The 56,235-nt window shown below is 60.4% G+C and carries 48 protein-coding genes, 7 pseudogenes and 1 riboswitch (2 of these 56 running past the window's edge); of the genes and pseudogenes, 25 read left to right on the top strand and 30 right to left on the bottom strand.

All coding sequences use genetic code 11. The features are described 5' to 3' along the window. From JFV30_RS16565 to hemB, 3 genes are all read left to right on the top strand, one after another. Positions 1-534, top strand: the 3' portion of a protein-coding gene (locus JFV30_RS16565) for a glutathione S-transferase N-terminal domain-containing protein (protein WP_201124643.1). It extends 165 nt beyond the left edge of the window; the window shows 534 of its 699 coding nt (coding positions 166-699); its start codon lies beyond the left edge, outside the window; its stop codon occupies positions 532-534. A gap of 8 nt (positions 535-542) precedes the next feature. Next, the gene (locus JFV30_RS16560; RefSeq protein WP_201124642.1) at positions 543-1,385 is read left to right on the top strand and encodes a PhzF family phenazine biosynthesis protein; all 843 of its coding nucleotides are present in this window, start codon (positions 543-545) and stop codon (positions 1,383-1,385) included. Positions 1,386-1,507: 122 nt separating this feature from the next. Next, positions 1,508-2,482, top strand: a complete 975-nt coding sequence (gene hemB, locus JFV30_RS16555) for a porphobilinogen synthase (protein ID WP_010172281.1) — start codon at positions 1,508-1,510, stop codon at positions 2,480-2,482. A gap of 125 nt (positions 2,483-2,607) precedes the next feature. On the opposite strand, the pseudogene JFV30_RS16550 reads toward hemB, so the two are convergent. After that, a pseudogene (locus tag JFV30_RS16550) lies at positions 2,608-2,979 on the bottom strand (LysE family translocator); the annotation flags it as partial. 77 nt (positions 2,980-3,056) lie between these two features. Here JFV30_RS16550 and JFV30_RS16545 point away from each other — a divergent pair. Continuing rightward, a complete protein-coding gene (locus JFV30_RS16545; RefSeq protein ID WP_201124641.1) occupies positions 3,057-4,142 on the top strand; it encodes a DUF1615 domain-containing protein in 1,086 nt (361 codons plus the stop codon). A gap of 12 nt (positions 4,143-4,154) precedes the next feature. Here the strand turns inward: JFV30_RS16545 and JFV30_RS16540 are convergent, their stop codons facing one another. Further along, positions 4,155-5,015 carry a LysR family transcriptional regulator gene (locus JFV30_RS16540; protein WP_201124640.1) on the bottom strand — a complete coding sequence of 287 codons (861 nt, stop codon included), beginning with the start codon at positions 5,013-5,015 and terminating at the stop codon, positions 4,155-4,157. A 130-nt stretch (positions 5,016-5,145) separates the two neighbouring features. On the opposite strand from JFV30_RS16540, the gene JFV30_RS16535 reads away from it, so the two are divergent. Beyond that, positions 5,146-5,754 (top strand): short chain dehydrogenase, encoded by a 609-nt coding sequence (locus tag JFV30_RS16535; RefSeq protein ID WP_201124639.1) that lies wholly within the window; start codon positions 5,146-5,148, stop codon positions 5,752-5,754. A 114-nt stretch (positions 5,755-5,868) separates the two neighbouring features. Next, positions 5,869-6,288, top strand: a complete 420-nt coding sequence (locus JFV30_RS16530; protein ID WP_201124638.1) for a PaaI family thioesterase — start codon at positions 5,869-5,871, stop codon at positions 6,286-6,288. 178 nt (positions 6,289-6,466) lie between these two features. Here JFV30_RS16530 and JFV30_RS16525 read toward each other — a convergent pair whose 3' ends face one another. Genes JFV30_RS16525 through JFV30_RS16515 form a run of 3 tightly spaced genes read right to left on the bottom strand, consistent with a single transcriptional unit; the run spans position 6,467 to position 9,049 of the window. After that, a complete protein-coding gene (locus tag JFV30_RS16525) occupies positions 6,467-7,648 on the bottom strand; it encodes an acetyl-CoA C-acetyltransferase (RefSeq protein WP_010172273.1) in 1,182 nt (393 codons plus the stop codon). Between the two features lie 11 nt (positions 7,649-7,659). Next, complete coding sequence (locus JFV30_RS16520) at positions 7,660-8,319, bottom strand: CoA transferase subunit B (RefSeq protein WP_010172271.1); 660 nt, start codon at positions 8,317-8,319, stop codon at positions 7,660-7,662. A gap of 31 nt (positions 8,320-8,350) precedes the next feature. Continuing rightward, positions 8,351-9,049, bottom strand: a complete 699-nt coding sequence (locus tag JFV30_RS16515) for a CoA transferase subunit A (protein ID WP_008435892.1) — start codon at positions 9,047-9,049, stop codon at positions 8,351-8,353. Between the two features lie 133 nt (positions 9,050-9,182). Between JFV30_RS16515 and JFV30_RS16510 the strand changes: the two genes are divergently transcribed. After that, positions 9,183-10,091: a LysR family transcriptional regulator gene (locus tag JFV30_RS16510; RefSeq protein ID WP_201124637.1), complete on the top strand. Its 909-nt coding sequence runs from the start codon at positions 9,183-9,185 to the stop codon at positions 10,089-10,091. A gap of 63 nt (positions 10,092-10,154) precedes the next feature. Here JFV30_RS16510 and JFV30_RS16505 read toward each other — a convergent pair whose 3' ends face one another. From JFV30_RS16505 to JFV30_RS16480, 6 genes are all read right to left on the bottom strand, one after another. Beyond that, a complete protein-coding gene (locus JFV30_RS16505) occupies positions 10,155-10,484 on the bottom strand; it encodes a hypothetical protein (protein WP_003211618.1) in 330 nt (109 codons plus the stop codon). A 558-nt stretch (positions 10,485-11,042) separates the two neighbouring features. Next, a complete protein-coding gene (locus tag JFV30_RS16500) occupies positions 11,043-11,891 on the bottom strand; it encodes an NAD-dependent protein deacetylase (RefSeq protein WP_201124636.1) in 849 nt (282 codons plus the stop codon). A gap of 14 nt (positions 11,892-11,905) precedes the next feature. Continuing rightward, on the bottom strand, positions 11,906-12,346 hold the full coding sequence (locus tag JFV30_RS16495; protein WP_010172262.1) for a CBS domain-containing protein: 441 nt from the start codon (positions 12,344-12,346) through the stop codon (positions 11,906-11,908). Positions 12,347-12,480: 134 nt separating this feature from the next. Beyond that, on the bottom strand, positions 12,481-14,430 hold the full coding sequence (locus JFV30_RS16490) for a DNA topoisomerase III (protein ID WP_201124635.1): 1,950 nt from the start codon (positions 14,428-14,430) through the stop codon (positions 12,481-12,483). 132 nt (positions 14,431-14,562) lie between these two features. Beyond that, positions 14,563-16,185 carry an MFS transporter gene (locus JFV30_RS16485; RefSeq protein WP_010172258.1) on the bottom strand — a complete coding sequence of 541 codons (1,623 nt, stop codon included), beginning with the start codon at positions 16,183-16,185 and terminating at the stop codon, positions 14,563-14,565. Positions 16,186-16,342: 157 nt separating this feature from the next. Further along, the gene (locus JFV30_RS16480) at positions 16,343-17,986 is read right to left on the bottom strand and encodes a GMC family oxidoreductase (RefSeq protein ID WP_201124634.1); all 1,644 of its coding nucleotides are present in this window, start codon (positions 17,984-17,986) and stop codon (positions 16,343-16,345) included. Between the two features lie 130 nt (positions 17,987-18,116). Between JFV30_RS16480 and JFV30_RS16475 the strand changes: the two are divergent. Then, positions 18,117-19,008, top strand: a pseudogene (locus JFV30_RS16475) (LysR family transcriptional regulator). Between the two features lie 126 nt (positions 19,009-19,134). On the opposite strand, the gene hxsA reads toward JFV30_RS16475, so the two are convergent. The 8 genes and pseudogenes from hxsA to JFV30_RS16435 all read right to left on the bottom strand — a co-directional run bounded on the left by hxsA (position 19,135) and on the right by JFV30_RS16435 (position 27,999). Then, a complete protein-coding gene (gene hxsA, locus JFV30_RS16470) occupies positions 19,135-19,752 on the bottom strand; it encodes a His-Xaa-Ser repeat protein HxsA (RefSeq protein ID WP_201124633.1) in 618 nt (205 codons plus the stop codon). Next, entirely contained in the window at positions 19,752-20,978 is a 1,227-nt protein-coding gene (hxsC, locus tag JFV30_RS16465; RefSeq protein WP_201124632.1) for a His-Xaa-Ser system radical SAM maturase HxsC, read from the bottom strand. Before hxsC ends, hxsA begins: the two co-directional genes overlap by 1 nt. Before the next feature lies 1 nt (position 20,979). Beyond that, positions 20,980-22,469, bottom strand: a pseudogene (gene hxsB, locus JFV30_RS16460) (His-Xaa-Ser system radical SAM maturase HxsB). A gap of 1 nt (position 22,470) precedes the next feature. Continuing rightward, a complete protein-coding gene (gene hxsD, locus JFV30_RS16455) occupies positions 22,471-22,770 on the bottom strand; it encodes a His-Xaa-Ser system protein HxsD (protein WP_201124631.1) in 300 nt (99 codons plus the stop codon). Positions 22,771-22,926: 156 nt separating this feature from the next. Continuing rightward, positions 22,927-24,786: a DUF3857 domain-containing transglutaminase family protein gene (locus JFV30_RS16450; protein ID WP_201124630.1), complete on the bottom strand. Its 1,860-nt coding sequence runs from the start codon at positions 24,784-24,786 to the stop codon at positions 22,927-22,929. Between the two features lie 150 nt (positions 24,787-24,936). After that, the gene (locus JFV30_RS16445; RefSeq protein ID WP_201124629.1) at positions 24,937-26,034 is read right to left on the bottom strand and encodes a DNA alkylation repair protein; all 1,098 of its coding nucleotides are present in this window, start codon (positions 26,032-26,034) and stop codon (positions 24,937-24,939) included. Positions 26,035-26,084: 50 nt separating this feature from the next. Next, positions 26,085-27,430, bottom strand: a pseudogene (locus tag JFV30_RS16440) (glutamine synthetase family protein). An 11-nt stretch (positions 27,431-27,441) separates the two neighbouring features. Then, positions 27,442-27,999 (bottom strand): helix-turn-helix domain-containing protein, encoded by a 558-nt coding sequence (locus JFV30_RS16435; protein ID WP_010172245.1) that lies wholly within the window; start codon positions 27,997-27,999, stop codon positions 27,442-27,444. Between the two features lie 57 nt (positions 28,000-28,056). Between JFV30_RS16435 and JFV30_RS16430 the strand changes: the two genes are divergently transcribed. After that, positions 28,057-28,449, top strand: a complete 393-nt coding sequence (locus JFV30_RS16430; RefSeq protein ID WP_242487101.1) for a nuclear transport factor 2 family protein — start codon at positions 28,057-28,059, stop codon at positions 28,447-28,449. A gap of 12 nt (positions 28,450-28,461) precedes the next feature. Here JFV30_RS16430 and JFV30_RS16425 read toward each other — a convergent pair whose 3' ends face one another. After that, the gene (locus tag JFV30_RS16425) at positions 28,462-28,812 is read right to left on the bottom strand and encodes a LemA family protein (RefSeq protein WP_201124628.1); all 351 of its coding nucleotides are present in this window, start codon (positions 28,810-28,812) and stop codon (positions 28,462-28,464) included. Between the two features lie 160 nt (positions 28,813-28,972). Here JFV30_RS16425 and JFV30_RS16420 point away from each other — a divergent pair, with 160 nt between their 5' ends. Together JFV30_RS16420 and JFV30_RS16415 are read left to right on the top strand one after the other, a co-directional pair. Further along, a complete protein-coding gene (locus JFV30_RS16420; RefSeq protein WP_010172240.1) occupies positions 28,973-29,281 on the top strand; it encodes an RcnB family protein in 309 nt (102 codons plus the stop codon). Positions 29,282-29,436: 155 nt separating this feature from the next. After that, positions 29,437-30,626: pseudogene (locus JFV30_RS16415) on the top strand (MFS transporter). Positions 30,627-30,644: 18 nt separating this feature from the next. On the opposite strand, the gene JFV30_RS16410 reads toward JFV30_RS16415, so the two are convergent. The 3 genes from JFV30_RS16410 to JFV30_RS16400 form a co-directional block, all read right to left on the bottom strand. Continuing rightward, entirely contained in the window at positions 30,645-30,914 is a 270-nt protein-coding gene (locus JFV30_RS16410; RefSeq protein ID WP_201124627.1) for a DUF1652 domain-containing protein, read from the bottom strand. A gap of 11 nt (positions 30,915-30,925) precedes the next feature. Continuing rightward, on the bottom strand, positions 30,926-31,177 hold the full coding sequence (locus JFV30_RS16405; RefSeq protein WP_010172234.1) for a CsbD family protein: 252 nt from the start codon (positions 31,175-31,177) through the stop codon (positions 30,926-30,928). Positions 31,178-31,309: 132 nt separating this feature from the next. Then, positions 31,310-32,806, bottom strand: coding sequence for a PAS domain S-box protein (locus JFV30_RS16400; protein ID WP_201124626.1), 1,497 nt, complete (start codon positions 32,804-32,806; stop codon positions 31,310-31,312). A 304-nt stretch (positions 32,807-33,110) separates the two neighbouring features. Here JFV30_RS16400 and JFV30_RS16395 point away from each other — a divergent pair, with 304 nt between their 5' ends. The 8 genes from JFV30_RS16395 (at position 33,111) to JFV30_RS16360 (ending at position 39,960) form a co-directional block, all read left to right on the top strand. Beyond that, on the top strand, positions 33,111-34,079 hold the full coding sequence (locus tag JFV30_RS16395; protein ID WP_010172230.1) for a hypothetical protein: 969 nt from the start codon (positions 33,111-33,113) through the stop codon (positions 34,077-34,079). 113 nt (positions 34,080-34,192) lie between these two features. Next, positions 34,193-34,996: a helix-turn-helix domain-containing protein gene (locus JFV30_RS16390; protein WP_201126210.1), complete on the top strand. Its 804-nt coding sequence runs from the start codon at positions 34,193-34,195 to the stop codon at positions 34,994-34,996. Between the two features lie 133 nt (positions 34,997-35,129). After that, on the top strand, positions 35,130-35,948 hold the full coding sequence (locus JFV30_RS16385; RefSeq protein ID WP_201124625.1) for an ATP-binding cassette domain-containing protein: 819 nt from the start codon (positions 35,130-35,132) through the stop codon (positions 35,946-35,948). After that, positions 35,945-36,709: an ABC transporter permease gene (locus JFV30_RS16380; protein WP_010172223.1), complete on the top strand. Its 765-nt coding sequence runs from the start codon at positions 35,945-35,947 to the stop codon at positions 36,707-36,709. The genes JFV30_RS16385 and JFV30_RS16380 overlap by 4 nt, the downstream gene beginning before the upstream one ends. A gap of 25 nt (positions 36,710-36,734) precedes the next feature. Continuing rightward, positions 36,735-37,775, top strand: a complete 1,041-nt coding sequence (locus JFV30_RS16375; RefSeq protein ID WP_201124624.1) for an ABC transporter substrate-binding protein — start codon at positions 36,735-36,737, stop codon at positions 37,773-37,775. Continuing rightward, a complete protein-coding gene (locus JFV30_RS16370; RefSeq protein WP_169388953.1) occupies positions 37,772-38,656 on the top strand; it encodes a PhzF family phenazine biosynthesis protein in 885 nt (294 codons plus the stop codon). Before JFV30_RS16375 ends, JFV30_RS16370 begins: the two co-directional genes overlap by 4 nt. After that, positions 38,653-39,105: a RidA family protein gene (locus JFV30_RS16365; protein ID WP_201124623.1), complete on the top strand. Its 453-nt coding sequence runs from the start codon at positions 38,653-38,655 to the stop codon at positions 39,103-39,105. The genes JFV30_RS16370 and JFV30_RS16365 overlap by 4 nt, the downstream gene beginning before the upstream one ends. 234 nt (positions 39,106-39,339) lie before the next feature. After that, a complete protein-coding gene (locus JFV30_RS16360; protein WP_169388951.1) occupies positions 39,340-39,960 on the top strand; it encodes a transglycosylase SLT domain-containing protein in 621 nt (206 codons plus the stop codon). A gap of 39 nt (positions 39,961-39,999) precedes the next feature. Here JFV30_RS16360 and JFV30_RS16355 read toward each other — a convergent pair whose 3' ends face one another. The 3 genes from JFV30_RS16355 to JFV30_RS16345 form a co-directional block, all read right to left on the bottom strand. Next, entirely contained in the window at positions 40,000-41,163 is a 1,164-nt protein-coding gene (locus tag JFV30_RS16355) for a hypothetical protein (protein WP_201124622.1), read from the bottom strand. Positions 41,164-41,177: 14 nt separating this feature from the next. Further along, entirely contained in the window at positions 41,178-42,065 is an 888-nt protein-coding gene (locus tag JFV30_RS16350) for a nitrilase family protein (RefSeq protein ID WP_201124621.1), read from the bottom strand. 143 nt (positions 42,066-42,208) lie between these two features. Next, positions 42,209-44,164 carry a flavin monoamine oxidase family protein gene (locus tag JFV30_RS16345; protein WP_201124620.1) on the bottom strand — a complete coding sequence of 652 codons (1,956 nt, stop codon included), beginning with the start codon at positions 44,162-44,164 and terminating at the stop codon, positions 42,209-42,211. 294 nt (positions 44,165-44,458) lie between these two features. On the opposite strand from JFV30_RS16345, the gene JFV30_RS16340 reads away from it, so the two are divergent. The 5 genes and pseudogenes from JFV30_RS16340 to JFV30_RS16320 all read left to right on the top strand — a co-directional run bounded on the left by JFV30_RS16340 (position 44,459) and on the right by JFV30_RS16320 (position 51,245). Next, the gene (locus JFV30_RS16340) at positions 44,459-44,800 is read left to right on the top strand and encodes an FKBP-type peptidyl-prolyl cis-trans isomerase (RefSeq protein ID WP_177089580.1); all 342 of its coding nucleotides are present in this window, start codon (positions 44,459-44,461) and stop codon (positions 44,798-44,800) included. A gap of 12 nt (positions 44,801-44,812) precedes the next feature. Then, positions 44,813-45,415 (top strand): GNAT family N-acetyltransferase, encoded by a 603-nt coding sequence (locus JFV30_RS16335; RefSeq protein ID WP_201124619.1) that lies wholly within the window; start codon positions 44,813-44,815, stop codon positions 45,413-45,415. A gap of 561 nt (positions 45,416-45,976) precedes the next feature. Next, positions 45,977-46,693, top strand: coding sequence for an MgtC/SapB family protein (locus tag JFV30_RS16330; protein WP_010172203.1), 717 nt, complete (start codon positions 45,977-45,979; stop codon positions 46,691-46,693). Positions 46,694-46,985: 292 nt separating this feature from the next. Next, positions 46,986-47,612, top strand: coding sequence for a response regulator transcription factor (locus JFV30_RS16325; protein ID WP_010172201.1), 627 nt, complete (start codon positions 46,986-46,988; stop codon positions 47,610-47,612). 1 nt (position 47,613) lies between these two features. Next, positions 47,614-51,245: pseudogene (locus JFV30_RS16320) on the top strand (transporter substrate-binding domain-containing protein). Here the strand turns inward: JFV30_RS16320 and dkgB are convergent. The 4 genes and pseudogenes from dkgB to JFV30_RS16300 all read right to left on the bottom strand — a co-directional run bounded on the left by dkgB (position 51,242) and on the right by JFV30_RS16300 (position 55,464). Further along, positions 51,242-52,046, bottom strand: a pseudogene (dkgB, locus tag JFV30_RS16315) (2,5-didehydrogluconate reductase DkgB). The pseudogenes JFV30_RS16320 and dkgB sit on opposite strands and share 4 nt — an antisense overlap. Before the next feature lie 216 nt (positions 52,047-52,262). Then, entirely contained in the window at positions 52,263-53,189 is a 927-nt protein-coding gene (locus JFV30_RS16310; RefSeq protein ID WP_201124618.1) for an ABC transporter substrate-binding protein, read from the bottom strand. Further along, positions 53,186-53,530 (bottom strand): (2Fe-2S) ferredoxin domain-containing protein, encoded by a 345-nt coding sequence (locus tag JFV30_RS16305; RefSeq protein WP_207201876.1) that lies wholly within the window; start codon positions 53,528-53,530, stop codon positions 53,186-53,188. The genes JFV30_RS16310 and JFV30_RS16305 overlap by 4 nt, the downstream gene beginning before the upstream one ends. Next, a complete protein-coding gene (locus tag JFV30_RS16300) occupies positions 53,530-55,464 on the bottom strand; it encodes a TonB-dependent receptor plug domain-containing protein (protein ID WP_201124617.1) in 1,935 nt (644 codons plus the stop codon). Before JFV30_RS16300 ends, JFV30_RS16305 begins: the two co-directional genes overlap by 1 nt. A 94-nt stretch (positions 55,465-55,558) precedes the next feature. Beyond that, positions 55,559-55,765, bottom strand: a riboswitch (cobalamin riboswitch). A 101-nt stretch (positions 55,766-55,866) separates the two neighbouring features. Here JFV30_RS16300 and lexA point away from each other — a divergent pair. Next, positions 55,867-56,235 carry the 5' portion of a transcriptional repressor LexA gene (lexA, locus tag JFV30_RS16295; RefSeq protein ID WP_169388935.1) on the top strand. Its footprint extends 249 nt past the window's final position, so the window shows 369 of its 618 coding nt (coding positions 1-369); it begins with the start codon at positions 55,867-55,869; its stop codon lies beyond the right edge, outside the window.

Below are 56,235 nucleotides of genomic sequence, written 5' to 3'. Positions count from 1 at the left end.
GACCAGCTCTCCGCCGAGTTCCTGTCGCTGAACCCCAACAACAAGATCCCGGCGATCATCGACCCCAATGGCCCGGGCGGCCAGGCGCTGGGGTTGTTCGAGTCGGGTGCGATTCTGATTTACCTCGCCGAGAAGAGTGGCGAGTTGCTGCCCGAAGACCCGGCCATGCGCTATGAGACGATCCAGTGGCTGATGTTCCAGATGGCCGGTATCGGGCCGATGTTCGGCCAGGTGGGGTTCTTCAACAAATTCGCCGGTGCGGCCTACGAGGATAAACGTCCGCGTGACCGCTACGTGGCCGAGTCGCGCCGCCTGTTGGAGGTACTGGAGAAACGCCTGCTGGGCCGCACCTGGATCATGGGCGACGAATACAGCATCGCCGACATCGCTACCTTCCCGTGGGTTCGCAACCTGATTGGCTTCTATGAGTCCGGCGACCTGGTGGGCATTGCCGACTTCCCGAACGTACTGCGGGCACTGGACGGGTTCGTCGCCCGGCCAGCGGTGATCCGTGGCTTGAACATCCCTGCATAAGGACCCGCATGCCTTCCTTCGACTTCAAACAGCTGGACGTTTTCAGCAGCGTGGCCCTCAAGGGCAACCCGTTGGCCGTGGTGTTGGGCGCCGACAGCCTGAGTGACCAGCAAATGGCGGATTTCGCCAAGTGGACCAACCTCAGCGAAACCACGTTCTTGCTCAAGCCTCGTGATCCACGGGCCGACTATCGCGTAAGGATTTTCACCACCCTGCAGGAACTGCCGTTTGCCGGCCATCCGACCCTCGGCAGTTGCCATGCCTGGCTGCAGGCCGGTGGCCAGCCCGCTGGCGAGGAGATCATCCAGGAGTGTGAAATTGGCCTGGTGCGCATCCGCCGCCAGGGCGATGAGCTGGCGTTTATCGCGCCACCGCTGCTGCGCTCCGGCCCGCTGGAGAGCGAGTTGATTGAGCGCGTGCGGCGGGGGTTGGGCCTTGAACCCGGAGCGATTTTGCGTAGCCAGTGGGTGGATAACGGTGCGGGTTGGCTGGCGGTAATGCTGGAGGACCGGGAACAGGTACTGGCGCTGCGTCCGGATTACTCGCAATTGCTGGGGTTGGCCGTGGGCGTGATCGCGCCGTGGAATCCCGCGCGGGACGGTGACGAGGCGCAATTTGAAGTGCGTGCCTTTATTGCAGGCGACGGTGCGCCGGAGGACCCGGCCACCGGCAGCCTGAACGCGGGCGTCGCCCAGTGGCTGCTGGGCGAAGGCCTGGCGCCGAGCCGCTATGTGGTCAGCCAGGGCACCGCCATGGGCCGCGCCGGGCGCATCCGCGTGGAGCGCAGCGGCGAGGAAATCTGGATCGGCGGCGCGGTGGCGCTGTGCATTGAAGGGCGACTACAGCTCTAGATCAATGCAATTGTTACCGGGCCTGCAATAAACTGTTCCGCGCTTGGCGTTTGTGCTCGGCGGTGCACGAGGCATAAGATTTCGCCCCAACGATTTTTGGCCTGCCTTTTTCAGGAGCATCAATGTCCAGCCAGTTCCCCGAAGCCCGTCCACGCCGCCTGCGCCGCTCCCCGGAGTTGCGTGGCCTGTTCCAGGAAACCGAATTCACCCTCAACGACCTGGTGCTGCCGATCTTCGTTGAAGAAGAAATCGACGACTTCGTGCCGATCACCAGCATGCCCGGGGTGCAGCGCATTCCCGAGTCGAAGCTGGCCGGCGAGATCGAACGCTATGCCAACGCCGGGATCAAGTCGGTGATGACTTTCGGTGTGTCCCACCACCTGGACGCCTCGGGCAGCGACACCTGGCAAGAACGTGGCCTGGTCTCGCGCATGTCCTCGATCATCAAGGACGCGGTGCCGGAGATGATCGTGATGTCCGACACCTGCTTCTGCGAATACACCGACCACGGCCATTGCGGCGTGATGCACGGCGCCGAGGTCGACAACGACCGCACCCTGGTCAACCTTGGCAAACAAGCCGTGGCCGCCGCCCGTGCCGGTGCCGATGTGATCGCGCCGTCCGCCGCGATGGACGGGCAGGTCCAGGCCATCCGTCGGGCTTTGGATGAAGCAGGTTTCAGCCATATTCCGATCATGGCCTACTCGACCAAATTCGCTTCGGCCCTCTATGGCCCATTCCGCGAAGCTGGCGGCAGCGCGCTCAAGGGCGACCGCAAGAGCTACCAGATGAACCCGATGAACCGCCGCGAAGCGGTGCGTGAATCTCTGCTGGATGAACAGGAAGGCGCCGATGCGCTGATGGTCAAGCCGGCGGGCGCGTACCTGGACATCATCCGCGACATCCGCGAAGCCTCGCGCTTGCCGGTGGCGGCGTACCAGGTGAGCGGTGAGTACGCGATGATCAAATTCGGTGCCCAGGCGGGCGCCATCGATGAAGCCCGCGTGGTCCGGGAAACCCTGGGTTCGATCAAGCGCGCCGGTGCGGACCTGATTTTCACCTACTTTGCGATGGACCTGGCACTGGCCGGGATCTGAGTAACCTGTGGCGAGGGAGCTTGCTCCCGCTGGACTGCGCAGCAGGCCCCTTTTTCAGGGCCGCTTCGCGCCCCAGCGGGAGCAAGCTCCCTCGCCACAAAAGCCGATATCTGCTGCCCGGTGACTTACCGCTGTGCAAACGCCAGGTTCAGCCCCAACCCCGCAAATGTCGCCGCAAAACTGCGGCGCAGCCAGTTCTGTACACGTGGCGACTCAATCACCGCGCGGCGGAACACGTTGGCCGGCAGGCCATAAATCACAAACACCGCAAACGTCATTGCCATGAACACACTGCTCAGCAACAGCATTTGCAAGGCCGGTGCGCTTGCGCCCGGGGTGACGAACTGCGGCAGGAACGCGAGGAAGAAGATCGTCAGCTTGGGATTCAGGATATTCAGCAACAGGCCCCGTACCATCAGGCTGCGGGCGCTGGAAATCGTCGGTGTGTCGTTCATGGCAAAGGCCGAGCGGTCCCGCCAGGTGGCGTAGGCGAGTGCAGCAGGTCGGCGAACCCCGGTTAGACTTATCGGTCGATATCTGCCAAGACTGGCCCATCGTCGCCCAAGGAAGCCCCATGCACTCATCCCGCCTGATCCTGTGCCTCACCACCTTGCTGGTGCTGGCTGGCTGCTCCAGCCAGCGCACCGAGCAATTGCCCGAGCGCAGCGAAGCCGAGGTGAAGGCGCAGATCGTGCGGCTGATGCCCGCCAGCGTGCCGGATCGCAACGGTTGGGCCCAGGACATTTACACCGCCTTCAACACGCAGAAAATCTACCCCGGCACCGAAAATATCTGCGCGGTGCTGGCCGTGACCGAGCAGGAGTCCACGTACCAGGTCGACCCTCCGGTGCCGAACATGGGCAAGATCGCCCAGGACGAAATCCTGCGCCGCGCCGCTAAAGTCCACGTGCCGGCGGTGCTGGTGCGCACGGCGCTGCAACTGCGCTCGCCCACGGGCAAGTCCTACGCCGAGCGCCTGAGTGCTGCGCGTACCGAGAGGGACCTGAGTGGGATCTTTGACGACTTCATCAGCGTCGTGCCGCTGGGCAATACCTTGTTTGGCGGTTTCAACCCGGTGCATACCGCCGGGCCGATGCAGGTCAGCATCGACTTTGCACAGAAGCAGGCTCGGGATTATCCCTACACCGTGGATGGCAGCATCCGTCGGGAAGTGTTTACTCGCCGAGGCGGCATGTACTTTGGCATCACCCATTTGCTGGGCTACCCGGTGCACTATGACCAGATGCTGTACCGCTTCGCCGACTTCAACGCCGGTTGGTACGCCAGCCGTAATGCGGCATTCCAGGCAGCGGTCAGTCGGGTCTCGGGCACCACGCTGGCGCTGGACGGTGACCTGATCAACTACGGCTCGTTCCTGCCAGGCACCACCGAACTGGCAGTACGCTCCCTGGGCAAGGCACTGGACATGCGCAACCCGAGCATCCGCAGTCAGCTGGAGCAGGGCGAGCGCCTGGATTTTGAAGACACCACCCTGTACCAGCGTGTGTTTGCCCTGGCCGACAAGGCCGCCGGCAAACCGGTGCCGCGGGCAATCCTGCCGGGCATCGTGCTGAAAAGCCCGAAGATTACCCGCAACCTGACCACGGCCTGGTTCGCCAAGCGCGTGGATGAGCGTTATCAGCGCTGTATGAAACGATAGGGCTGGGCTTGATCAATGGAGGGGCAGATTCACCAGGGTTTCAATCATCCACTTGTGAAACTGATTGTGTGACGAGCGCCCGTGCCAGGCGGCGATGATGTCAAAGCCCTGCGGTTTTTCGTCAAAGCCCAATAGCGTGAGATTGGCGCCGGCAGCGAGGGCGGAGGGCAAGAACGCAATCACGTCATTGGCTTCAAGGAAGCTTTGTAACGAGGTATAGCAAGGCAGGATTGCGATGATGTTTCTCGAAATGGCGTGTTGTTTCAGGAAGGTCTCCACGGTGTCGTTGAGTTGGTCTTTCCTGTTGCTCACCGCCACGTGAGGGAACTTCTTCAAATCGTCCAGGCAGTGGATCTGCTGGATAAGTGTGGAGCGATTGTTGACGGCGCACGCGTAGTAATCCTGCTTCAGATGAACGTTGTTCAGCCCTGGCTCAATAAACTCCTTAAAGCCTATGACCAAGTCGGCTTCACCTGATAACAACATGTCTTTGTAGTGTTCCGGGGAGAAATCCAGGATCTTGAAACTGATCCTGGGTGCGGCCGCTATCACTTCGCGAACCAGAGCAGGAATGATGGCCTGCTGGGCGTGCTCATTGGCAATGATGGTGTATTCCCTCTCGAGGGTCTGCAAATCATACGAGCTGCCGTCGTTCAGGCTGTCCACTTCGCCGAGTATGCGTTCGAATTTCAAGGCCAGCTCGAAGGCGAAATCGGTGGGCGTCAGCCCGTTGCTGTTCCTCACAAACAACACGTCGTTGAATTCTTCCCGCAGCTTTTTCAGGTATTCACTGACCGCCTGCTGCGACAAACCCACATGCGCGCCGACTTTCGAGGCGTTTTTTTCCCGCATCAGGTGCATGAAGATCCGCATGTGCTTGATTTCTATTCGGTCTACCATGATTTCCTGTATCGATTACAAAGAGATATTGTTTTTTATTGTATGCACCCTTTTTTAGAATGCCAACGGTCGCAACGACCCTTCAACTTTATCAAGGTGCTTCATGAAAACGATCATTGTCATTGGTGCGCAAGGCAAAATGGGCCAGGCCGCGCTGACGGGTTTGGGTAAACATCGTGTTATTACCGCCAGCCGCTCCGGAGAGGGCTGTGACTACAGAGTAGATATCACCGACCCGCAGTCGATTACCCAACTCTTTAAAACCGTGGGTGACTTCGACGCCGTCGTCAACACGGTGGGTGTGTGTGAGTATGCGCCGTTTATGGAAATGACCGCAGAGCAGTGGGCTACCACTATTTCCAGCAAGTTGGTGGGGCAGATCAATCTGGTAAAGATCGGTGCCGAGTTCATTGCAGACAGCGGATCATTTACCCTGATTTCCGGCATTCTCAACGTCAAGCCGATTCCCTACGCGATCGCTGATGCCACCACCAGTGGGGCTATCGACACGTTTGTGAAGTGCGTGGCCAATGAATTGCCTCGCGGTATCAGGATCAACGTGGTCAACCCCACCGTTCTTGAAGAGGCATGGGACGTATACGGCGAGATGATGCCGGGTTTCCAGCCGGTACCGGGCAGCCTGGTGGGCAAGGCATTTGAACGGTCGGTCGACGGCTTCATCACCGGCCAGGTGTTGTTTGTCGATGCCTGACTAATGTGAGTTGACGCGCGATGGGTTATCGCGCGGGATTTGCCTGGCTGATGTTGATGGTCGCCGGGAGGTGGCTGCGCTACACCACACCTTTATCACAAGGAAGGTCCGGTCATGAGCAGCCACTTAGTCCCCGAAGGTTTTATCGCGCTGCCTCGCAGCAGCCCGCTCCTGGATTTGCTGGGGCCGGTTTACTGCCGGGGCGAAGGGCTGCAATTGGAGATCGGCCTGCGCGCCGACAACCGCCACGCCAACGGGCGCGGCACGGTGCATGGTGGCGTGCTGGCCACCCTGGCGGATGTGGGCATGGGCTACGCCATGGCATTTTCCAGCGAGCCTCCGTTGCCATTGATCACCGCGAGCATGACCCTGGATTACCTGGGCGCCGTGCAGGTGGGCGAATGGATCGAGGTGCGGCTGGAGCATCACAAGCGCGGGCGGCAGATGGCGTTTGCCACGGTCAGTGTGCAGGTGGGAGAGAAGGTAGTGGTACGGGCGAACGCGGTGTTCGCGGTGCCCCAGGTGCGGGACTGACCGATCGCAGTCCTGTGGCGAGGGGGCTTGTCCCCCGTTGGGCCGCGCAGCGGCCCCTAAAACCCGCGATGAAGTTCTACCTGAACCACCGAGGTCAATGTAGTGGGGCTGCTACGCAGCCCAACGGGTGACAAGCCCCCTCGCCACAGCCGGGCCTTCTCCATGTTGCTCTTGGAAATCAGCTGCGCTCAAGCGCCAGCGCTACACCCTGACCACCACCGATGCACAGTGTGGCCAAGCCTTTCTTCGCGTCACGCTTGATCATTTCATGCAGCAGGGTCACCAACACGCGGCAGCCTGACGCGCCAATCGGGTGACCGATGGCAATCGCGCCGCCATTGACGTTGACCTTGGCTGCATCCCATTCCAGCTCTTTGCCCACCGCCAGTGACTGCGCGGCAAAGGCTTCGTTGGCTTCGATCAGGTCGAGGTCGCCCAGGCTCCAGCCGGCCTTGTCCAGGCAGCGGCGGGTGGCCGATACCGGGCCAATGCCCATGATTGCAGGGTCGACACCGGCGTTGGCGTAGCTGGCGATACGCGCCAGTACCGGGAGGCCCAGGGCCTTGGCTTTATCCGCGCTCATCAGCAGCACAGCTGCCGCGCCGTCGTTGAGGCTGGACGCATTGCCAGCGGTCACGGTGCCGTCTTTCTTGAAGGCCGGCTTGAGCTTGGCCAGGGCTTCGGCGGTGGTGCCGGCGCGTGGCTGTTCGTCCACGGCGAAGGCAATCGGGTCGCCCTTGCGCTGGGGAATCAGGATCGGCGTGATCTCATCGCTGAAACGCCCGGCTTCAATGGCCGCCGTGGCTTTTTGCTGGGAGGCGGCGGCGAAGGCGTCCTGGGCTTCACGGCTGATGCCGTACTTGTCCACCAGGTTCTCGGCGGTGATGCCCATGTGGTAGTCGTTGAACGCATCCCACAGGCCATCGGTGATCATGCTGTCGATCATCTTGGCGTGGCCCATGCGCAGGCCGGTGCGGGCGGCCGGCAATACGTACGGCGCCAGGCTCATGTTCTCCATGCCGCCAGCGATGATCACCTCGGCGTCGCCACAACGGATCGCTTGCGCGCCGAGGTGCAGGGCCTTGAGGCCCGAGCCGCAGACCTTGTTCAGGGTCAGGGCCGGTACGGCGTGGGGCAGGCCGGCGAGGATCGACGCCTGGCGGGCCGGGTTCTGGCCGCTGCCTGCGGTGAGCACCTGGCCAAGGATCACTTCATCCACCAGCGCTGGGTCGATGCCGGTCTGCTCCAGCAGGCGACGGATCACTGCAGCGCCCAGCTCCGGGGCCGGGATGCTTGCCAGCGAACCTTGAAAGCTGCCCACGGCGGTGCGGGTGGCAGCAACAATCACGACGTCTTGCATGGAATCTGTCCTCACTGGAAGTGCATTTCTGGAACGTGGTCCGGGACTATCAGTTTACCGGCTGTCTTGCTGACGATCTCTTCAACACTGACGCCAGGTGCGCGTTCCTTGAGGACAAAAGCGCCATCTTCGATTTCCAGGTAGGCCAGGTCCGTCAGCACGCGCTTGATGCAGTTGGCGCCGGTCAGCGGGAGGCTGCAGCGGCTGAGCAACTTGGATTCACCGTCCTTGGAGGCGTGGGTCATGATCACGATGATGTTCTCGGCACCGGCCACCAGGTCCATTGCGCCGCCCATGCCCTTGACCAGCTTGCCGGGAATCATCCACGAGGCGATGTTGCCTTGCACGTCGACTTCGAAGGCACCGAGCACGGTCAGGTCGACGTGGCCGCCACGAATCATCGCGAAGGATTCGGCCGAGGAGAAAATCGATGCGCCAATTCGTGCAGTGACGGTCTGTTTGCCGGCGTTGATCATGTCGGCGTCGATGGTTTCTTCCGTCGGGAACGGACCCATGCCCAGCAGGCCGTTTTCCGACTGGAGCATCACTTCCATGCCTTCGGGGATGTAGTTGGCCACCAGGGTCGGGATGCCGATACCGAGGTTGACGTAGAAACCGTCCTGCATTTCGCGGGCGACGCGTTGAGCCATTTGTTCGCGGGTAAGAGCCATTGCTTGTCTCCTTGTTATTTGGGCTGGTGGATTATTTGCGGAGGGTGCGCTGTTCGATGCGCTTCTCGAAGGTGCCGCAAATGATCCGGTCGACGTAGATCCCTGGGGTGTGGATATGCGCCGGGTCCAGCTCGCCCGGTTCGACGATTTCTTCGACTTCGACCACGGTGATCCTGCCGGCGGTGGCTGCCAGCGGGTTGAAGTTCTGGGCGGTGTGGCGGTAGATCACGTTGCCGAAGTGGTCGGCTTTCCAGCCTTTGACGATGGCGAAGTCACCGGTGATGGACTCTTCCATCAGGTACGGGCGGCCGTTGAATTCACGGGTTTCCTTGCCTTCGGCGACGGGCGTGCCCACGCCGGTGGCGGTGAAGAAGGCCGGAATGCCGGCACCGCCTGCGCGCAGTTTTTCGGCGAGGGTGCCTTGGGGGGTGAGGACCACTTCGATTTCGCCGCTGAGCAGTTGCTTCTCGAACAGCGCGTTCTCACCGACGTAGGAAGCGAAGACCTTGCTGATCTGCTTGCCTTCCAGCAGCAGGCCCAGGCCGAAGCCGTCAACGCCGCAGTTGTTGGAAACCACGGTCAGGTTGCGGGTGCCTTTGCGCTTGATTTCGGCAATGAGGTTTTCCGGGATGCCACACAGGCCAAAGCCACCGGCCAGAACCGTCATGCCGTCTTCCAGGCCTGCCAGCGCCTCTTCATAGGACGCTACGCGTTTATCGAAACCTGCCATATGCACCTCTTTTATTGTTTGTGGGCCAGCCATATGAGCCGAGTGTTGCGCCGACGGATTGATTTGTTAAGTTGTTTTTTAAGGTTGATTGATTTAAAAAACAGCACAGTCGCCAGCCGTTGAGAGAAGCTTCATGACAGTTAAACAGATGCGCGCCTTTCTTGCCGTGGCCCAGACCCTCAGTTTTGCGGCGGCCTGTGAGCGCCTGCATCTTTCTCAGTCGGCCTTGAGCCTGACCATCAAAGGCCTGGAAGAGGGCCTTGGTGGGCGCTTGTTCAGCCGCAATACGCGCAATGTCGCGCTGACGCCCGAAGGCGAATCCCTGTTGCCCCTGGCCCGGCGCCTGATCGCCGATTGGGACAATGCCGAGGATGAGTTGCGCCAGCGTTTCACCTTGCAGCGCGGGCGGGTGACGGTGGCGGCGATGCCGTCGTTTGCGGGCAATTTGCTGCCGCCAATCCTGAAGATTTTCCGGGCGCGCTATCCCCAGGTGAATGTCACGGTGAATGACGTGATCAACGAACAGGTCCTGGAGATGGTCCGGGATCGCCAGGTGGAGTTGGGCGTGGCGTTTGAGCCTTCGGACAGCGCGTCGCTGGCGTTTACGCCGCTGTATGTGGACCGCTTTGTGGCGGTCGTGCCCGGTGACTCGCCGTTGGCCCGCCGGTCTGATATCGACTGGCAAACCCTGCTGGAACAACCGTTTATCACCTTGCAGCGACCGTCCACGGTGCGGGTGATGCTGGAAGAACACCTCAAGGCAAGGGACATGAAGCTGCCCGTGGCGCTGGAGAGCCATCAATTGGCGACGGTGGGCAAGATGGTCGCCAGTGGGTTGGGCGTGAGTGCGGTGCCGGCGTTGTGCGCGCGGCAAATGCAGGAGGCGGGCGCCCACTGCATCACGTTGAGCGAACCGGTGATTGAACGACCAATTGGTGTATTGACCAAGCCGGGGCACGAACTCTCGGCGGCGGCCCAGGCCATGTTTGATATTTTTCGGGATGAAGCGGGGAAGGGGCGTTTTCCGGCGTTGTTGCAATAACTACCGACAATAAAAAAGCCTGCTCGTTTAAGCGAGCAGGCTTAAGTGATAAGTGCGTAGTTATCAGCAGTATCTGTCGATCACTTTAACCTGCGAATGGCCTTTGAGGTTCTGCCACTCGGTATTAAGTGTATGAAAGACCTGCTCGATAAAGTTGCGATCGGCGGCGGCTTTCTTGCCGACATAACCCTGGCCGCGGCGGTACATCTTCAGGCGCGCTGCCAGTTCACGGTTATTCCTGTCGAACTCTTCTTCCACGGTGTGGGGCGCCAGGCAGTCAATATGGACCTGGCCCGATTTACCAATCCAGAGGATATGGTCGTCGAGCGTGTCTTTCTGCGCTGCGAACATCTCAGCCAATTCATCGATAGTTGGTTGGTTGTTCAGATTCATGTGTAAGCCCCTTGACCAGTTGGCGATCTTTAGTTGATCCGTTAAAACTACTAAGTTGTCTCCGGCTCAGAAAACCGGGCGTCAGCGACTGTCTGCCGAATACGGGCAGGGTCTTGAACCTGATGCATGTAGTCTTGCTGATGACCTGCTACGCAATGGTTTCATAACGAAGACAAGCAGCGTTTGAGCTCCTTGTACCGATCCTTTCGGGCCGGTCAGCTTCATCAATCTGCCTTGTGGGCAGTGCACATCCGGAAAAAACAGCTCGGCGGTCAGACGAGCTTGTTCAAAACGCTTGTTACCAACGCTCCCGATCCGGGAGACGCTTGAATCATGCAATTACAAAATGGTTACGTCAACGATTATGTAGTGATTATTTTTGAGCACTACATAAATCCTTGCGGTGCGGGGCTGAAGCCGGAATCCGTGACTTGGGCGTCATTTTTTGTGCGGGTTGGTCGAGGGTTTGGCGGTTCTTTGGTGGCAAGGGAGCTTGCTGTGGTGAGGGGGACAAGCCCCCTCACCACAGGCAAGTCCTCTTACCAGAGGGTTGGCGTGTTAGCCCAGGCGTTCTACCAGCAGAGGCAACAACCGCTCGCAGGAGGCTTCGATCTTCAGCTGCAGCAACTCATCGCCCCGGGTCTTGCCCAGGTTGATGGCAATCACCGGCTTACCCTGCTCAACCATCGCCTTGCACAGGCGAAACGCCGAATAGGCCATCAGCGACGATCCCACCACCAGCAATCCTTCTGCGTCATTCACGGCCGCCATCGCCTTGGCTGCAGTGCCCTGGGCAACGTTCTCGCCGAAAAACACCACGTCCGGCTTCAGCCGTTGCCCGCCGCAGTGGGGGCAGCGGGGCACCTGGAAGCGCCCTTCAAAGGCCGGGTCCAGCAAGGTGTCGCCGTCTGGCGCCTGGACCGCGTCCACTCCCGCCAGGTAGGGATTTTCGGTCTCCATTTGACGCTGGATCAGATCCCGCTCGCTGGTTTGCTGGCAATCCAGGCACAGCACCCGGTGCAGGCTGCCGTGGAGTTCGATCACATCATGGCTGCCAGCCTGGTCGTGCAGGGTGTCGACGTTCTGCGTGATCAGCCCGGTAATGCGCTGGCGCTGCTGCAAGGTAGCCAGGGCGATGTGCGCGGCGTTCGGCTGCGCGATACGCACCCTCGGCCAGCCGAGCATCGCCCGGGCCCAGTAGCGGCGGCGTGCCTCCGGGGTGGCCAGAAACTCCTGGTACATCATCGGTGCCTTGCCCCGGCGCACACCTTCGCTGTCGCGGTAATCGGGAATGCCCGACGAGGTGCTGATACCCGCACCGGTGAGCACCAGGAAGCGTCGTTCGGCCATGGCCCGGTGCAGGCTGTCGAGGTGGTCATCGACCGGATGTTGCAGGGTATCGAGCATGGGTTCCCCAATGATTATTCGCCGCGAATGTACTGCTCCAGCTGTTTGATCAGGTCGGCCTGTTCGGCAATGGCTTCCTTGACCAGGTCGCCGATGGACAGCAAGCCAAGCAGCTCGCCGTTCTCCACCACAGGCAGGTGCCGCAGATGTCGGTCAGTCATGATAGTCATGCAGGTCTCGACAGTTTGGTGAGTGTCGACGGTGATCACCGGTGAATTCATGATCTCGTGGGCTTTGGTCGCCACCGAGGACAATCCATGGAGGATGACCTTACGGGCGTAGTCTCGTTCACTGATGATGCCCACCACCTTCCCGTCCTGGAGCACCGGCAGGGCCCCGACGTTTTTCGACGCCATCACGATAAGCGCCTCGAACACCGTATGGTCGTGGGGGATGGTATGGACTTGCTGGTTTTGCTGGTCTTTGGACTTTAACACTTGGGCAACGGTTTTCATGGAGGCCACTCCGGTGTTGTTATTGTTGGGAGGTTAGCAGTCCCTACAGAATCCTAGACGGCTCACGGCAGGGCAAGGTCCAAAGCGGCGTATATCTGCTCGAAAAACGTCATTGTCGCGACTTTTGCTGCCTCTCACCCCTTGTTTGCCGGTTTTGCCGCGCGTTTCGGGCTGGCGGCGGTCTTGCGCTTGGCCGGCTTGCGCTTGTTTTTCCACGGGGTGGCGCCCCGTCCTGCCGGGCTGGCGGGGCCGCTGATGGTCAGGCGCATGCCGGTGCAGCGGGTGACCTGTTTGCTCATCCACGCCGCCTGTTTGGCGACGAACTCTTCCAGGCTCATCTCGCCGCTTTGCACCATGTCCAGCGCCTGTTCCCAGATAGCCGTGGTGCCGGGATCGGCGATTGCCCGTGGTACCGCATCGATCAGGCTGAATGCGGCAGGGGTTGCCGAGAGCGCCTTGCCGTTTTTCACCAGGTAACCGCGATCCAGCAGGCCCTGGATGATCCCGGCCCGGGTGGCTTCGGTGCCGATCCCGGTGGTGTCCTTGAGTTTTTGCTTGAGCAGCGGGTCTTCCACCAGTTTGGCGACGTTTTTCATTGCCTTGATCAGGTCACCCTCAGTGAAAGGCTTGGGCGGCTGGGTCCACAGGTCCTTGAGGTTGACCTTGGCCACGGCGTAGTCCTGGCCTTGAACCAGTTTCGGCAAGGGCTGCGGCGCAGGCGCTTCGCGGCCCTTGGCCGGCGCCAGCGCTTCCGGCAAGGCGCGTTTCCAGCCGGGCTCGACGATGACCTTGCCGACAGCCCGCAAGGCTTCACCGGCGCAATCGAAGTCTGCCTGGGTGCGGTCGTATTCGTGGTTGGGCAGGAACTGCGCGAGGTAGCGGGCGCGAATCAGGGTGTACACGGCGCGATGCTTCCCCGTCAGTTGCCCGACGTCCTTGCCCGCGCCGGTGGGGATGATGCCGTGGTGAGCGCTGACCTTGGCGTCGTTCCAGGCCCGGGAGCGACGCGTAGGGTCCATGTGCGGCATCAACGCGTTCACCGCCGGGTCGGCGCGACCCAGCGCCGCGAGAATGTTCGGCGCGTCGCCGTGCTGGCTCAGTGGCAGGTAGCCGCAATCGCTGCGCGGGTAAGTGATGACCTTATGGGTTTCGTACAGCGACTGGGCAACATCCAGGGTTTCCTGGGCGCCGAGGCCGAGTTTTTTCGAACAGATTTCCTGCAAGGTGCCGAGGTCGAAGGGCAGGGGCGCGACGTCGCGCATGCGTTCGGTGCGCAGCTTCACCAGCCGCGCACTGGCGGCATTGCCCATGGCGTCGGCTGCGTCCCGGGCGAGCTGCGGATTCAGGCAACGGCCCTGGTCGTCACAGGCATCCTCGGTGGCGCGCCACTGCGCGGTAAAGGTGATGTTGTCGTGGAGCAGCTCCACATCGATGGCCCAGTACGCGACGGGGACAAAGTCGGCAATGCTGCGGTCGCGGTCCACCACCAGGCGCAGGGTCGGGGTTTGCACGCGGCCGACCGGCAACACCCCCTGATAACCGGATTGACGACCCAGCAGGGTAAACAGCCGGCTCATGTTCATCCCGATCAACCAGTCTGCGCGGGAACGGCCGAGGGCCGAATGGTAGAGGCTGAAGGTTTCGGCGCCGGGCTTCAACGAGGCCAGGGCCTTGCGGATCGACGCGTCATCGAGTGCCGAGAGCCACAGCCGCTGGATGGGACCACGATAGCGGCAATGCTCCACCAGCTCACGGGCGATCATTTCGCCTTCACGGTCGGCATCCGTGGCGATCACCAGTTCCTGCGCTTCCCCCAGCAGGCGCTTGACCGCCTTGAACTGGCTGGCGGTCTTGGGCTTGACCAGCATTTTCCACTTCTCGGGGATGATCGGCAGGTCAGCCAGCACCCAGCGCTTGTACTTGGCGTCGTAGCTGTCGGGCGGGGCGGTTTCCAGCAGGTGGCCGATGCACCAGGTCACGGTAACGCCTGAACCCAGCCAGCAACCGTCGCCACGCCGGGTCGCGCCGAGCACGGCGGCGATATCCTTGGCCTGGGACGGTTTTTCACAGAGGAACAGCCGCATGGTCACCACATTCGCTACGCAATTGAATGGGGAGCAGGATGCGCAAGAGAAGGGAATTGATCAACCTTTATCTGTATGGATGTACAGCAAAAGGTTGCGCTGCCGGTCGGGCGACCGGCAGCGACGGCAGACTCAGTTATTGTCGATATCGACGTTCTTGGTCTCTTTCAGGCAAATCAGCCCCACGATCAGGCTCACCCCGGTGATCACCACCGGGTACCACAGGCCATAGAAGATATCCCCGGTGTACACCACCAGCGCAAACGACACTGTCGGCAGGAAGCCACCGAACCAGCCATTCCCGATGTGGTACGGCAGCGACAACGAGGTGTAGCGGATGCGTGTCGGGAACAGTTCCACCATCAGCGCCGCCAGCGGGCCGTAGCACATGGCGGCGATCAGGATCAGTGCCACGATCAGCACCACCACCATGGTTTTGTTGACCTGCGCCACGTCAGCCGACTGCGGATAGCCCGCCAGGGTCACCGCGCCTTTCAGGGCAGCTTCGTCGTAACCGTCGATACGCACATCACCTACGCTCACCTGCACCGCGCTGCCAGCCGGGGCGGCAGCGCTTTCGTACGGCAGGCCCTGTTTCACCAGGAAGGTCTTGACCTTGTCGCACGGGCTGTCAAAACGCGCCTTGCCCACCGGGTCGAACTGGAAGGTGCAGGTGGCTGGATCTGCCAATACAGTGATCGGTGACTGGCGACTCGCGTGGTCCATCGCCGGGTTGGTGTAGTGCGCCAGGCCCTTGAAGATCGGGAAGTACAACGCGGTGGCCAGCAGCAGGCCGACCATCAACACCGGCTTGCGCCCCAGCTTGTCCGAGAGCCAGCCGAAGAAGATAAAGAACGGCGCACCGATCACCACGCTGATGATCAGCAGCATGTTGGCCAGCGCCGGGTCCATCTTCAGAAACTGTGTGAGGAAGAACAGCACATAAAACTGCGCGGCATAGAACGTCACCGCTTGCCCGGCGTTGATGCTGAACAGCGCAATCAACACGATCTTGAGGTTTTCCCATTTGCCGAAGGACTCGCGGATCGGCGCCTTGCTGGCCTTGCCTTCCTCTTTCATTTTCAGGAACGCCGGCGACTCGTGCAGGCTCAGGCGGATCCAGGTGGAGATGCCCAGCAGCACGATCGACAGCAGGAACGGCAGGCGCCAGCCCCACACTTCGAACTGGTCACCGGTGAAGTAACGGCACGCCAGCACCACCAGCAACGACAGCAGCAGGCCGAGGGTCGCGGTGGATTGAATCCAGCTGGTGTGAAAGCCCCGTTTGCCCGCCGGGGCGTGCTCGGCCACGTAGGTGGCTGCGCCGCCGTACTCACCGCCCAGCGCCAGGCCCTGGAGCATGCGCAGCGCCACGAGGATGATCGGGGCGGCGATGCCGATGCTTGAATAGGTTGGCAGCAAGCCCACGCAGAACGTCGCCAGGCCCATCAGGATGATGGTGGCGAGGAAGGTGTACTTGCGTCCGATCATGTCACCCAGCCGACCGAACACCAGCGCACCGAACGGGCGCACCACAAAACCGGCGGCGAAGGCCATGAGGGCGAAGATAAACGCCGTGGTGTCGTTGACCCCGGCAAAGAACTGCTTGCTGATCACCGCCGCGAGGGCGCCGTAGAGGAAGAAGTCATACCATTCGAACACCGTCCCGAGGGAGGAGGCGAAGATGACTTTCTGTGTGTCGTTGCTCGAGCGTGCGCCGAGCGCCGGGTCCAGGGGTTGAGCGTGTTCTGACATTTGGGTAGCCCTCACAGTGATTATTTATTGTTGTTCCACTGTCGGCGCCGAATCGGCGCCGCTGTTCCCCTGTAGGAGCCGGCTTGCCGGCGATGGCGCTCTCAAGCTGTGCACAACACTTGAAAATGCCATCGCCGGCAAGCCGGGCTCCTACAGGTCAAGCCGGTAAAGTCAGTTCTTTCTCCGGGGCGAGGCTCCTTGTGTTCGGCGAAAGGATAAGCTGCGCGGCTTTTTCCGCGATCATCAGCGTGGGTGAGCAGGTGTTGCCTGAAGTAATGCGGGGCATGACCGACGCGTCGGCGATGCGCAGCCCGGGAACGCCATGCACCCGCAGTTGAGCGTCGACCACGGCGTCTTGGTCGCTGCCCATGCGGCAGGTGCCCACCGGGTGGAAAATCGTGGTGCCAATGCGGGCAGCGGCCTCTTGCAGCTGTTCGTCGGTTTGCAGTTCGGCGCCGGGCAGGTATTCCACCGGGTTGAACTGCTTCAGGGCCGGGGCCGAGACGATGCGCCGGGTCAGGCGGATGGCGTCGGCGGCGACGCGCAGGTCTTCCGGATGGCTGAGGTAGTTGGGGCGGATCAGCGGCGCGTCTGCCGGGTTGGCCGAGCGAATGTCGATGCGGCCGCGGCTTTGCGGGCGCAGGTCACACACCGAGGCGGTGAAGGCCGGGAACCCGTGCAACGGCTCGCCAAAGCGCTCCAGGGACAACGGTTGCACGTGGTATTCGAGGTTGGCCGACGTCTGCTCCGGCCCGGAGCGGGCAAACGCGCCCAACTGGCTGGGGGCCATGGACAGCGGGCCGCTGCGGTCGTACAGATAACGCAGGCCCATGCCCATCTTGCCCCATACCGTACCGGCGATCTGGTTCAGGGTGCGGGCGTTTTCCAGCTTGTAGATCAGGCGCAGTTGCAGGTGATCCTGCAGGTTGCCGCCGACGCCGGGCAACTCGTGCAGCACATCGATGCCCAACGGTTTGAGCACGCTGGAAGGGCCGATGCCGGAGCGTTGCAGGATGCCGGGTGAACCCACGGCGCCGGCGCACAGGATGATTTCCTTGCGTGCCCGCCAAGTGACGGGTTGGCCGTGCTGGCGAGCAACCACCGACGTGGCGCGGCCGTTCTCCAGCAGCACGCGGTCGACTTCAACGTCAGTCATCACCGTCAGGTTGGGTCGCTGGCGGACCGGCTTGAGAAACGCCTTGGCCGCATTCCAGCGCACTCCGGATTTCTGGTTGACCTGGAAATAGCCGCAGCCTTCGTTGTCGCCCTGGTTGAAGTCACTGATGCTGTCGATACCGCTCTGCTGCGCCGCATCGCGAAACGCATCGAGGATCGGCCAGTGCAGGCGCTGTTGCTCAACCCGCCACTCACCGCCGTCACTGTGAAATTCCGAGGCGCCGGCAAAATGGTTTTCGCTTTGCTTGAACAGCGGCAGCACGTCCTTCCAGGCCCAGCCGGGATTGTCTTCGGCCCAGCCGTCGTAGTCCCGGGCCTGGCCGCGCATGTAGATCATGCCGTTGATCGATGAGCAACCGCCCAGCACCTTGCCACGCGGGTAGCTCAGGGCACGGCCTTGCAGGCCTTCCTGGGCTTCGGTCTTGAAGCACCAGTCGGTGCGCGGGTTGCCGATGCAGAACAGGTAGCCGACGGGAATATGGATCCAGGGATAGTTATCGCGACCGCCGGCTTCAAGCAGCAGCACGCGATGGGCAGGGTTGGCGGACAGTCGATTGGCCAGCAGGCAGCCTGCGGGGCCGGCGCCTACTACTACGTAATCGTATTCAGCAGCTGCAATGGGCATCTGAGGTCTCGCTTGTTTTTCTTATTGGCTCCATCCTAGTTGTTAGTTTTCGTCTTAAAAATGTTAGTTTTTACCCAGCTGCTGTGCGTTTTTAGACAGCGATGCTTTCAAGGTGGAGAGCGGAGGCGACATGTTCGACTGGAATGACCTGCGGTTCTTTCTTGAGTTACAGCGTAGCGGACGCTTGCTCACGGCCGCGCAACGCCTGAAAACCACCCACGCCACCGTGGCCCGGCACATCGAGGCCATCGAGAAAAGCCTGGGCACTGCGTTGTTCGTGCAACACGCCCAGGGCTACGAACTCACCCCTCCGGCGAAGCGCTGCTCAAGCATGCCGAAGCCATGGAAAACGTGGCGCTGCTGGCCGAAGAAGAACTGACCCATTCGGCTGCGCCCCTGGGCAAGATTCGCCTGGGTGTGGCCGAGGGTTTGGGCGTGATGTTCCTTGCCAGCCGCATGGGTGGCCTGTTCGAACGCTACCCGGGCCTGGAGGTTGAGCTGCTGGCGGTGCCACGCTTTGTCAGCATCCTCAACCGCGAAGCAGAAATCAGCATCCACCTGGAACGCCCCAGCGTCGACCAACTGGTGACCCGCAAACTCACCGACTACCGCCTGGCGCTCTACGCCAGCCGCAGCTACCTGGACCGCACGCCGCCGATTGAAAAGCGCGAGGACCTGGCGGTGCACGCCTGGATCGATTACGTCGACGATTTGCTGTTCAGCCAGGAACTGAAATTTCTCAGCAGTTTCTGCCGCAACCCCAAGGTGGTGTTCCACAGCACCAGCGTGATCGCGCAGCACCAGGCGGCGCGTTCGGGATTGGGGATTGCCGTGTTGCCCTGCTTCATGGCCGCCAGCGACCCGGACCTGGTGCCGCTGCTGCCGGGGAGAGCATCCAGCGCAGCTACTGGATCAGCTCCCGGCGCGAGTTGCACAAGTCGGTAAGGTTGCGGGTGTTGTGGGATTACCTGGTGGAACTGTGCGCGCGGGAGCAGGGGGTTTTGTTGGGTGAGGGAGCCTGATCCACCGCAACCCTGTGGCGAGGGGGCTTGTCCCCCGTTGGGCTGCGAAGCGGCCCCAAAAAAGCGGGAGCGCTGCGCACTGGAGCGCCAGCCCGGTCCAACATGGGACAAGGAGTATTCACTGATTCAGGGAATTGCAATCCCCAGCGCGTTCAGTGTCGGCGTGTCCATACGGCCGTGGTTCTGCAGGTTTGAATCGGCCTGAAACGCCATCAGCGCCCCGCGGGTGCTATTGCCCAGAACACCATCGATAGCACCGGCATAGTACTGCTTGACCAACAATGCCATCTGAACACGCATCACCAGCTTGTTACGTTCCGCAGTTGCCGCTGCTCCGGTTCCAGCGGGTGCGGAAGAGCCGCTTGAGGATGATGGACGGCTTGTGGAACCATTGAAATTGTTTGCAGAACTTCGACTTGCCCCGGGTGTGCTGTAAAGCGACCGTGGTGCGACGGCGGGAGTAGGCGCCGTGTAGCTGCGTGGTGCGCTGTAGCCGCTCGAGCCGCTGTAATGCGAGCTGTGAGAGCTATGAGATCGGTGGGAGCTGTGTGAGCGATGTGCCGCGTAAATATTCAACGCATTCGGCGCATTGAGTGTGTTGTTGAAAGTCGGCGGTTTCTCCGTGGCTTTCCACTCGGAATCGACCAGCGCCATTTGTCCGGCTTGTGCCAGCGGGGTCAGCGCCACCGGGACTATCGCGATACCGTGGCCGATTAACATTTTCCAGCGATCTATCAGCGTCATCATGCGCTCCTTGCGTAGTGAGAGCCTTCGTCAAGGCTCAGCGGACGTATGCCGCGACTCTGCCAGCGAAGGGAGTGGGATTTAAAAAAGCCGGCGCAGTGCTCCTTCGCGGCACAGGATTGGCAGGCTTCGATAAACAGATTTTTCCAATCGGAAATGCTTTGCCGGTAAAACCGTGAAAGCGATGGTTCCATTACACACAGTGGTAAGTTGTAGACCGATACCGTCAGCCCGCGAATGTCGAGAAAGTGACAGGCTTCTGCCAGCGTTTGCTGGTAGTCCAGAGGGTCCACCCACAAGGCGTCGTAGTTTTTTTTGGCCAGGCCAGTATTCTCGATTCCCATCATCGCAACATGTTGTACGAACGGCAGGTTGCGAAAAATATAGTGCGCAAGCTCCCCAAGTCTGAGCGCGGTCAAGCGGCTGAGCACGACTCTGATTTCGATACTCTGACCAGCACGCCCGAGGTTATACAGGCCCTGCATGGTCTCGCTGAACGCGCCGGGCGCTTGAACGACATGGTCGTGCTCGGCTGCGGTATCGGCGTACAGGGGAATACCCCAGGTCAGGCGGGGATGCTGGATTTCTTTCAACGCCACCAACCAGGATGGCTGTCCGAGCAGGCGTCCGTTACTCAAGATATGCAGCGATTTTTCAGGCAGCTTATCTTTCGCTTTTTGGATCAATGCCAGCAATCCGTCGGCGTACAAGGTGGGCTCGCCACCGCTGATACCTATCTGTTCATCACCGGCATCCATCAGGTCGATCAACCGCAGGTTTTCATCGATATGCCAGGAGTCGTCTATATCCTTGGGCGGTTGCGAGCACATCAGGCAAAGGCTATTGCAGCGGTCAGTAATGAACAGCAGATTGCTATTCGCATTACGCCGATACAGCACGCGAACCACATTTGAATTGGGTGACAGGGCGATCACATCGCCGGGTTGAACTACGCGTTCATCCTTGGGGGTGGCCAAGATGATTCCGGGGTAATCGAGAGCTTGCTCGTTTGCGTCAGCTAGCAGGATGCCTGCTACTGGCATTTTCAATAGTTGCGGCTGGGTAGCGATATCTCCGGGTGTCAGCCACAGCAACAGGTCGGTGAATGCGACGTCGCCGGAACATGCCGAGGTACCTTTCTCAATCAGCTCTTGAGGTGTGATGACCTTTAGCAGGCTGGCAGTATCAAGATTGCGTATATCGAACTGCGTATCGAGCCTGAGCATATCAACCTCCGAACCCAGGATTGGGCAAGTCACTGAACGAGCGGCGCGCCAACCAAGACATCAAGACCCGTTGAGTGGTGCTGTCGCCGTCACGCAATAGGCCGAATAGGTGCGTTAGCAACGCGGTATTTTTTGGCAAAAGGTACTGAACATGCGGTTCCCGACGGGATCACCCTGGCGTGCAAAATGCTCAATCGGGTCGGCACCGCAGTAGGGAACCAAAGCGCAGTCCGAGCAACCCGGCAAAGCCTCGGCAACTCCAGCGCCGAGTAGAAGCTCAACGATCGGTGAGCGCAGCAATTCGCTCAGTGGCTGTTGGACGCTGCCTAGCTTAAGGCCGCTCTCACCCATTTCCAGGAGCATCCGTGCTTCGTCCGAGGGGTACACGTCGCCGTCGTAGTTATAGACCAGTGTGCCTACAGCCGCGCCCAATGGGGAGCGTAGGTCAACATAGCTACTGGAAAAGGGAGTAAGGATATTGCCCAGCAACAACGAGGTGTAGCCCTCGCTCAGGTACGTTCCCTGGCTGTTGAGTTGGATCAGATAGTCCAAGGCCTGCTTGTAGAAAATCAGGTACTGCTCCATCGAGTAATCGAGTCGCTGTTCTGACTTCTTGGCAAAACCATATGGGCTCAGCGGCCGCAGGGAAATGCTGTTGAATCCCTGTTGGACGTATTCATCAATGATCGCCTCTGGGTGCTCAAGGCTTCTCGCTGTCAAAGTTGTAAGAGCTGAGACGGAATCGTGCCCCAAAGCACTACGCACCCGTTGAATGCCTTCTACTGTTCGTTGGTAAGCGTTTTTTTCAGGTGTGGGCCGGTTGGTGTTATGCAAAAAAGCTGGACCGTCCAGCGACGTGGAGAACTGCACGGAGTACTGCTTGGCAAATGCCAGAATCGGGTCCGTCACGTGGTGCAGTGTGCTACTGATGATGAACTGAATGCTGCGTTGCTCGATTTCATTACGTGCGCTGACAGCTTCGATTATTTGCCTGACTCGATCAAATGCCAGCAATGGTTCGCCTCCCTGGAACTCTACGGTTAGAACCGGGGAGGGCGACTCGAACAAGCGGTCGACGGCGTGCATGGCGTGCTCTGTCGACATGTCGTGGCCATGGCCGCCTAGTGGCGCACGGGATACTTGGCAGTATTGGCAGGTGTGGTTGCATCTTAGCGTTACTACAAACAGATGCAGCGCTGGCCCGCCAAACAGAAAGCTCTTTTTGCTGCGAATTTGCGCAGCCATTTCCGGAAAAGGCACATGGATTTCGGGTTCGTAGAGAAAGTGACGTGCCAGCAAATCCTTGTACAAGGATGATCGGCGATCCAGTTGTTTGTGGACGATTTTTGGAAGATCGTCTTCGTTCACAAACAAGTACTCGCCCGTATCTGTGGTGATTAGTACGTCCGAGCCGTAGGTATCCGGCATCCGCATGAACCGGAAGGGTAGCAAGCGATAGTCGGTTTCCTTGGCGATAAGTACGGCTGGCATATCAGAGGCCGCATTCTTTCAAAGCAGTACTGGCCAGTAATTCTCTAAGACCACTGGTTTCTAGTGCAATCTGATCACGCAGGGTGAAATCATTTAGGTGGCGAAGGAGCAGTACCTTTGCGGCATCGGCGCCGTAACCCAACAGGCTGGATGGTTCGTTCGGATTAACCTCCAGCACCCACTGTTGGTTTTCATGGCGAATAAGGATTGAGAGTATCTGCGCGAGGCTATACACAGCACGTTGAACCACGCGCAGCGGGTAGATCTGTTCATCCAGTGTGAGTGTCAGCGACCAGGTCATAATGGGACTCCCTTCCAATAACCATCTGCATTGTGCGGGATAATGCCTCAAGTTAGAGGCTAATTGCCATTATTGTTGTCCTGCCTACCGTCTTCTTTTCTATTTGTGTTGTTGTGAGGCTGGCCAGGCAGCCTCACATTCGATGAGCGGGATGCTCTACAGCTTCACCACCTGATGCACCTGCTCCCCACAGGCACGAATCTCATTGATCATCTTTTCAAACGGCGCGCTGACAATTTCATCGTGAGTCAGCCAGCGTATCTTCTGCGTCAGGACGTAGTGATAACGCCAGTCGCCCTTTACGCGTTCACCCGTCAGGTCCAAGTCGTACCACGGCGAGCGTACCTGGCAGGCCTTGATGTCCTTGTCGATCTGCCCACCCGACAGGGTGATGGTGTAATCCAGCGTCTCGGGATTGCCTATATACAAGTCGGCCAATTGCCCATTGCGGCGGTAGTTGAGCAGCCCATCCCATTTCTCTTGCAGCACCGCGTCGTTGTAGACGTGGTCGTTGCCCAGCGGCTCCAGCGGCCGCATGTCGGTCAGGGTGGCGCTGACCTTGTAGCTGGCCGGGATCAAGAAAGCCGTGGCAGGGCGCTGGACCTGGCAGTCGGTGATCTGTTTGCCGAAGTTATCGCAGATGTTCTGGTCGCTGGCGGTCGCACCTTGCTGGCGGTCGGCGACGCTCAGTTGCATCAGCGGCATGCCGCGAAAATCAACGGTGGCCGAGACGCGGGCGGTGCCCTGGGCGTCGAAGCGTTCCTGCTTGTCGAGGATTAGCGTGGCGGCGGCGGGTTGCAGCGGGATGTGTTCTTCACGCACCTGGCCCTCGGCGTTGGTCACCAGCACCCAGCGGTCCTGGATGTCGGGCAGGGTCTGGCCTGGGGCGAAGATCGGGTTGGTCGGGTCCAGCCACCACACCTGGCCATCGACTTCGGCGCGAACGATCGCGTGGTTCGGTGCACCGGTGCCGGGAATCAGCAGCGGGTAAGCCACATCGCCCCGGCTGACCCACGCGGGTTCGGCCTTGATTCCGCTGGCCTTGAGCATGGCCGCCAGCAGCGTCGAAAGGTCTTTGCAGTCGCCATAGCCGTGCTGCTCGATCTCCGCGAGGCTGAAGGGCACATAGCCGCGATCCGAGGCGCGCCAGTCGCCCAGGTAGCGGTAGTGATCGTTGATGTGCTGCATCAGGCCGGCCACTTGTTGCGCGGGCGGCAGGCCGCGAACGGCGGCCACGGCTGCGGCGCCCTGGGGCGGCAGGCTGGCGCCGAGGATCTGGTTGTAGCGTTCGGCGAAACCGCCGAAGTACTGCTGGCGGTCCAGGGAACTGCCGACTTCGATGCGCGGGGCGCGGCGTATGTAGGCGTTGCCGGATTCGTTGATGTAGCTGAGGTAGGTCGGGGCCTTTTGCACCACATCCAGGGTCTTGCGATTGGCGGATGGCGTAATGCTGAAACCTTCCATCAAATCGCTGCGCCACTCGATGGGCCGCTCGGCGGTGAACCGTGCCTTGAAGCGGTCACGCCGTGCGGCGTTGGGGCCGAACTGCAAGGCGTAGTAGAACTCGGTCATCAGCGGTTTGGCGGGGTGGTGTTCGCGCACCGTGTAGCGGATTTGCGTGCCGACCCGCAGGTTGGGGAACGCCAGCGAGGTCTGTTTTTCCCGGGAGAAACCCTGGTCAGGGTTGGGGGCGGTGCGGGTGTCGATCTGTGTCGCGTCCAGGGGCACCGGTTTGCCGCCGGGCTGGGTGGACTCGGCCTTGATCAGCTCGAAGCCGTCCTCTTCCTGGTAGCTGAAGTCGATCCGCGAGAGCATTTCCCGGCCACTGGGCTTGAGGATGGTGTAGTGGAAGCGGGTGGTGCAGTCGACGCTGGCGTCGCGGTTGAAGTGGCAATGCAGCTCGGTGTCGCTGGCCAGCGGCGCTTCGGCCATCGGTTGCAGGGCGGCAAACGCGCTGTGGCTGGCAAGCCCCCAGCCGATGCAGATCAGGGGACGGTAAAACGAAAAACGGTGCATGGGCGCCTCAGGTGGAACATTGACACAAGTACCCAACGGGTACCGAGAAGGCGCCAGATGATAATTGATCGCAATACGAATTTCCAGCATTGTCCGACAATTAATTCGTCTGAAAGGCCCGAAATAGAGCCTTCGTTAACGTTTTAATGGTTATTTTGAGAGTTCAAACTCGACACTCCCCAACCGCTCCCCATTCACCAACACGTGCACCGCGTGCGTGCCGGGATAGTGCTTGCGCGTGGTCAGTTCACGGATATGTTGGCCACGGCTAATCGAGTGATGTTCACCCGCGCCGAGGGTAAACGCCTTGAGTTTGAACACTTTCGACGCGCTGTGACCGGCGCTTTTTACGTAGTCGATGGCGTAGTCGACCACCAGTTTCTGCGACGTGTCGGCCGTGGATTCCAGGCTGAAAGACAGGTTGATCCGCTCCCCGAGACTAATCACCGCAGGCTCGACCTTGAGCTGATGGATCTTCACCTCGGCCCTGGCTCCTGCACCCATGATTGTCAGCGCCCGGGTATTGCCTTGCTTGATCAGGCTGCGCAACGCGTGACGGGCGATCCACGCGGTGTGGGGATTCTCCAGGGACCAGCCTTCGATCAGGCTCAGTACCCAATCCGGGTGGTCCTTGGTGATGTCGTTGAGGTGGTTGGCCACCGACTTGCGCACGTACAGGCTGGTGTCGGCCTTGAGGTTGTCGAGGATCGACGCGCACAGGCTCGGGTCGGCCTGCACGTTGGCCAGGCGAAACGACCAGGGCAACCGTGGCCGTGAGCCTTCGCTGGCGAGGCGGCGTACGTGCTCGTTGTCGTCCAGCGACCACCCTTGCATCACCGCCAGGGTGCGCTTGAAATCCCGCTGCAGAAAATGCCGCACGGCAAACTCGGCAGAGCCGAAGGTGGTGAAGTACTTGAGCGCGGCCATGGAGCGCTTGAAGTCTTCGCCGCCGTAGCTGGCAACGTAGTGGGGCAGGAACAGGCTGACAAAGGCGCTGTTCAGCCGGGGTGCCAGGGCATACAGCAACTTCAGCGTCTGGGGGTAATCCAGCGGGATCACGGCGTGCAGGCTTTCGCTGACCCGAGCCATGCGCTGCATCACCGACAGGTCCGCCAACCCGGCCTTGGCGTGCTTGAGGAAACCCTTGGCGTCGAACGCCGGGTACACCGCCGTCATTTCAGTGGCGATGTGCTGCAGGCGTTCGGCGTTGAAGATTTCCTTCAGGGCCGGGGCGCTTTGGTCGGTCATGGGCAAGTCCGCGGGTAGTCAGAGATGCCCAAGAGGCTAACCATCAGCGTCTACAGATACCAGCGATATTCCCGCGCATGAATCTCCTGCTGGAACGCCAAATGATCCTGGCGTTTGTTTTCGCAATACACGTCGACAAACTCCGCGCCCAGGCCTTCTCGCAGCGTTGGCTGATGCTGCATGGCGCGCACGGCTTCGAGCATTTCCAGGGGAAATCCGCGCCGCTGTTGCGGTCGTCATTCAGCGGTGCGATAGGTTCTTTGGCCGCTTCAAGGCCATGCTCAAGCCCCACCAGAATCGCCGCCAACACCAGATACGGATTGGCATCGGCACTCGCCAGGCGGTGTTCGATGCGCAGGTTGCGCGGGTCCGATTCCGGGATTCGCACGCACGCGTCGCGATCCTCAAAGCCCCAGCACGCGCGGGTCGCCGCGTTCACTGTGCCGCCCAGGCGGCGGAAGGCGTTGTGGTTGGGCGAGAAAATCGGCATGCAATGGGGCAGCAGCTCCAGGCAGCCGGCCACCGCGTGACGCAACGGTTGCTGCTGGTGGGCCGCCAGCAGGTTGTTGCCCGCCGCGTCGTACAGGCTGACGTGCACGTGCATGCCGCTGCCGGGGTGTTGCAGGTAAGGCTTGGCCATGAAGCTGGCGCGGTAACCGTGCTTGAGCGCCACGCCCCGCGTGCTGCGGCAGAACAGGGCGGCCCAGTCGGCGGCACGCAGGCCGTCCTCCAGGTGACCGAAATTGATTTCGAACTGGCCGGGGCCCAGCTCGGCAGTGATCACCGTGATGTCGATGCCCTGTGCCTTGGCGGTCTCGACCATGTCATCCAGCACCGGCGCAAAGCGCGACAGCCGCTCGATGTGCAGGTTGGGCTGGTCATCGGCGTCATCGCTCAGAGGGTCGCGGGCGAATTGCGGCAGGCCGTCGCTGAGCTTTTTGTCGAACAGGTAGAACTCCAGCTCAAACGCCACCACCGGGTGAATGCCTTTACGCTGCAGGCGTTCCAGCACCTTGGCCAGCACTTCCCGGGGTTCGAATTCAATCGGCGCTTCGGTGCCGTCGGAGGTGATCAGCATCTGTCCCAGGGGCTGCGCTTCCCAGCTCACCGGCTTGAGGGTGCCGGGCACCAGGCGGCGGTTGGCGTCCGGGTCACCGTCGTGAAAGCAGTAGTCGCCGATCTTGAACAGGCCGCCTTGGGCGCCCAGCAGCACCGCGTTCTGCGGCAGCTTCAGCGGGCTGCCGGCGGCGACCTTTTCCAGCATGTCCACCGGGTAGCGCTTGCCGTAGAAGTGCCCGGGAATGTCCAGGGCAATCAGGTCGACATAGCGCACATCGGGGTGGTTCTGGCGAAAGGTCCGGACTTCGGCCAGCAGCGTGGAGGAATGGCTTTTCACGGGTGTTGCTCCTAGTTGTAGACCCACAGCACGCGGGCCGGCAGGTCGGTCAGGTTGCCGTAGCGGCAGTGGGCAAAACTGGCCAGGTGGAAGCTGTCGCCGGGGCCCAGGGTGACGGAGTCAGCCTCGCCCTCGACCCACAGCGTCAACTCTCCCTCCAGCACGTAGCCGGCCTGTTCGGCGCGGTCACTCATGGTCTGTTCGCCACTGTTGGCACCGGGGGCCAGCAGGCTGTCGAGGATCGAGAACGCGCCGTGCATGGTGGGCGACACCAGGATGTCGGTGATGCCATTGGCGTAATACACCGTGCGCCGCTCATTGGGGCGCGTGACCCAGTCCACCGCCTTGGGTTTGGACAGGCTGTAGAAATAGGTGGTAGGCACACCGAGGGCGTGGCTGATGGCAGTCAAGTCGGCCACGGTGGGGCGCGACAGGCCGCGTTCAACCTGGGACAGGAAACCCACGGAGCGCTCGATCTTTTGCGCGAGTTGCGCCAGGGTAAGCTTCTTGTGCTTGCGCAGGTCGTGGATCAGGATCGCCAGGGCGTCGAGTTCTTCTTGCTTGTCCATGGGTGGTTCGTGAAATTCTTATCAAGAAATTTCATGAAAAATTACAGGATTAATTTCATGGGGGCAATGGGTATGGAGTTGTCGGAGCATTTACGCAGCCTTGAACAAGAGCTGCATCAATGCACCACCCGTGCGGATGCCGCGCGGTTGTCGGTGTTGCTGGCGGATGATTTCGTGGAATTTGGTGCCAGTGGCAATGTGTGGGCCAGCAAGGCCGAGGTGATCGAGGGGCTACAGGATGAGGTGTTTTCAGCCCGTCGCATCGGTGACTTTGCGTTGAAGATGCTGGCCGAAGGCGTAGCGCTGGTGACCTATCGTTGCCAACGGGCGGCGACGGAGGCCAATGCGGCAGGGGAGTCGTTGCGCAGTTCGGTGTGGCGCGAGAGTGGCGGGCAGTGGCAGATGGTGTTTCATCAGGGCACGCCGACATGTCAGCGTGCCCCTGTGTAGGCGTCGGCAGGTTCAGACCGTACGCTTGATCTCAAACCCCGACAGGCTCGCATCGTCACGATGCCCCAGCAGTTCAGCCACTACCGATGTCGGCGACTTGTGCTTGTAGGTGTTGTAGTTGTTGACCGAGTCTTGGAACAGCTGGCGGGTGAACGCGACGCGGCTTTCCAGGCCGGCGATTTCCGCGCCGGGTGACGGGGCATTTTGCGCTGCCGCCAATTGTTGTTCGGCCTCCTTGAATTGGCCGAAGGCTTTTTTGCAACGATCGAGCAGCGCCACCAGTTCCCGGTAGGTGCCGAACACGTACAGCGCGAGCAAGGTGACAACGGTCACGAAAATGATGATGACGTGGGTACCAGTCATTGGACGTCCTGGGCAGTTGGAAAAAAGAACCAATCTTATCTGATTAATCGTCGGCCCGGTCGCTGGCGGTCCATCCATCTGCCGCTTCCATCACTGCGCTGAATGATTCCCCGCGGCTGCGGTCGGAATCGTTACGCGTCATTCATTGAAGGAAGTGCCCATGAAGTCCAAGTCCCTTGTTGCCTGCCTGCTGGTTGCCGCGAGCCTGTGCGCCGCGAGCTTCACCGTCCAGGCCGCTGATACCCCGCAAAAAACCGTGCAGCCTTCAAACATCAATACCCGCGACCTCAAGACCGGCGACCGCGCGCCGGACATCCTGATGCGCAAGGAATCCGCCATCGCCGACTGGAAAAAACATGGCCTGAAGCAGCCGGAAGAAGACAGCCAGTGGGCCCGTGTGAACGACAAGTACGTGTTGCTCAAAACCACCAATGGCACGATTCTCGACATCACGCCCGTTAAAAAATGACCCCGGCAGCGGGATGAGCGATCCCGTGCTCATCCCGCTGCATTTGATTTTTGCATAAATGCATAAATCAGCATTTTTTGCCTGTTGTTTTGCGTTAAGGTAGATCCGCTTGCGGGCTGCAATGGCCCCTTTACCTTGATCAGAATGAGAGCAGGATGCTTGCCACAATAAGAAATTACCCGCGTACCGTGAACCTGCTGTTGTCGGCCACGCTGATCCTCACCCTGGCCAAGGCCATCACGTTTCCGTACCTGGTCATCTACCTCACCAACCACTTTGCCCTGGACATCAGCCAGGTCGGCCTGGTGATCGGCAGCTCGCTGATCGTCGGTTCGCTGCTCAGTGTGTACGGCGGCTTCCTGGTAGACCGCATCAACAGTTATCGGCTGTTGCTCAGCCTGAGCGTGGTGTTTGCGCTGGGGTTTGTCGGCACGGTGCTGGCTCGGGAAATCTGGTCGTTCTACAGTTGCCTGATCCTGATCAACCTGGCCTATGCGGTGATCGACATCGCGATCAAGTCCGGGTTTGCCAGCCTGCTGCCGGAAGATGAGCGCAGCGAAGCGTTTTCCATCAAGTACACCCTGACCAATATCGGTTACGCCGTAGGGCCGTTTTTTGGCGCGACGGTGGCCAAGCTCGATATCAGCTTGCCGTTTATTCTCTCGGCCGCTCTGGGCCTCGGGTTTTTCCTGCTGTATTGGCGCTGGGGCGACCGCACCCTGGCCACCGTCGACACCACGCAAAAGCCGGTGTCGTTCCTCGCCGTGGGCCGCGTATTGCTGCGGGATCACCGGCTGGTGTGCTTCACCATCGGCGGCTTGCTCAGTGCCGTGGTGTTCGGCCAGTTCACCGCGTACCTCTCGCAGTACCTGGTGACCACCACCACCGCCGAGTACACCTACACCATCATCAGCGCGGTCCTGACCACCAACGCCGTGTTGGTGATCGCCCTGCAATACGCGATTGGCCGACGCATTTCCCACCGCTACCTGAGCCAGTGGCTGATCTTCGGCCTGGGCATGTTCATGCTGGGGGTGATTGGCTTTGCCCTGGCGAGCAACGTGTGGTGGTGGATCCTGGCGATGGCGATTTTCACCGTGGGCGAAATTGTGGTGTTTCCCGCCGAATACATGTTTATCGACCGCATCGCCCCGGACCACCTGCGCGGCATGTATTACGGCGCGCAAAACCTCTCCAACCTCGGCGCTGCCCTGGGGCCGGTGCTGTGCGGGCTGGTGCTGGCCAGCCTGCCGGCCCACTACATGTTCTACATGTTGGCAGCGTTTATTGTCGGGGAGGGGTGTTCTATTTTATCGGGGCGTCGTTGAAGGCGCGTTCAGTGTAGAAGCGAGCAAGCTCGCTCCTACAATGGGCGCAGTGGCAGATCATCCAGAGTGACTTTGCCGACTGTGTTGCTGTGCAGTTCGTAGCGCAACTCGTCGACCATTTTTTCCACTTCCTGCGGGGTCTGCAGCTTGTTGACGCTGATCCCGGTGACCACCAGGTCTACCCGGCCACTTTCGGCATCGAAGACCTTGAGGGTCAACGAGGCGTCACGGCACAGGGTGAACTCGCAGGTCAGGGGCGACAGGGCCTCTTCGATGCAGTTGCGCAGTTGGGAGAGCGTAAACATTTGGGCTCTCCTCAGCGACGACGCAGCAACAGGCCCAGCAGCAGGCCGACACCGGCGACAATCGCAACCGTCGCCAGGGGTTTTTGCTTGGCAAAGTCGCCGACGGTGTCCAGCGCGTCACCGTAGGTTTGCTGCAATTGGCCAGCGGCCTGACGGGCCACACCTTCGGCCTGGAGCTGTTCGTCACCGGTCAGATCACCCAAAAAACCTTGAGCCTTGCCGGCCACTTTCTCGACGGCACCTTTGACTTGTTCGCTTTTCATGATGGATTCCTTAAAGGGCATGACATCTCAACAGCACAGGACCCAAAGCCCTGTGCCCACCCTTCAAGGTTAAGCAGTGCACCCCCGTGCAATAAGGCGAATTTGCACCGGTCGCACTAGTGCATTTGCACTCTATTTCGGTTTTTTAACCCGCAATTCACCGGCAAACAGCCCGCGCTCACGGGCCCAGACGATGGCTGCACTACGGCTGTGCACCCCCAGTTTTGAGTACACCGTGGCCACATGGTTACGCACGGTGTTGGGCGCCAGTTTCAGGCGCGAGGCGATCTCCTTGTCGGCCAGGCCTTCGCAAATCAGGCCCAGTACATCGCGCTCCCGGGCGGTGAGGTCGGTAAAGGAAATGTTCGGCACGTTGGGGCTGTTGACGCTCTTGGCGTTGGCCAGTTTTTCAATCAGTGTCTGGCTGAACCACGAGGCGTCCTGCATCACTTCCTCGATCGCCGCCACCAGTTCCAGCTCGGAGCGTTTGCGCTCGGTGATGTTCATCAGCACCAGCAGGTAGCAGGGCACGTCCTGAATGCTGACCGTGTCGGCAGACAGCACGCAGTCGATCACCTCGCTGCCTTTCTTGCGGATCTTCAGGTCGAGGCCGTCGAGGTTGCCGGCCTTCTCCAGGGTGGTGAACAGTTGCGTACTCGCCTGGGGGCTGTCGATAAAGTCGATATCTTCGATGGATTTACCGATCAGTTCTTCACTGATATAGCCGGTGATGTTCATGAAGGCTTCGTTGATGTCCACCACCTGCCGGTTGGCCGCGTTGCACACCAGGGTCGGCACGGGCGTCAGCCGGAATGACTTGGCAAAGCGTTCCTCACTCTGGCGCAGGGCAGTTTCGGCCTTGCGGCGGGGCTCAAGGTCCGTGAAGGAAAACAGCATGCAGTCTTCCTCGTTCATGTCCAGCGGCTGTCCGGCCACGATCACCAGTTTGCTGCCGCCTTCGGGCAGTTTCAGTTCGGCTTGCATCTGCGGGATGGTCGAACCTTCGCTCAGGCGCTTGACGGCAAGGTCCTTGTTTTCGGCCTGCTCCAACACGTCCAGTTCGTACACCGAACGGCCGATGACCTGGTCACGGCTGTAGCCGGTCATCTCCAGAAAGCCCTGATTGACCTTGATATAGCGCAGGTCGCTCAAGCGGCAGATCACCGCCGGGGCCGGGTTGGCATTGAAGGTTTTTTCGAAGCGTTGTTCGGCGCTGGCCCATTCGGTGGCGTCGCTCAGGATCAGCACCAGCAACTCCGGCTCGCCGGATGCGTCGGTGAGTACCAGGCTGCGCAGGCGGTGCACCCAGGTTTTTTCCTCGTCGCCGGTGGGGGTGACTTCCACCACCACGTCGCTGAATTCTTCACCGTCCGCCACCCGGCTCAGCGGGTAGTTCTCCAGCACCAGCGGGTGGTTGTTGCGATAGCGCAAGGCAAAGCGGGCGGCGTATTCCTGGGTATTGGCACCCAGCTCTTCAACTTTCTCCACGCCGTGCATCAGCAGCGCGGCTTCGTTGGCCCACAGGATGGTTTGGTCGACCTCGGCGAGAATCACTCCATCGGACAAGCCGGAGATGATCTGCTGCAGTTGGCGGCGGTTGGTTTCTTTGGCGAGGACGGCCTGGCTCATGGTTTCTCCAATATTGAGGGCACCTGCGCCCCCTGTAGGAGCTGGCTTGCCAGCGAAAAGCTCAACAGCAACGCGGACCTCCAGGATGTGCGCGTCATCGTTAACGACCATCGCTGGCAAGCCAGCTCCTACAGGGGAGCGGTTTCAGGCGCATAGGGAGTACGACACCTGAGGCTCAGGATAGTGCAGAGAAAGTACCCGGCGCGGGGTGCGAATGCACCAGTGCGCCTAGTGCAATTGTGCCGAGACCGCAGGGGAGGGCCTCGCCAAACTGAGCGCCTACTCACTGTTCAAAGGATCGATCATGACCACTGTCTATGAAACCAACCGTTCGCTGTTTCGTGTCTCCTGGGGCTCGGTATTGGCCGGTAGTGCAATTGCCCTGGTGACCTACCTGGTGCTGAGCGTGCTGGGCACCGCGATTGGCGCGAGTGCGGTGAACCCGATGGCAGCCGGTAACCCGCTGAGCGGTTTTGGTACCGGCGCGGGGATCTGGCTGTTTGTGTCTACCTTGCTGGCGATCGGCGCCGGTGCATTTGTAGCCGGGCGTACTGCGCCGGATCGCGGCGGCCTGCACGGCGTGCTGAGCTGGACCATCACCACCTTGTTGACCACCTGGCTGCTGGCAGCGCTGGCCACCAGCGTGGTGGGTGCTGCGGGGAATGTCGTGGGCAAAGGCCTGTCGGCTGCCGGTAGCGGTATCGCTGCCGTGGCGCCGGGCATCAGCGACAGCGTCAAGCAGCAGCTGGATGAGCAAGGTATCAAGCTGGACTGGAACAGCCTGCAAGGCCAGCTCGACACGCTGCTCAAGCAGAGCGGCAAGCCTGAGCTGGATCCGGCCAACGTCGAGCAAAAAGCCGACCAGGCAAGCGCCGACGGCAAGCAATCGGCCAACGATGCCGCGACTAACCCCACCCAGGCCGGTGATGAGCTGAAGCAATGGTTCGAACGGGTCAAGGCGTCCGGCGAGCCCGCGTTGAACGCAGCGGACAAGCAGGCGCTGGTCAACATCGTCGCCGCCCGTACCGGCAAGAGCCAGGCTGAAGCCACCCAGATCGTCGACAACTATGCCCAGGCTTATCAGCAGGCCATGCAGAAGGTTGAAGAACTGAAGCAACAGGCTGAACAGAAAGCCCGTGAAGCCGGCGAAGTGGCGGCCAAGCAACTGTCCCATGCGGCGTGGGGCACCTTGTTGATGTTGCTGCTGGGTGCGGCGTTGAGCTTCGGCGTAGGTCGCCTGGCGATTTCCACCCGTCGTGTGCCGTTGGCCTGATCATGACTTGAGGTGCTTTATGGGGTGAGGGAGCAAGCTCCCTCACCCCAATGCTTGGCTGGCACCAAACATGCTAGTGTCAGCACTCCAACACCCACCGGCAGTGCATGGCGATGCGCGAAATCTACAGCGTCTTCAACTCCAACGGCGCCTATGAAACCGGGGCTCACGCCCATGACGAATTCATGCTGATGGTGCCCGAGCACGGCCTGTTGCGCTTCAAGGACGAGGACAGCGGACGCACCACCTCGGTGATCGACCGCCAGTTCGTCCTGGTGCCGCCGCAATGCAGCCATTCCTCCTCGTCACTCACCACCCGCCAGGGCCACGTAGCGTTCTACGTCGACCCCGACTACATGCACTACGCCTTGCGTGACCTCTCCGGTGACGCCAATCGGCTGCTCCGTGTGCCCACCCTGGGCATCTGGCAAACCTCTGCACCGTTGCACCATCTGCTCCTGGCGAAAAAAGCCTTCAGCCAACCCGACCTGTACGTCGACCGCCGCCGGCAAGTTGCCCAGGCCGATCACTTGCTGCTGCTCGAATGCCTGGCGATTTCCCTCAGCCAGCCGAGCCTGCAACGCTCCTCCACCGAGCGCCACGGCGCCATGCTGGTGCGTGACGTGAAGGCCTACGTGGAGGGCAATCTCGAACATGCGCCGGGGCTGGATGAGATCGCCGAAACGTTCCACATGTCCCGCCGTCACTTGACCCGGCTGTTCGCGCTGCACACCGGCGAGACGGTGCTGGCGTACGTCCACCGCCTGCGCCTGGAGCGGGCCCAGACACTGCTGCGGCACACGCGCATGTCGGTGCTGGAGATCGCCAATAACGTCGGCTATGAATCACCTTCCCACCTGGCCCATGTGTTCCGCCGGGTGCTGGGTGTGTCGCCGGATGAGTGGCGCCGCGGCTGATACCGCTTCAACTTTTTTGATGTCCCGATCCCGCGCATGATCCGGCCCGATCCGGTGCGCCACAAATTTGTCATCCGTTCATCCTCACCCCGTCAACAACAAACAAGTCCGGCCTACCGGACGAGGAGGGGCGGTGAGTGCAAAACCCTTTATCAGCTTCGCTGGGGTGCAGAAAAGCTTCAAAGTCGAGGGCCGCCAGTTTGTGGCCGTGCGCAATGTGACACTCCAGGTTCAACGGGGTGAAATCATCACCCTGGTGGGCCCTTCGGGCTGCGGCAAGTCCACCTTGCTCAACATGACCGCCGGGCTCTTTGGCCCCACTGAAGGCCAGGTGCACTACGACGGCGCCGAGGTCAAAGGCGTCAACACCCGGGTCGGCTACATGACCCAGGCCGACCACCTGCTGCCATGGCGCACCGTGGCCGGCAACATCGCCGTGCCGTTGCAAATCCGCCGTATGCCCAAGGCCCAGATCGACAGTCGTGTCGAGGAACTGATGGCGCTGGTAGGCCTCACCGGTTTCGGCGAAAGCTACCCCAACCAGCTTTCCGGCGGCATGCGCAAACGCGCGGCCATGGCGCGCTTGATGGCCAGCGATCCGGAAACCCTGTTGATGGACGAGCCCTTCGGCGCCCTTGATGCGCAGATGCGTTTGACCCTGCAAACCGAACTCTTGCGCCTGTGCCGCAAGCTCAACAAGACCGTGCTGTTTGTCACCCACGACGTCGACGAAGCCATCGCGCTGGCCGACCGTTGTGTGGTGTTCGCCGGCCGCCCCGGCACCATCGACCATGTGCTCGATATTCCCCTGGCCGGCGAACGCAACCTCGTGCGGTTGCGCTCCGACCCACGCTACGTGGAACTCTGCGCCGCCCTCTGGAAACGCCTGGCGCCGGATGTGGCCGGTGCGGCGGATCCTTCCTCATTGGCCCACTCGCTGGAGGTCGTATGATCCAGGTCTATCGCTTGTTGTTCCTGGTGTTCCTGCTGGTGTTCTGGGAATGCGTGTCTCGCTGGTTCGGTGTGGAATTCTTCATCAGCCGGCCTTCGGCGGTGGCGCAAAGCTTGTGGAAAATCCTCATGAACGGGGTGTTTTTCTACCACGCCGGCATCACCACGCTGGAAGCGGTGCTGGGCTTCTTCTTCGGCTCCCTCGCTGGCTTGATCGCCGGTCTGGTGTTGGGCCGCGCCAAGCTCTTGGCCGACATCCTCGACCCGTTTCTGACCGCGTTCTACAGCTTGCCGAAAGTCGCGCTGGCGCCGCTGTTCATCCTCTGGTTCGGCATCGGTTTGCCGATGAAAGTCATCCTCACCGCCGCCGTGGTGTTCTTCCTGGTGTTCCTCAACACCTACAGCGGTGTGCGCAACGTCTCCCGCGAGCAACTGACCATCCTGCGCCTGATGGGCGCCAAGGAGCGCGACCTGTTGACCATGGTGGTGATCCCGTCGGCCTTCACCTGGGTGTTCACCGGCCTGCGCTTGTCGGTGCCCTACGCGCTGATCGGCGCGCTGGTGGGCGAGATCATCGCCGCCAACCGTGGCCTGGGTTACCTGCTCTCGGATGCCGCCTCGCAGTTCGACACCGCCGGTGTGTTTGCCGCGCTGGTGGGGATCATCGCCCTGGCGCTGATCCTGAACACCGCGGTGAAGCTGGCTGAACGCAGATTGATGCCGTGGAAAGCCAACGAAGCGGAACGTGAAGTCGCGGTTTAACCCCCAAAATCTGTGGAGCCTGATCATGTTGAAACCACTGTTCATCGCCAGCGTTTTACTCGCTTCATGCTTGCCCGCCGCACAGGCCCGGGACCTGACCAAAGTCACCCTGGCGTTCCCCAGCGAAGGCTTCCTCTACGTGCCGATCTACGTCGCGCAGAAGCAAGGTTACTTCGCCGATGAAGGCCTGAACGTCGACGTCATCGTGTTCCAGAAAGGCGGCTCGGCAGCACTCACCGCCGTGCTGGGGCGTGACGCCGATGCGTACGTCGGCTTGCCCGCCGTCGCGGTGCGTGCCCGTACCAAGGGCCAGGACGTCCAGGCGTTCGCCGCCGTGCAAACCCAGTTCGGCAGCACCGTGGTGATCGACGGGGCCTCGGCGCAAAAAGCCGGTGTGTCGGCCACTTCATCCCTGGCGGCCCGTGCCCAGGCGCTCAAGGGCTTGAAGATCGGCGTCACCGGCCCCGGCAGCACCACCGACATGCTGGTGCGCTACTTGGCCAAGGACGCGGGCCTCAACCCGGACAAAGACTTCACCATCATGCCCATCGGTGGCGCGCCAAACATGCTCGCGGCGTTTTCCCAAGGCAGCATCAACGGCTTCTCGTTGTCGCCACCCACCATCACCACCGCTGAAAAACAGGGCGGCTTTGTGCTGATGGACCTGGCCAAGGGCGAATACAAGCCCCTGGACGGCTTCCTCTTCACCGCGATGATTGCCCGCGAAGACTGGCTGGCCAACAACAAGGCCACCGCCGAGAAAATGGTCCGCGCCCTGTGGCGTGCCGAGCACCTGATCGCCAGCGACCCGGACAAGGCTCGCGAATCGGTACGCCCGTATTTCGCCAACACCGACGCCGCCATCTTCAATGCCGCCTGGACCGCCTCGTTGCCGTCCTACCCGGCAACGCCACGGATCGAGAAAGACGGTGTTGAGAAAAATATCCGCTTCATGAACGCGGTGGAGAGCGACCCGGTAAAGCTCGACCCGCAGCAGGTCTACACCAACTCCATCGTCGACGCCGTGGCGCCGACTGTTTCCACCCTTCAGGGAGAGGCGAAATGACGCCCGAGGTTCACCTGGTCAATGTTTTTCCCGCCACTGCCCGTGGCGGCAACCCCGCGCCAACCGTGGCCGTGGCCGATGGCATGAGCGATGCCGACATGCAGCAAGTCGCCCGCGACTACGGTCATGAATGCGGCTTTGTATTTGCCCCGCCGGCCGGCAGCGAATTTGATTTTGCCTTGCGCTTCTGGGTGCCCAACCACGAGATGGAAATGTGCGGGCACGCCACCGTGGGAGCGGTGTGGCTGCTGGATCAGTTGGGCATGCTGCACAAGGATCGCCTGACGTTATCGACACTGAGCGGTCGGGTGGATGCGCGGATCACCGCTGCGGGCACCCCGGATATCCAGGTGGAAATCAGCCAGCCCAAGGGCCAGGTCGAGGCGTTGAACGATGCCGAAGTCGAGGCCGAGATTCTGTCGGTACTCGGCATCACCTCCAACGAACTGGCACCGCTGCCGATCCAGAACGCCTGCACCAGCCGGGTGAAAACCCTGATCGCGCTGAAAAGCGTAGCGGTACTGGACAGCCTGAAACCGGACTACCGGCGAATGCAGCAACTGTGCGAGCGCCTTGGTTCCACCGGTTTGTACCCGTACGCGCCCTCGGACCTGGAAGGGCGACAGTTCGATGCGCGGCAATTTCCCAAGTCCTCGGGCTACCCGGAAGACGCCGCCACCGGCATCGCCGCCGCGGCGTTGGCGTTTGGTTTGCTGCACAACGGCCTGGTGACGGCGGATGAACGCCCGGTGCATATTCGCCAGGGGCGGGCCATGGGCCGGCCTTCGCAAATCTCCCTGCGGTTTCGCCGGGATGAGGCGGGGCAAGTGGCGGGCTGCTGGCTGGGCGGGCATGTGGAATTTGTCGAGGAACCGGCATGAGCGTGCACGAAAAACTGAAAGCGCTGGGCCTGGAACTGCCTGAGGCACCTAGCCCCAAGGGCGACTACGTGCCGGTGACGATTCATGGCGGCGTGGCGTATGTCAGCGGGCAGGTTTGTCGACAGGGTGACCACGTAATCACCGGGCCGGTGACGGACCAGACGCTGCCTTCGTTGGTTAACGAAGCGGGGCAGACGTGCGTGCTGCGGGCGTTGAGCGTGCTGGACCAGGCGGTAGGGCTGGAGAACGTTGAGCGCATCCTGTTTGTACGCGGGTTTGTGTTGGGCGGGGAAGGTTTCCAGGGGTTCTCCAAAGTAGTCGACGGCGCGTCGCGCCTGTTGATCGAGTTGTTTGGCGAACGCGGCCGGCACGCGCGCTCGGCGGTGGGCGTGGCCGGGCTGCCCGGCAACGGCCTGCTTGAACTGGAACTGACGGCAGTCGTTACCTGATAACCACCCGACCCCATGTGGCGAGGGAGCTTGCTCCCGCTGGGCTGCGCAGCAGCCCCAAAACCGGTGAACGCAACGCCCCAGGCATACCGCGCCCACCGGATGGGGAGCGCTTTGCACTCCAGCGGGAGCAAGCTCCCTCGCCACAGAAATAGACTCGCTTTGACCTCTACAGCAACCCCGACGAACGAGTAAACTGCCCGCCTTTTATCCTCACGACGAGACGGTGAGCTTTTGAACGCAGGAAAAACCGCAGGGCTGTTGCTACTTGCTGCCTTATTGGCCGGCTGCGGCACCTCGCCACCCCGCACCCCCAACGACATCTGCGGCATCTTTCGCGAAAAAGACGATTGGTACGACGCCGCCAAGGTGACCCAGGCGCGCTGGGGCGTGCCGATCCAGGTACCGTTCGCCATCATGTACCAGGAGTCAGGCTTTCGACAGGACGCCAAGACCCCGCGTAAATACCTGTTGTGGATCATCCCCTGGGGCCGCGTGTCTACTGCCTCCGGCTATGCCCAGGCCAAGGACGAAGTGTGGAGCGACTACCAGAAAAGCACCGGTCGTACTGGCGCCAGCCGACAGGACTTTGACGACGCCATCGATTTTGTCGGCTGGTACATGGACAAGACCTACACCATCAACGGCGTGTACAAATACGATGCCTACGGCCAATACCTGAACTACCACGAAGGCTGGGGCGGGTATCGTCAGCGCACCTATGCGAGCAAAGCCTGGCTGATGCCGGTGGCCGGCAAGGTGCAGGCGCGTTCGCAGATGTATGCGGCTCAATATGCGGGCTGCAAGAACGATTTGGGACGGGGTTTCTGGAGCCGGTTCTGGCATTGGCTGTGACTGCCCGGGCAGTCCGTTGCCCGGCGTAGGAGATAGAGACTAAACGGCCAGCCATCCCACTAATGGCACCACCATCAGGGTGCTCAGCGCCATTGAGATTACGTTGCCGATGTAGGGGTGGAAGTGGGGCGGCAACCGTCCTGCAATGGCGCAGGCCAGTGGCGGCGCGATCAATGCGCCGAGCAATGCACTTGATCCCATCACTTCCCAACTGCCGCCATGGGTCAGCACGGCTGCCGGTACCACCGAAACCAGCGGAACATACGTGGGATACCAGCCGCGTTTGATCCACTGATGTCGCCAGATCACCACGCCCAGTGCAGATGTCAGCGCTTGTGCGCCGATCAGATGCACTACCAGCCCAGATCCATAGGCCGGGCTCACCGGGTTCAACGCGTAAGCCAGTAATACGCCAGCCAACAAGCCCAGGCTGGCCAGTTCATTGCCGAAGAATGGCGCTTCGGAAAAGTCAGCCAATACCCTTTGCGCACTCCACACCAGGCCATAGGTCGGCGGTTTCAATGGAGCAGGCTTTTGCGGCGCGACGTAATCACTGCTCACCAGTGCCGGTACTCGACGGCACAACACAAAGGCAATCACACTGCCCACCGCCATTCCCAGTACATTGCCGATCACAGCCGGCAAGCCCAGTGGCAGGCAGAGATAATTGACGATCAGTAAACACATCGGAGTGACCAGTACGGCTCCCAGCACGGCACCGTTGAGCGTGACCTTCCAGCCACCCCCGAACATCAGCACCATGGCCGCTGGCAGCGAAACAAACGCCGCAAACGTCGGCTGCCACGTGTCAGCGGTGACGGTCCAGCCCCACAACGCATTACTCAGCAGTAAACCGAGTAATGAACTGGTTACCAGCCACGGCCACAGCCCAGTACCGTACGAGATGGCAAAGCCTTGCCAGGACTTGCCTGTACGGCTGGCCCACCACGCCAGATACGCGCCGCCCAGCAGGCCGAGTGAGGCCAGTTCATGTTTGTAGAACGCGACTTCGCTGATATCCCCTAGCACCCAGCGCAGCCAGGCGCTGGGGTGGGGAAGGCTGGTCACCATATCGGCATAACCGGGCCAGGGGTAAGCAAGGGCTATCCACAGGATCAACAAAGCACTGGCAAGCCCCAGCGCGATGACGGTGTTATCGGCCCGGGAGCGGTCTGCACGCGGCTTTTCCAAAAGGGTTTCCATGAGACGCCCTCCGATCAGCGTGGCAGGGCGCGATGCTGGGTATACCCGAGCATCTGGTCGTAAATATCCGCACGTCGGTCCCGCTGCAAGTCGTTGAGGCTATTCCAGATAGGCGCACTGCGGGCGCTGGTGAGGTCAACGTCGGCAAACAGAATCTCCTGCCGATTCGCCGAAGCCACCGCGCCGATGGGCCAGCCATTGGTCCCGGCAATCAGCGAGCACCCCAGATACCGCGCATCGCGTTCCTCGCCGATACGGCTGGCGGCGGCGATAAACACGTTATTGACGTGGGCTGCGGTCATCGTGAGGTACGACGCCATGCACTTCCCCGCGTCGTCGAACAGCGGAGGCGGGGTCCAAACCCAGTTATTCAGGCTGCAAATAATATCGGCGCCTTGCTGACTGAGAATGCGCGGCACCTCAGGAAACCAGATGTCCCAGCAGATCAACAGGCCTATACGGCCTATGGGCGTTTCAAAGACGGGAAACCCGACATCGCCGGGAGTGAACCAGAGCTTTTCCAGGTTCCACAGATGGGCCTTGCGGTACTTGCCGATAAAACCGTCCGGCCCAAGCAATACGGCGGTATTGAACAGCTGCATGCCGCAGATTTCGCTGAGGCCTGCCACCAGATACACCTGATGTTTGCAGGCGAAATCCGTCCAGGCTTGCACACTCGGCCCGCCCGGAATGGCCTCAGCGTGATCAAACGCGTCCTGACGGCTGGAGAAGAAATAACCACAGTTCGAAAGCTCTGGCAGCACGATCAGATTGGCGCCGCCGCTCACCGCCTCCGTTGCCAGCTCTAGGCTAAGACGCAGGTTGCGCTCCCGGTTTTCCATCCCGACCTGGGGATCGAACTGGACGACAGCTATGCGAACAGGGCTTGTTGGATCGCTCATTGGGGGGTGACCTCTTATTTTTATTCAGCCAGGAATAGCTGGGTGTTTATAAGAGGCGAGCTGATGTTTAAATGAAAGTCAGACGGTTCCTATAGCGGTGTAGTTTGGTTCCGTTAAGAGTTTTTGTTGTGCGCTGAATTTGATTAGTGTGAATGATCGGTTTTGTATTCTGGATAGTGCTGCATAGAAAATCCCCCGTTGAATGTGGCGCCGGTCCTGTTGCAGATGTTTATTACAGTATCTATTGCCCCTCTAAAGCAAGGCTCGGTCCAGCCAGCATCAACTGAAAAAGATTCGCCGCAGAGATAAAGTCCAGACTTGGATGAGTAATCTTTGTTGTATTTCATTAGGCCCACGGCTTCGTAGTAGGTGCCGGGTCTGTAGAGTTTTGCGCACCCTAATGAGTTTTTGTCATTCATCCAGCGCTGGACGACGGCCTGCTCGTGGCCGATATATGGGGAAATTTTCTCTCGAATGTTTGTAGAGTTGATCAGGATTCTATCCAGTTCCTCAATGCACTTTGCTACCAACTCTTTGTCGCTTAATGAAGAGAGTTTCGTGGCGTCGTCCTCCCATGTATAGCTCAGAAGTATGCAGTCATAGGTGTATTGTTCGTTGTAGCGATAGGTGTACACATCATGTATGAAGCTGTCGGTCACAATGGCTTGAGGGATTTTCGTGTTTTTTGATAGAAATGACTTTTTTAAGGGGGCGTATACTTTGCAGCTAGTCTCCCAATGGGCGGTTTTATATGCGTTTATCGTATCGAAAGGAAGCATCTCTTGATCGAAGCCCTCAAGGGTTATCTGCGTTTCGATCAGCCACGAAGGTAAAGTGATGATGACCGAATCGAATTCAGCAGAGCAGGGTTCAGATTTTTTAGGGTTGCTTGAGTTCCAATCATAATGGACTCGTATTTTTCCGCTTTTAAGTTTCTCCAACCTTTTTACGGGAGAGTCAGTCAGTAAACCGGTCTTCCTTTCGAGGCTATGTTCATAAACGGATTTTCCTGTTTCGGGAGTGCTCATAAAGAGCATGCACTCTGCCAAGGCGCCTAGGCCTTTGTAGTTGGGTTTATTAAACCTAAGCCCCCTGGAGTCGAAAACGGCCGAGCTTTTCAGGTGTGGAGAGTCGACAGCCATGCCGTCCATATTGACTCGGCCATGAATCAACTGGAGGTGACTGCTGAAACCGAAAATCGCAGTACGTAAGGGATAGAGTGAGCATATGTCATAAAATGCTCCCCAACTGCCATCACCGATTCCAATTGCGTAGAACACCGCCGATTCTTGTGTCGTCATCCCCATTCCTCCGAAGTCCCCGGGATGATCCCTGCGCCAAGACTCAATAGCTGGCATTTTCACCAGATCCCGAAACGAGATACTTTCGTACTTTTTAACTATGGCCGCCCAAAATAACTCCCATTGCTCGCTTGCGTATAACTCCGCGACTTTCCGTGTAAGACGTCTGGCAAAATCTTGCCATTTTGCATACACGGCTCTTAGCGTTTCGCCAGGTGGAGGTGTTACCCCGTCTCCGTTTTTCCAGATCAGCATTGTGGGCTGACTGCTATTGTCTATGCTCCCTTCGCGTAAGTAGATACCGGTTGACTTGACCCAGGGGCTTCCGGGGTTTGGGAAGTTTGAATGAGCCAATTCAAATTCTTTGGCGTAATAGGCCATCAGAGACCTACCCTCAGTGGGCTGCTCGTCAGATCGGTTAAAGAAGGGCATACGCATCGCGCCCATTTCAAAGGGTGGACGTCCTATGTTATTGGATTGTTGTCCTCCAAGCACAGTAAGGTGCCTGCCGCCGATTCGCTTGGATTTTTCAAGCAACGTTATATTTTCAAATCCACAGCGATAAAGTTCTCGGGCGGTAGTAAGCCCTGTTATGCCAGCTCCGATAATACAGATGCTGTGATCCGAATTGGCCGAGGTGGCGATTCCGTCTTTTTGCTCTACCAGGGCCCGGTAGTCAAAACATAAGTCTGGAGGGCCAGGAAAACGTCCTCGCCATTTATTTTGAATAGATCTCTTTTCTCTAGAGTAACTAGTTGCGATGTCGGCTGGGTAATTGAATTCTGATCCAATGGTCATGTAAATCATCCTTGGTGTTTATGTTCGTGGGTGGTTAGGCTGCTCGCTGACTCGGCTAACGTAAATAAGCGATTGGCACTGTGTGATAGGGTCGTTTTCATCGGTTTTTGTAGGCAGTTCTAGCTGAGTACGCATTCAAGTTGGCTAAGTGCTGATTGGGTGTGGGTTAAGACCGAGAAGTGTTTTAAACGCACGCAGAACGATATAGTTCGGCCGGTATGCAATCCTAATACCGAGCTTGCCAAGCGTGACCGGCTCTGGGAAAACGTCCGTTACACACAACGAGAAAACACCATGAGCAACGAACTGCAAATCACCGACATCCGCCTCGGCGACGGCAAGACCGTGGTCAAAGGCGCCCTGATCACGACCCAATACACCGGCACCCTCGAAGACGGCACGGTGTTCGATTCCTCATGGGAGCGCGGCAAGCCGTTTCAATGCGTGATCGGCACCGGCCGCGTTATCAAAGGCTGGGACCAAGGCCTGATGGGCATGAAAGTTGGCGGCATTCGCACGTTGTTTGTGCCGGCGCACTTGGCTTACGGTGAGCGGTCGATGGGCGCGCATATCACGCCCAACAGCAATCTGCGGTTTGAGATCGAGTTGCTGGAAGTACTCACACGGGATGATTGAGGAGCGATGAACATGGAGGTTGTTGAAACAGTGGAGTTGCCGCGCAGTTCGATAGCGGGCATTCGGGTGGTGGAGCTGACCCTTGAGGATGAGGCCGAGCTGCAGCGCTTTTTCGAGGCGGCGCCGGAGTATTTCCTTGCAGTGAATGGTGAACCTGCCACGCCCACGGAGGCACGGGATGAGTTGACGCTTCAGTTGCCTGACACCTGGAGCTACACGCGGATGTACTGGATTGGCTACCGCGATGCTGAAGGGCAACTGGTGGCGGTGGTGAATGTGGCGTCTGATCTGCTGGCGGTTGGGGTGTGGCATATCGGGCTGTTGTTGGTGGCCACGCCGTTGCACGGCAGCGGGTTTGCGCACCAGTTGCATGCGGATTTCCAGGCATGGGTGGTGAGCCTTGGGGCGCGCTGGTTGCGGCTGACGGTGGTGGTGGGGAATGCCAAGGCCGAGCGCTTTTGGCCCAGGCTTGGGTATGTTCAGGTGCGTACCCGGGATGGGGTAGAGATGGGGCGGCAGGTGAATCGGGTTTCCATTCAGGTGAAGCCTCTGGAGGGAGGGCAGGTTGACGAGTACCTGTCGCTGGTCGCCCGTGATCGACCCGGGGCGATATAGACAGTCCACCCGTAATTTTCAGGTGTACACCTCCAGTGTGGGAGCTGGCTTGCCTGCGATGGCGGTGGTTCAGTGATGAATCGGCTGGCTGACACTCCGCCATCGCAGGCAAGCCAGCTCCCACATTTCATTGGTGCCATGTTCAATATCTTTGCTTGAAGACCCACCTGAACCCTCCCTGAAGAACCTCCCCAAACCCATTGGGTAAATTTTCCTACGGTTTACTCTCCTGAAATCAGGGCGTAAGCTTCGCGCGTTTTCATCAATAGCGGAGACCCTCAGTGGGTACTTGTTCGAGTGACAGTCGTCGGCCGGTCTCGATAACCGGCACATACTTGGCAAGATAACGCGCATTTTTCCGATGCCGTTGTCTCGCCCAACAGCGAGAAGCGGCATCCCGGTGGCGGCCAGTCCTGGCCCGATCCCGAATTCCCTCTCATCGACACTTGACGGTACGTGATGCCTTGCATCGCGGTACTACGGACGCGCCTGTCTGCTGACCCAGACGCTGAAGGTTTCTATATCCGCAAGTTTGGCTCGTAATGAATAGGGAAGACGCCTATGCAAGCAATCAACAACATCAACCTCAACTCGCTGGTCGACACGCTGGTCAGCCTCACCGCGGCCTTCATTCTCGGTGGGCTGATTGGTTTCGAACGCCAGTACCGCCAGCGCACGGCGGGCTTGCGCACCAACGTGCTGGTGGCGGTGGGTGCGGCGATTTTCGTCGACATGGCCAACCGCCTGGGCGGCGCCGAAGGGGCGGTGCGGGTCGTGGCCTACGTGGTCTCGGGCATCGGTTTTCTCGGCGCCGGCGTGATCATGCGGGAAGAAGGCAATGTGCGCGGGCTCAATACCGCTGCTACGCTCTGGGCCTCGGCGGCGGTGGGCGCCTGTGCCGGTGCCGACCTGATCCTGGAAGCGCTGCTGGGCACGCTGTTTGTGCTGGCGGCCAATACCTTGCTGCGACCGATCGTCAATAACATCAACCGTCAGCCATTGGACGTGGTGTCGGCCGAGGTGACCAACATTCTGTACGTGGTGGCCCGGCGTACCCAGCAAAAGGCGGTACTGGCCTTGCTCGAAGCCGAACTTGCACGCTGCAACTATCCGGCCAGTGACGTGGACGTGCGCCCCTTCGGTCCTGAAGAGGTGGAAATCGAGGCGACGCTGGCCGTGACCTCGGTAGACGGTGATGAACTGGACGCCCTGGTGGCGCGTATTTCCACCTCGACCCTGGTGGTACAGGCGTTCTGGAGCCCGAGTACCACCGACTAGGCGGCTTCTGCTCCCTGGGAGCCGGCTGTTTACTATGCTTCTAGTGAGGAAAAGTCCTACATCTGTCTGGGACTATCCCTTCAGTTGTTGCGTCATTCCATTGGTAAGGTTGCGCGCTTGCGACTAGCCAGGCACGCAGGTGCCACTACCCATGGCCAGGCGTTTTTCAAGTGAAGGGACCCGGCTATTGTTTGTAGGAACGTTCAGCTCCGTTCGTCGGAACTGGTATTTCTCACAGGTAGATAGGTCCCGTGTGATGTGTAACGGTACTGAATCCTCCCAGGGGAGCCCTATGAGCAAAGCTTTAATCGTGGATGATCATCCATTTATCCGCGCCACCGTCCGGTTTCTGTTGAAACAGGAAGGTTTTGACACGATCTACGAGGCTGGTAACGGCGCCGACGCCATGCAGATTGCCAGGGAGGAGCGCCCGGAACTGATCATCCTCGACCTGGCCATGCCGAAGCTGGGTGGCCTGGAGGTGATCAGCCGGATCAAGGCGCTGGGCCTGCCCTGCAAAATCCTGGTGCTGACGTCCTACCTTGCGGTGTTTTTTTCGACCCGTTGCATGCGCGCCGGTGCGATGGGGTTTGTCGCCAAGACGGGCGAGCTGGATGAGCTGCAAAAAGCGATCAAGGCTGTGATGTCCAACTACAGCTGCTTTCCCAGCTTGCCCACCAGCTCGGTGCGCCGGGACGATTTACAGTCCACTGAACAGGACCTGGTAGCGGAGCTTTCCGACCGCGAGTTGACCGTGCTGCAGAAGCTCGCGCTGGGGCTGGGCAACAAGGAAATCGCCGAAGACATGCTGCTCAGCCACAAGACCATCAGCACCTATAAAACCCGCCTGAAGGAGAAGCTGAGAATGTCGTCCGTGGTGCATTTATCCAAGTTCGCCCAGCGCAATCATCTGATCTGAAATGACCATACTCCGGGGCCTGTGGCTCAGTGCAAGCATATTGCTGGGCCTGCTCTGTATACACAGCCCGGCCCTGGGTGAGCCTCGGCCTCTGTTTCTGTTGGGGCACTCTCTCCTCGAAACCCCGGCAGCCGCGCTGGATGAAGCTGACTGGCGCTGGTTGCGCGAGCGCCGCCGCTTGTTGATGGGGATCTCGGGGCCCGATTACGCGCCGTTCGAGCTGAGCAGCAACGACGAGCTTGAGGGGATCACGGCGGATTACGCGGCGCTGATCGGCGATGCGTTGAATGTCAGGATCGAAGTGCGTCGCTACGACAATCGCGATGAGGTCATCACTGCGCTCAAGCGTGGCGAGGTGGACTTTGTGGGGTCGGCCAACGGTTACGAAGCGGCAGACCCGCAGCTTGCGCTGTCGCGTTCCTACGCCATGGATCAACCGACCCTGGTCACCCGTTCCGGCGACAGCCAATCCCTGAGTGCGGACCTCGCCGGCAAGCGTGTGGCGATGTTCTATCACTATATGCAGCCGGGTGCGGTCCAGGCGTTTTACCCCCATGCCCGGATACAGCTGTTTCCATCGAGTTTCGAGGCCATCGGTGCCGTGGCGTTCGGCCAGGCTGATGTCTACCTGGGCGACGCCATCAGCACCAATTACCTGATCAACCGCAACCACTTGAACAACGTTCGGATGGCTGACTTCTCGTCACTGGAAGTCAACCCGTTCGGCTTTGCATTTGCCCGGGACAACAGCCGCCTGCTGCGTATCGTCAATGGCGCACTGGCCGTCATTCCGGCCAGTGAGCAGATGGAAATCCTGCGGCGTTGGAGTGCCGGCAATCTAGGGGTCCTGGGGTCGGACCGGCTGCGCTTGAGTGCCAGTGAGCAGCGTTGGCTGGAGCGGCACCCACGGATAAAGGTGGCGGTGCTCGACAAGTTCCTGCCCATTTCATTTCTCGGCAAACAGGCAGAGTTTGAAGGCCTGAGCGCCGAGGTATTGGCCCGCATCAGCTTGCGCACCGGGTTGAAATTCGACGTGGTCGCCGGCACCTCATTGCCCCAGCAGCTTGATAAGGTCAGTGCGGGCGCCGCAGACATGATTGCAGTGGTGACCCCCGGCAATGAGCACGCCGATAAGGTGCGCATTACCCGGCCTTACCTGATCAACCCGTATGTACTGGTCAGTCGTACCGACGCCGGCAACCCGCTCACCCTGGAAGACATGGCCGGCAGGCGCCTGGCATTGCTGGGTGGCAATAGCCAACAGGAAAGCATCGCCCGGGACTATCCCACCATCAAGTTTGTGCCCGCCGAGAACCCCGAACAGAGCATGGCGCTGGTGGCCAACGGCAGTGCCGATGCCGCTGTCATTACGCTGATCGGTGCGCGCTACATCATCGCCCGCGAGTACCGTGACCGTTTACGGGTGACCAGCACCATCGGCTCCGAACCGGCCCGCATCGCATTTGGTGTCAACCGCAGCCAATTGGAGCTGTATTCGATCCTCGACAAGGCGCTGCTGAGCATCACGCCACAGGAAATGGATGATTTGACTGGCCACTGGCGCAGCGAAGTCGTGATTGAGGACAGCTATTGGTCGCGCCACCGCAATGCGATCATCCAGGGCTTCGGCCTGGCGGCGTTGCTGCTGCTGATCACCCTGGGCTGGGCAATTTATCTGCGCCGCCTGATACGCAAGCGGGCCCAGGCCGAGCGTGCGCTGAGTGACCAGATGCGGTTTATGAGCGCGTTGATCGATGGCACGCCCCATCCGATTTACGTGCGTGATCGCCTGGGACGGTTGATGGCATGCAACAGTGCTTATCTTGATGTGTTCGGTTTCAAGCTGGAGGACGTGGTGGGCAAAACGGTGGTCGAGACCGACACCGGCAACCGCCCTCAGGCGCAGTCGTTTCATGAGGACTACCTGCGGTTGATGGAGCGGGGCGAGCCGCAGATTCACGACCGCGTGCTCAAGGTGCCGGGCGGCACGGCCCTGACGATTTACCACTGGATGCTGCCGTACCACGACGGTGATGAGCAGGTGGTGGGCATGATCGCCGGATGGGTGGATGTCAGCGAAAGGCAGCACCTGCTGGGCCAGCTGCAGGAGGCCAAGGAGGACGCCGACGCCGCCAACCGTGCCAAGACCACCTTCCTTGCAACCATGAGCCATGAGATACGCACGCCCATGAACGCTGTGATCGGCATGCTCGAACTGGCCTTGAAAGCCGCCGAACAGGGGCGGGCCGACCACGATGCGCTGGAGGTGGCCGCCGATGCGTCGCGGGGCATGCTGGAGTTGATCGGCGATATCCTCGATATCGCACGCATTGAGTCGGGCCATCTGTCCCTGGCCATGGAGTCGTCGAACCTGCATGAGTTGCTGACGTCTGTGGCGCGGGTGTTCGATGGCCTGGCGCGGGCCAAGGGGCTGGTACTGCAGGTGGAACTCGACCCGCTGATTGATCGATATGTGCTGGTGGACCCGATGCGTTTCAAGCAGGTGGTGTCGAACCTGCTGAGCAACGCCATCAAGTTCACCCCCAGGGCCAGGTGAAGCTGGGCGCTTCCGGTTCGTCGGCGATTGCCAACGGGTACTTGAACCTCAGGCTGTGGGTGGAAGACACCGGCATCGGCATCAGTGTCGAAGACCAGAAACGCCTGTTCAATCCGTTTATCCAGGGCAGCAACACCGCGCAATCTGCGCGCAGTGGCTCGGGCCTGGGCCTGGTCATCAGCCGCAACCTGTGCGAGATGATGGGGGGCGAGTTGCAGTTGAGCAGCCTGCTGGGGCAGGGCACGCGGGTGGACGTCACCCTGGCACTGGCGGTCGCCGACCCGGCGTTGATGCCGGCCGTCTCCGTTGCCCTGGAAACCCCTCCGGCCAACGCGCTGAGCATTCTGGTGGTGGATGACTACCCCGCCAACCGCTTACTGCTGGCCCGGCAGTTGAGTTTTCTGGGGCATCGAATCACCACCGCCGAAGATGGCGTCGAGGGGCTTGAGCGCTGGTTGTCGGGGCAGTTTGACGGGGTGATTACCGACTGCAACATGCCGTTCAAGGACGGCTACGAACTGGCGCGGGATATCCGCACCCTGGAGCGCGAGCGTGGTCTGGGGCCGTGCCTGCTACTGGGGTTTACCGCTAACGCTCAGCCGGAGGAGGTCGAGCGGTGCCGCCAGGCCGGCATGGACGGCTGCCTGTTCAAGCCCTCGGGGCTAGAGGATTTGCACGCGGCCCTGGCGTCGCGCACGGCGACGCCTTCGGTGGCCCCGGGTGAGGCGTTATCGGGTGTGGACTTGAGCCATCTGGAGAAATTGACCGGGGGCGATATCGACGCGGTCAAAGAACTGCTGGTGCCGCTGCTCGACAGCCTTGAGACGGATCACGGGCAACTGGCGACATTACAAAAAACCGCAGACTTTGCCCGCCTGCATGACCTCGCCCATCGCACCAAGGGTGGCGCAAGGATGGTCAAGGCCCCGGCCTTGATGGACTGCTGTGAGCAACTGGAGAAAGTCTGCGAGCGACAGGCCCATGACGAACTGGCCGGCGCTGTCGCCGCGGTGGACGACGCGCTGGGGCAGTTGCATCACACGCTGTCGCTCTATTGCAACCCGCCTGGGGTTTAGTCCCAGTTCGGCGCGATGCCTTTGGGGCTGGTCAGGCGATGGCCGCGCTCCAGGCCTGCGATCTGCGCCATGTCGGCGTCAGTCAAGGTCAGGTCCAGCGCCTTGAGGTTGCTGGCAAGGTTGGCGCGTTTGGTCGACGATGGAATCACGGCGTAGCCCAGTTGCATGGCCCAGGCCAGGGTCACTTGCGCCGGGGTGGCTTGATGACGTTCGGCGATCTGCTGGATCACTGGGTCTTTCAGCACTTCGCCGTAGGCCAGGGTCATGTAGGAGGTGATCTGGATGCCCTGGGCCTTGGCAAAATCCACCACCGTGCGGTTTTGCAGGTACGGGTGCAATTCGATCTGGTTGGTCGCGATATGCTCGGCACCGACGGCGGCAATCGCCTGCTTCATCAGGTCGACGGTGAAGTTGGAAATGCCGATCTGCCGGGTCAGGCCCTGGCGCTTGGCTTCCAGCAACTGGCCCATGAATTCGGCGACCGGCACCTGGTCTTCCGGCGATGGCCAGTGGATCAGGGTCAGGTCCAGAGTAGTCGGTCTGGAGTTTGCGCAGGCTTTCCTTGAGGCTGGGAATCAACTGGCCTTCGGCGAAGTTGGCGATCCAGATTTTGCTGGTGATAAACAGCTCGTCCCGTGGGATGCCGCTGTCGGCAATGGCCTGGCCGACATCGGCTTCGTTTTCGTAGATTTGCGCGGTGTCGATGACACGGTAGCCCAACTCCAGGCCGGTGCTGACGGAGTCGATGACGACCTGGCCTTGCAGGCGGAACGTGCCGAGGCCGAATGCGGGAATGGACATGGGTGACTCCTGAAGTGATGTGAACAATGGAGTCGAGTATCGGCTCCTCGTTCCTTCAGAAAAACCGCTGAATCCGAAAAGGACTCTTTACCAAAAGTCATGAGTGGTGAAGAGCAAAAGCAAACACGGCCCGATTTAGGCGCTGGCTTGCCGGCGATGCGGGCGACCCGGTCTTTCAGATACACCGAGGGGATGCCATCGCCGGCAAGCCAGCTCCTACGGAAGTTCAGCCAGTTTTTTGAATTGCCTCGCCAGCTCCAACACCACCCGGCCGCTGCTCACGGTGGGTACCAAATGGGTAAACGGAATATCGATCATCCGGTTCTCCCGCACTGCCCGCAGACGCGACAACACCGGGTCACTGGTCAACAACTGGCGCTTCCTGCTGGCCGGCGACCACACCGCGTCCGCCAGCAAAATCACATCCGGGTCGCTCATCAGCAGGGTTTCACGGCTCACGGTGACGCGGTATTGGTTGATCCCGGCAAACACATTGCGCGCCCCGGCAGCCGCCACCAGCGTGGTGACGAAGCCGCGCCGGCCTTCGCTGTCCAGGCCGTTGACTTCACTGTCCAGGTAAAATACCGACAGCGGTTTTCCCTCGCCAATCAGCGCCTGGGCACGGGCCAGGTCAGCGTCCATGGCATCGCTCAACTCACGTGCCCGGTGCTGTTTGTGCACCAGCGCGCCAAGGGTGAACAGGTCGTTGCGGATATGCCCGAAGTAATCCAGTGAGTGCCCGTCGCACGCCGATTCGAGCAAGTACGACGCCACCCCGTTGCCGGCCAGGCCAGTACGGGAAGTGACGCCGGTGCCGAACGCCGTGGCAAAACCACCGACCACCAAATCCGGTTTTTGCGCATAGAGCACTTCGCTGGACGGGTACTTGGGTGCGATCACCGGTACATCGAAGTACTCACCACGTGGGTGGGCCGCACCGTTGTCATCCAGATACGCCACGCCCACCAACGCCGGGCCAACGTCCAGCGCCAACAACAGGTCGGCAGCATGCTGGTTGAGAGCCACGATGCGCGAGGGCGCAGGGTGTTCGGCGGCCCAGGTCTGGTTGCAGTTGCGATAACTGTCGGCCCACACCGGCGCGGCGCCGAGCAGGGCGCCCAACAGCAGCCAGGGGGCTTTCATGGGCGCTCCTTGATCAGCAGATCCTCGACGACCTCGCCGCCCACCAGGTGCACTTCTACCAGCCGTTGCACGTCGGCGGGGGTGTGCACGCCGTACCAGCAGGTGTCCGGGTACACCGTCACAATCGGCCCCAGGTTGCACGGGAACTGGCAGTGGGTGCGGGTCAGCAATACGCCGCCGGGTTTTTCGATGCGGTCGTGTGCCAGCAGGTGGCGGCGCAGGGTTTTCCACAGTTGCAGGGCACCACGCTGGGTACAGCGCGGGCCGGTGCACAGGAACACGTGACGGGCGTGGTCAGGTACGTGGGACCAGTCCGGGTGAGTTTCCACCGGCGTACTCATCAGAAGCGGTACGTGTAGCGGACTTCGGAGGTGAACGGCCGTCCGAGGTTGTCGACGTTGCTGGCGCGGCTGGTGACGTAGTCGCGGTCCAGCAGGTTCTCTACCAGCAGGCTGACGCGATGCTGGTGGGCGTTGTCGAGGTAGCGATAGGCGTCGGCGTCGACCACGGTGTAGTTGCCGTACTCGACCTTTTTCGAGCTGACGATATCGCCGATGTAGCGCACGGCCGTGCCGGCGCCCCACATACGATCCACCGATTCATAGCCGACCCGCGAGCGGGCGAAGAATCCGGGGATGTCGTTGATGGTGACCCCGGCACGGGACTCGGTGAGGTTGCGGGTCATGTCGGCCTGCACGCTCCATTGCGCGTTGAGTTGCAGCGTGGCGTCGGCCTCGAAACCGCGCATCTGGATCTGGCCCTGGCCGTTGACCCACTGGATATCGTCCTGGGTGATCAGGTCGGTGATCTTGCGTTTGAACAGCGTGACACTGGCGCTGAAGTCCCGGGCAAACAGGCTGCCCTTGTAGTCGACGCCCAGCTCGGCGTTGCGGCTCTTCTCGGGCTTGAGGTTGCGATTGCCTTTTTCATCGTCTTCGTTGACGAACAGTTGCTCGGCGTTCGGCAGCTTGTAGGCGGTGCCGTATTGGCCGCGCAGGGCCCAGTTGTCGTTGAGATCATAGAGCGAAGTGAGCATGCCGACGGTGGCGCTGTCGCCGCCGCTCATGGCTTCATGGCGTACGCCGATGCTCGGGTGCCAGTTCGGCAGGGCCTCGATGTTCGGCCGCAATTGGGTGTACAGCGCGTGGGCCTGGGCCTTGTTGTCGTCGATGATCAATACATCGTCCTGGCCCTTGAACCACTGGTTGTCGGAACCGAATACCAGCACGTGCTCGCCCGGCAATATGGCCTTGCCTTCGGCCTGCACGCCCCAGTCGGTGAAGCCCCAGTAGTCGTCGTGATTCTTGACCACGGTGCCGCCGCCTTCGACATTGTTGATGCGGGTGTAGCGTGTGTCCCAGTCGTTGATATGGCCTTTGACGAAGTAGCTCAGGCGCTCGTTGAGGCTTTGCTCGAAGGTCGCCGTGGCGATCTGTTGCACGCGGTCGTTGGTGGTCTTGCGGTTGTCCACCGGGCGGGCGAAATCCAGATTGGCGTCGGCGTACTGGTAAAACAGCTCCAGGCGCGTGTCATCGCCAAACGACTGGATCGCCTTGGTGCCAAAGGTGGTGACTTCGTAGGAGCGCTTTTTGTCAGTGACGTTTTTCAGGTCGCGGTTGCGAAACGGCTGGTAGCCCTCGGAGACGTTGCGGCTGACGTAGGCCAGCAAGCCGAGGTCGCCAACACCGTTGTTGAAAATCTTCTCGACCCGGGAATCGCCGGTGGTGCCGCCGAAGGTGTCCGCGCCCAGGTTCACTTCGCCGGACGCCTCGCGGGTTTGTGGGCTGCGGGTGACGATATTGATCACCCCCGACACCGCCTGGGTGCCGAACAGCAGGCTCTGGCCGCCCTTGAGCACTTCGATGCGCTCGATGGCGTTGGCGGGCAGGGTGTCCAGGTACAGGCCGCCGTACAGCCGGTTGTTCAGGCGCACGCCGTCCAGCAGGATCAACGTGTCATCGTTGCGCCCGCCCAGCAGGGAGTAGGTGCCGTAGTCGAACCGGCCGTTCTTGGGCGCCACGTACAGGCCGGGAATGAACATCTGCATCACGCGCGAGACATCGGCAGCGGGGCCGGCGCGTTCAATCTGTTCGCGGGTGACGATCTCGACCTTGCTGCCGTACCGGGCCATTTCGGCCACGGTGGTGGACTCCACCGATGGAGCGGAAACGTTGAGTGGCTTGAGTTCGAGGGGGTTGTCGTCGGCCAGCAGCAGGGGGCTGAACAGGCAGCCGAACAACAGGCCGGGCACGGGAGTCTTGAAAGGTCGAATCATAGTCTTCTCGGAAAAGTATCTTTCGCGAAAAGCACGCACGAGTAGGCACCGAGCACACGCCAATACCGGCCCATGCCCGCCCACCGCAGGATTTTGCCAAACAGAATTCCAGGCCGGTCTCCGGGCTCACGCGTATGGACACCTTCACCTTCCCATGGCGCGCGGGCCACAGTGGTGTGTCGAAGGGATCACGCGTCTACCGTTGCGGGGGCAGCACCGGACTGGCTCGGAAAGAGCGGCACCGGTTTCCCGTTTCACCCCATGCACGGCGGCATGAGGCACCTGAAACAGGCCGGCATCTGAACATTCGGAAGACCGTTCGTCAACTTGGCGCGGGCTTTTCCAGTGGCGGAGTGGGAAGCGACTGACGGATATTGCAGGAAATTTCCCACAGGAGTACAAATGTACTCCATGACGAACTTAACGCCCCGCCGTACCGCCATCCTGACCTTTATCCGCGACCGCATCGCGCAGCAAGGCCAGTCCCCCAGCCTCGCCGAGATCGCCGAGGCGTTCGGCTTTGCCTCCCGCAGTGTGGCGCGCAAGCATGTGGTGGCGCTGACCGAGGGCGGCTTTATCGAGGTCAACCCGAACCAGGCCCGGGGCATTCGCCTGCTCAATCAGCCGGCGCGGCCTGAGCTGCTGGACATCCCGGTGCTCGGCCGGGTGGCCGCCGGCCTGCCCATCGGCGCCGATGCCGAGGTTCACAATCGCCTGCTGCTCGACCCGGCCCTGTTCGCGAAAACCCCGGATTACCTGCTGCGGGTGCAG

It is taken from the genome of Pseudomonas sp. TH32 (genome assembly GCF_016650855.1).
Taxonomy (GTDB): Bacteria; Pseudomonadota; Gammaproteobacteria; order Pseudomonadales; family Pseudomonadaceae; genus Aquipseudomonas.
Note: the sequence above shows the minus strand (reverse complement) of the source record. Positions and strands in the feature narration are given on the sequence as shown.

Coding starts and splice junctions, on each gene's coding strand:
- JFV30_RS16445 (WP_201124629.1), bottom strand. CDS start 26,034: ATGACCGACCAAAGCGCCCCGGCCCTGAAGGAAATCTTCAACGCCGAA.
- hemB (WP_010172281.1), top strand. CDS start 1,508: ATGTCCAGCCAGTTCCCCGAAGCCCGTCCACGCCGCCTGCGCCGCTCC.
- JFV30_RS16485 (WP_010172258.1), bottom strand. CDS start 16,185: ATGTCAGAACACGCTCAACCCCTGGACCCGGCGCTCGGCGCACGCTCG.
- JFV30_RS16405 (WP_010172234.1), bottom strand. CDS start 31,177: ATGAAAAGCGAACAAGTCAAAGGTGCCGTCGAGAAAGTGGCCGGCAAG.
- hxsA (WP_201124633.1), bottom strand. CDS start 19,752: ATGACGCTGATAGATCGCTGGAAAATGTTAATCGGCCACGGTATCGCG.
- JFV30_RS16420 (WP_010172240.1), top strand. CDS start 28,973: ATGAAGTCCAAGTCCCTTGTTGCCTGCCTGCTGGTTGCCGCGAGCCTG.
- hxsD (WP_201124631.1), bottom strand. CDS start 22,770: ATGACCTGGTCGCTGACACTCACACTGGATGAACAGATCTACCCGCTG.
- JFV30_RS16310 (WP_201124618.1), bottom strand. CDS start 53,189: ATGAAAGCCCCCTGGCTGCTGTTGGGCGCCCTGCTCGGCGCCGCGCCG.
- JFV30_RS16490 (WP_201124635.1), bottom strand. CDS start 14,430: ATGCGGCTGTTCCTCTGTGAAAAACCGTCCCAGGCCAAGGATATCGCC.
- JFV30_RS16350 (WP_201124621.1), bottom strand. CDS start 42,065: ATGAGCGATCCAACAAGCCCTGTTCGCATAGCTGTCGTCCAGTTCGAT.
- JFV30_RS16390 (WP_201126210.1), top strand. CDS start 34,193: ATGCGCGAAATCTACAGCGTCTTCAACTCCAACGGCGCCTATGAAACC.
- JFV30_RS16530 (WP_201124638.1), top strand. CDS start 5,869: ATGAGCAGCCACTTAGTCCCCGAAGGTTTTATCGCGCTGCCTCGCAGC.
- JFV30_RS16540 (WP_201124640.1), bottom strand. CDS start 5,015: ATGCGGATCTTCATGCACCTGATGCGGGAAAAAAACGCCTCGAAAGTC.
- JFV30_RS16345 (WP_201124620.1), bottom strand. CDS start 44,164: ATGACCATTGGATCAGAATTCAATTACCCAGCCGACATCGCAACTAGT.
- JFV30_RS16335 (WP_201124619.1), top strand. CDS start 44,813: ATGGAGGTTGTTGAAACAGTGGAGTTGCCGCGCAGTTCGATAGCGGGC.
- JFV30_RS16525 (WP_010172273.1), bottom strand. CDS start 7,648: ATGCAAGACGTCGTGATTGTTGCTGCCACCCGCACCGCCGTGGGCAGC.
- JFV30_RS16330 (WP_010172203.1), top strand. CDS start 45,977: ATGCAAGCAATCAACAACATCAACCTCAACTCGCTGGTCGACACGCTG.
- JFV30_RS16480 (WP_201124634.1), bottom strand. CDS start 17,986: ATGCCCATTGCAGCTGCTGAATACGATTACGTAGTAGTAGGCGCCGGC.
- JFV30_RS16370 (WP_169388953.1), top strand. CDS start 37,772: ATGACGCCCGAGGTTCACCTGGTCAATGTTTTTCCCGCCACTGCCCGT.
- JFV30_RS16510 (WP_201124637.1), top strand. CDS start 9,183: ATGACAGTTAAACAGATGCGCGCCTTTCTTGCCGTGGCCCAGACCCTC.
- JFV30_RS16300 (WP_201124617.1), bottom strand. CDS start 55,464: ATGATTCGACCTTTCAAGACTCCCGTGCCCGGCCTGTTGTTCGGCTGC.
- JFV30_RS16325 (WP_010172201.1), top strand. CDS start 46,986: ATGAGCAAAGCTTTAATCGTGGATGATCATCCATTTATCCGCGCCACC.
- JFV30_RS16430 (WP_242487101.1), top strand. CDS start 28,057: ATGGGGGCAATGGGTATGGAGTTGTCGGAGCATTTACGCAGCCTTGAA.
- JFV30_RS16495 (WP_010172262.1), bottom strand. CDS start 12,346: ATGAAAACCGTTGCCCAAGTGTTAAAGTCCAAAGACCAGCAAAACCAG.
- JFV30_RS16535 (WP_201124639.1), top strand. CDS start 5,146: ATGAAAACGATCATTGTCATTGGTGCGCAAGGCAAAATGGGCCAGGCC.
- JFV30_RS16515 (WP_008435892.1), bottom strand. CDS start 9,049: ATGGCAGGTTTCGATAAACGCGTAGCGTCCTATGAAGAGGCGCTGGCA.
- JFV30_RS16500 (WP_201124636.1), bottom strand. CDS start 11,891: ATGCTCGATACCCTGCAACATCCGGTCGATGACCACCTCGACAGCCTG.
- JFV30_RS16410 (WP_201124627.1), bottom strand. CDS start 30,914: ATGTTTACGCTCTCCCAACTGCGCAACTGCATCGAAGAGGCCCTGTCG.
- JFV30_RS16305 (WP_207201876.1), bottom strand. CDS start 53,530: ATGAGTACGCCGGTGGAAACTCACCCGGACTGGTCCCACGTACCTGAC.
- JFV30_RS16395 (WP_010172230.1), top strand. CDS start 33,111: ATGACCACTGTCTATGAAACCAACCGTTCGCTGTTTCGTGTCTCCTGG.
- hxsC (WP_201124632.1), bottom strand. CDS start 20,978: ATGCTCAGGCTCGATACGCAGTTCGATATACGCAATCTTGATACTGCC.
- JFV30_RS16545 (WP_201124641.1), top strand. CDS start 3,057: ATGCACTCATCCCGCCTGATCCTGTGCCTCACCACCTTGCTGGTGCTG.
- JFV30_RS16355 (WP_201124622.1), bottom strand. CDS start 41,163: ATGGAAACCCTTTTGGAAAAGCCGCGTGCAGACCGCTCCCGGGCCGAT.
- JFV30_RS16505 (WP_003211618.1), bottom strand. CDS start 10,484: ATGAATCTGAACAACCAACCAACTATCGATGAATTGGCTGAGATGTTC.
- JFV30_RS16425 (WP_201124628.1), bottom strand. CDS start 28,812: ATGACTGGTACCCACGTCATCATCATTTTCGTGACCGTTGTCACCTTG.
- JFV30_RS16520 (WP_010172271.1), bottom strand. CDS start 8,319: ATGGCTCTTACCCGCGAACAAATGGCTCAACGCGTCGCCCGCGAAATG.
- JFV30_RS16435 (WP_010172245.1), bottom strand. CDS start 27,999: ATGGACAAGCAAGAAGAACTCGACGCCCTGGCGATCCTGATCCACGAC.
- JFV30_RS16365 (WP_201124623.1), top strand. CDS start 38,653: ATGAGCGTGCACGAAAAACTGAAAGCGCTGGGCCTGGAACTGCCTGAG.
- JFV30_RS16450 (WP_201124630.1), bottom strand. CDS start 24,786: ATGCACCGTTTTTCGTTTTACCGTCCCCTGATCTGCATCGGCTGGGGG.
- JFV30_RS16340 (WP_177089580.1), top strand. CDS start 44,459: ATGAGCAACGAACTGCAAATCACCGACATCCGCCTCGGCGACGGCAAG.
- JFV30_RS16400 (WP_201124626.1), bottom strand. CDS start 32,806: ATGAGCCAGGCCGTCCTCGCCAAAGAAACCAACCGCCGCCAACTGCAG.
- JFV30_RS16380 (WP_010172223.1), top strand. CDS start 35,945: ATGATCCAGGTCTATCGCTTGTTGTTCCTGGTGTTCCTGCTGGTGTTC.
- JFV30_RS16375 (WP_201124624.1), top strand. CDS start 36,735: ATGTTGAAACCACTGTTCATCGCCAGCGTTTTACTCGCTTCATGCTTG.
- JFV30_RS16560 (WP_201124642.1), top strand. CDS start 543: ATGCCTTCCTTCGACTTCAAACAGCTGGACGTTTTCAGCAGCGTGGCC.